Source organism: Serratia ficaria, assembly GCF_900187015.1.
GTDB classification, from domain to species: domain Bacteria; phylum Pseudomonadota; class Gammaproteobacteria; order Enterobacterales; family Enterobacteriaceae; genus Serratia; species Serratia ficaria.
Genome location: NZ_LT906479.1, coordinates 287,801 through 345,471, shown reverse-complemented (window position 1 = coordinate 345,471; position 57,671 = coordinate 287,801). Strand labels below are relative to the sequence as shown.

Here is a 57,671-nt window from a genome sequence, read left to right as displayed (position 1 = left end):
AGCGCGCTGTCTTCGCCCCAGAAGTTGAGGAAATACTGCTGCATGTCGTGGATCAGCAGCGCCGCGCGCTGAGGCTCCAGCTGCCAGCTGACCTTGTTGTTAGGCAGTTCGTCTGCTGCGGGCAGCGCGTAATCATTAAGTTTCGGAATGGCCATCGATTAATCTCCCTGAGCCTGAGTCTGTTGTTGCGCGTCGAGACGCTGGCGCAACAGTTTTTTGTCCACTTTGCCGACCGGTGTCAGCGGCAGGCTGTCCACCTGAATAAAACGGTCCGGCAGCTTGAAGTCGGCCACGCCCTGCTCGCGCAGGTGGCGACGCAGCACCACCGCTTTCAGCGGCGCGCCGGCGATGATATAGGCGCAGCTTTTTTCGCCCATCAGAGCATCCGGCATCGACACCAGCGCGGCGTTGATCACCTCCGGGTGGCGCAACAGCAGATTTTCGATTTCCTCGGCGGCGATCTTCTCGCCGCCGCGGTTGATCTGGTCCTTCTGGCGCCCCTCGACGGTGATGTAGCCGTCTTCGCTGATGCTGATCAGGTCGCCCGAGCAGTAGAACCCTGCCGCGTCAAAGGCGCCGGCGTTGTGCTCCGGGCTCAGGTAGTAGCCGCGAAAGGTATAAGGGCCGCGCGTCATCAGGCGCCCCACCGCGCCCGCCGGCAGCGGGTTGCCGTCGTCATCCGCCACCCAGACTTCGTCGTCCGGCGACATCGGCCGCCCCTGGGTCGCCAGGACGTGCTGCGGGTCATCGTCCAGACGGGTGTAGTTAACCAGCCCTTCCGCCATGCCGAACACCTGCTGCAGCCGGCAGCCGATTTCGTTCTGAATGCGCGCCGCCAGGGTCTCCCCCAGCTTGGCGCCGCCCACCTGCAACAGCGCCAGGCTGGCCAACGCGGCATTGCTGCCCCACTCTTCGATCGCCTGCAGCCACAGCGTCACCGCCGGCGGTACCAGCGCCGTCACGTTGATGCGGTGCTGTTCGATCAGGCGGAAACACTGGGCGGCGTCGGGATCGGCGGCGAACACCACCTGCCCGGCGCCGTAGAACACGCCCAGCACGCCCGGCGAGCTCATCGGATAGTTGTGGGCGACCGGCAAGGCGCACAGATAGCGGGTCTGCCGGTCAAAGCGGCAGATCTCCACGCTGCGGCGGATGCTGTAGTAGTAATCGTTGTGGGTGCGCGGGATCAGCTTCGGCGTGCCGGTGCTGCCGCCGGAAAGCTGGAAAAACGCCACCTGGTCGGCGGCGGAAGGCACCGCGACAAAGCCGTCGCAGGGTTCCTCCAGCCAGTCGGCCAATGCCTGTTCGCCCTGCGGCTGGTTGCGCAGGCCCACCACGCGCAGCGAAGGATGCTCGGCGCGGAAGGCGTTGAGGAATTCGTCATCGGCAAACAGGCCGTGCTCGCGATCGGCGATCAGCAGCGCGGGCTTGATTTGCGCGGCGTAGGCGTGCAGCTCGCTGCGCTGATGGCTGAACAGCGCGTTGACCGGCGCCACGCCGATCTTCAGCAGCGCGAAAAACGCCACGTAAAACTCCACCACGTTGCCCAGCTGCACCAGCGCGGTCTCGCCCGGCCGTACGCCGCGGCGCTGCAGGGCGGCCGCCAAACGGTCGGAGAGCAGGTTCAATTCACGGTAGCTCAGGCTGCGGCGGGCATCGGTGATCGCCACGGCGTCGTTGTCGGCCTGGCGGTCGAGAATATCGGTCAGCGGCAGGTCAATCCAATAGCCGCGTTCGCGGTAACGGCTGGCGAACTCCGCCGGCCAGGGGGTAAAGGCAATGCTCATCTTGTCGTTATCCTTGATTCAAACCAAAGGCACGCAGAATAGTGCTGAGTTTGGTGCCTGTTTCGTGCCATTCAGATTCGGGGGAAGAGTCCTGGACGATGCCGGCGCCGGCAAACAGCCGCACCTGGCTGCCATCGACGGTGCCGCAGCGGATGGTGACCACCCATTCGCCATTGCCTTCGGCGTCGCACCAGCCGACGATGCCGCCGAACAGGCCGCGATCGAACGGCTCCAGCTGCCGGATCAATGCGTGCGCCGCCGGGGTTGGCGTGCCGCACAGCGCCGGCGTCGGATGCAGCAGGCAGGCCAGCGACAGCGCGCTTTCGTCGCGCGAAGCCACTTCGCCGTCAATCGGGGTGGAAAGGTGCCACAGCGTGGTGGTGGTCAGCAGCTCGGGGGTTTGCGGCACGTTCAGATAGCGGCTGCGCCCGGCCAGCACCCGGCGCATGCCTTCGGTGACGATGCGATGTTCGTGGCGGTCTTTCTCGGAGGCCATCAGCCGCTCGCCCACCGCCAGATCGCGTTCGGCATCGGCCTCGCGCCGGGCGGAACCGGCCAGCGGGTTGGAGTGGAAGTGGCCGCCGGCCTGGCGCAGCAACAGCTCAGGGCTGGCGCCCAACAGTGCCCCCCGCTCCAGCGGCACGTGGAAATGGAAACCGTTGGGGTTTTGGGCGATAACCCGCGCCATCAGCGCATGGCGGTCTACCGGCCGGCGAGTCTCGATCTCCAGCAGCCGCGACAGCACCACCTTGTCCAGCTGCCCGGCTTTCATCGCCGCGACCGCATCGCTCACCATCTGCATAAAAGGCTGCTGCGTCGGCACTTCGGCAAGGCCGGCAATTTCCGGGCCGCTCGCCGCCGGCGAGACGCCGGCCATAAAGGCGGCGCGATCGAACCAGCGGCTTTCATGCGGAACAAACAGCGCCGAAGGCTGACGGGTATCGAAGGGAATGGCGCCGCACAGCAGCGGTTCCTTTACCCCGGCGGCGCGCGCCTCGGCAAACGCCTGGCGCACCTGCCGCTGGAATTCGCCGTGCAGATCGGCGCCGTCCGCGGCCGGCTGGGTCACCCGGCTAAAGCAGCCGGCGGTAATCAGGCTGCGGAACGGCGAGGTGAAGAAGAAGCCCGATGCAGGAGAAAAATCAGCGCCGAACGGTTCATCCGCCCGCTCCTGAAGTTCCTTTCGGTTGGCGCCTTTCACGGCAATGTCCATCGCTACGTCCTCAAGTCGCTAACTGATAACCAATATAATAATGATTATCATTTAAGTTAATTCCGCGCTAAATTACTCGTCGATATTTGCCATGTCAACCTGCCCGTCATCTTTCGGGCCGCCGCGTTGCCGACTCCGCACCGTTACTTTTCGGCGACGGGCTGCGGTTCCGGTTTGTTCAGGGTCACCTGACGCAGCCCGGTCATGGCGAAGGCCAGCAGGATGCCGAAGGCCGCGGCGCCGAAGCCGAAGCTGCCGGCGCTGCTCGCCGGCCGCATAAACGCCCCCATCGCCCCCAGCAGCAGCGCGCCCAGCGCGTCGCCCACCACGTTCTGCGCCGTCCACAGGCCGTTGATGCGCCCCAGGAAATTATCCGGCGTCAGGCTTTGAATCAGCCCGTACTGCAACAGCGAATTCAGCGCGCTCAGGTAGCCGAAGGCCACCAGACACAGCAGCGCCAGGCTGTACCACGGCATCAGGCCGAACAAACCGATGGCGACGAACGCCGCGATGGCGGTCAACAGCATCACCCAGCCCGGGCGCGCCACATGCGCCACCCGCCCGCTGGTGAAGGCGCCTATTGCCGCGCCGAGCGGCACGGCGGCGTACATGAAGCCGAGATGGGAAGCGTCGACCTGCCAACCGCCGGCCATCGCCGGATAAAGCACGCGCACCGCGCTGGCCATGGTCAGCAGCGCGCCGATCAGCGCCACCATGCCGATCACCTTGTTCTGGAACAAGAAGCCAAAACCGCCCGCCAGCGCGCGCAGCGGGTGTTCGCGCGGCTGCGGCGGCGGCATCAGCTGCGGCAGGCTCAGCAGCGGCAACAGCGTCAGCAGGGTGCCGAACGCCGCCAGGCCGTAGTTCCAGGCAATGCCCATGTTGGCGATCACCAGGCCGCCGACCGCCGGAGAAAGAATCGAGCCGAAGCGCACCGTCAGCATGCTGATGGCGCCGGCCTGCACGATGTTTTCCCGCCCGACCAGCGCCGGCGTCGCCGCCAGCAGCGCCGTCACGCCGACGGCGCCAAAGAAGCCGTCCCATACCGCCAGCAGGTAAATCGCCGTCAGGGAAGGCGCGGGCAGCGCGGCGTTGACGCACAGGCCGACAAAGCCGATGCCGCAGGTGGATCGCGCAAACAGGATCAACCGCCGGCGCTCGTAGCGATCCGCCAGCACGCCGCCCATCAACAGCCCGGCGAACATGCCGCCGCCCGCCAGGGTCACCGCCAGGCCGACCAGCAGGGTCGAACCGGTCAGCGCCTGGATCTGCACCGGGATGGCGATCGCCATCAGCCCCAGCGCCAAAATGGAAATAAAGCGCGCGCAGAATACCGCCCGGAAGGACCGGTTGCTCTTCAGCAGGCCAAAATCAAGCAGGATAGAGGGTTTACTCATCGGTTCATCACCAATCGTTAAAAGGGTATTGCGTCAGGGCTGCAACAGCGTGGGGACTCATGCTAGCACAGATGATGGGAGCAATAATGATAATAAAACTCATTGATATTCAGCAAACGCCGCCAAACGCCGGGATCGCTTCCGACGTTTGGCGGCCGACGTTGGCGACGCCGGTTACAATGCCCGCAGTATGCGGTTCAGCAACGGCCCCAGCACCTTGAACGACGCCGGCGAGACGATATCCACGTGCGCGCAGTCCAGCTCGTGCGCCTGCAGCGCGTCAACGTACTGCGACCAGGTCTGCTGCACGTCCATCCCTTCCTGCAAGGTGCGTTTGGCGACAAACAGCGTCGCCAGGCCGTTGAAACGCGCGGTGCGGGTATGGGACAACAGCCGCACCGAATCGGCGTAGTTGGCTTCGATATTGTCGAACATCGCCACGCGGGTTTCCCCCAGCGCCGGATCGAGCGTGTCTTGCGACACCGCCAGGAATTGCTCGCGCTCGCGCTGCACTTCTTTCAGCACGTTGTCGTCCAGCATCACGTCCCAGTTCTGGGTTTCCGGCGGGTAGGTGTCCAGCAGGCCGAGGAACGCCACCTGCTCGCCGCGCGCCTGCAGCCGGGCGGCGATGCCCTGCGCCAACGTGCCGCCCAACGAGTAGCCGATAAAGTGATAAGGCCCGTGCGGCTGTACCTGCAGCACGGTCTGCAGGTGGGCGTCGACCACCTGATCCATATCCTCGCTCAGCGCCAGCGGGCCGTCCGGCCGCGGCGACTGAATGCCGACCAGCGACCAGTGCTGGTCGATGTAGCGCGGCAGCACGCTGAACTGCCAGGAGAAGCCCGAAGCCGGGTGCAGGCAGAACAGCGTCGGCCCGTCGGTGGCGCGCAGCGGCAGCACGCTGTCGAAGCCGCAGCGATCCGCCTCTTCCTGGGTGCGCTCCTCAGCCAGCAGCTGCGCCAGTTGTTCGACGCGGGACGCCACCATCACCTGCCCGACGGAGACCGCCTTGCCCAGATCGCGGCGCAGCTCCGCCGCCAGGCGCATCGCCAGCAGCGAATGGCCGCCGAGGGCGAAGAAGTCGTCGTCGGCGAACACCTGTTCGCGCTGCAGCAAACGGGCGAACACCGCGGCGATGTCGGCCTCCAACCCGGCCTGCGGCGCGCGGCCGGCCTTGCGTTCACCGCCCTGCGGCTGCGGCAAGGCTTTACGGTCCAGCTTGCCGTTGGCGCTCAGCGGCAGCGCGTCCATTTCCACCAGCGCCACCGGCACCATATGCGGCGGCAGGCGGTCGGCCAACGCCGCGCGCAGCGCCTCCAGGTCCCAGGTCACGCCCGGCTGCGGCACCAGATACCCCACCAGCTGGCGCGCATCGCCGCCGGCGTCCACCGGCGTGCCCTGCAGCACCAACGCATGGGTCACCGCCTGGCGCACGCCCGGCAGCGACAGCAGCGCGTGGTCGATTTCACTCAGCTCAATGCGCTGGCCGCGAATTTTCAGCTGATCGTCACTGCGCCCCAGATATTCCACTTCACCGCCCGGCAGCCAGCGCGCCACGTCGCCGGTGCGATACATGCGCCCGCCCTCGCCGTAAGGGTCGGCCACAAAGCGGCCGGCGGTCAGCTCCGGCCGCCCCAGATAACCCTGCGCCAGCTGGATGCCGGTCAGGTATAAATCCCCCGCCACCCCCGGCGGCACCGGGCGCAGACGCGCATCCAGAATGCGCAGGCCGGTGTTCCATACCGGCAGGCCGATCGGCACGTTGGCGCCGGTCACCCGCGCCAGAGCTTCGCCGTAGGCCGGATGCCAGGTCACGTCCACCGCCGCCTCGGTGGGGCCGTACAGGTTATGCAACGGCACCGCAGTGCGGCTCTGCCACAGGCGGCACAGCTCCGCCGGCAGCGCTTCGCCGCTGCAGAACACCTGGCGCAGCGAACCGCAGGCGGCGACCGCCTGCTCGCCGTCCAGCGCCGCGACGAACGCCGCCAGCATCGACGGCACGAAGTGCATCGTCGTCACCCGATGCTGGGCAATCAGCTGCTGCAGCTGCTCGGGATCGCGGTGCGCCTCCGGCGGCGCCATCACCAGCCGGGCGCCGACCATCAGCGGCCAGAAGAACTCCCACACCGAAACGTCAAAACTGCACGGCGTCTTCTGCAGCACCACGTCGTCCGCCGCCAGCGGGTATTGGTGTTGCATCCACAGCAGGCGGTTGACGATCGCCTGATGGCCGACCAGCACGCCCTTCGGCCGGCCGGTAGAGCCGGAGGTAAAAATGATGTAGGCCGCATGATCCGGCGTCGGGCCGTTGACCGTCACGCCGGCGGCGTGATCGGCGGGCAGCGGCGCGTCATACAGCAGTATTTCGCCCTGGCCGGCGAAACGCGCCTGCTGGGCCGGGCTGGTGACGATCAGACGCGGTGCGGCGTCCTCCAGCATCATCGCCAGCCGCTCGTCCGGATAACCGGTATCCAGCGGCAGATAAGCGGCGCCGGCCTCGACGATGGCCATCAGCGCCAGCGACAGAAACACCGAGCGCGGCAGCGCGACCGCCACAATGTCGCCCGGCCGCACGCCCTGCGCGGCCAATTGACGCGCCAGCGCGCCAACCTGCTCGCGGGTTTCGCGGTAGCTGAAGCTGAAGTGGGCGTCGGCCAGGGCCGGCGCGTCCGGCGTGCGCTGCGCCTGCTGCGCCAGCAGGCTGCTCAGCGTCGTGGCGGGTACCGGATGCGCGGTGTCATTGACCCGCGCCAGCAAGGCGTGGTCTTCCGGCGTCAGCATGTCGGCTTCGCCGATCGGCAAATCCGCCCGGGCGGCAAACTGCGCCAGCAACAGCGGCAAACGCTGCAGATGGGCCAGCAATTCCTGACGGCTGTAACGTTCGGCGTTGGCCAGCAGCTCAACCTTCAGCTGGTTGTTCCCGTCGATGAACAGCGCAATCTCCAGATCGCGCACCGGGCCGGAGGCCAGATCCCGGGTAATGCCCTCGATGCCGGCGAAATCCAGTTGATAATCAAACATTTTGAAGTTGAACACCGTGCCGTACAGCGGCTCGGCGTCGCCGATGCGGCCCAGATCGCGCTGCACCTGTTCGGCATCGTAACGCTGGTGGCGGCGCACGCTCTTCAGCTCGCGGCTGATGCGGGCGGCGGCTTCATACAGCGTGGCCTGCGGCTCGAGGTGCATTTCCATCGGTAGCACGTTAATCACCGGGCCGGCGGCGCACAGCGCGGCCGAGCCGGTACGGCGCATGAAAATAAAGCCGGCGCTGAAGCTGGGTTGGCCGCTCAACCGCGACACCCACAGCGCCAGCAGCGCCACCGCCATATCGGCGGCGTTGAGCTTCTGCTGGCCGCCGATTTGCACCAGCGCAGCAAAGGTTTGCTCGTCGCAGCGCTGCTCCAGCCGGTGAATGCGCGGCGTGGGCACCTGCCCGGCCAGCGGCTGCGGGCACAGGGTCGCCGCCGGCGGCAGTTGGCGCGCCTTCTCGAGCCAGAAATCGGCATCGCGCTGCCAGGCCGGCGCCTGCCGATAGGCCTGATACTCCGCCACGACCTCGCTAAACGGCGTGAACGGCGTCGGCTCCAGCGGCTCGCCGCGGCGCAGATGGCTGTATAGCGCGGCGATGCGGCGGGCGATGGCGGTGAAGCTGAAACCGTCCACCAGCATGTGATGATAGCGCTGGTACCAGAACCAGCGCTGGTCCGCCAGGCGCATCAGCACGTGGCGGTACAGCGGCTTGCCGCTGCCGGCGCGCAGTTCGCCGGCCAGGTCGATATCCATCAGCGCCCGCGCGGCGGCTTCGGCGTCCGGCGAGTCCGCCAGATCGACGAACTCCGGTTCGCGTATCGCCAGCGATGCGTCCAGCCACTGCACCGGCACGCCGTCGCGTTCTTCAAAACGCAGCCGCAGCGTATCCACTTCGTTGAGGCCCTGGGTGATGGCCTGCAGCAGCAGAGCGGCCTCGATCGGGCCATTGAGCTCGATGCAGTGCGCAACCGCATAGGCGTTGCGATGCGGGGAAATTTGATCGGCCACCCAGATGCCGGGCTGAGCCGCCACCAACGGCATTTCACCGGCGACCGTTGGCCCGGTGGTGGAAATTGGGGTCTGTGACACTGCTGTTGCTCCCGTTATTACCTGGTGCCGATCACGCCATAGGCGATGATACCGGCCGAATATCCTGCCAATGCCGCTCCAGCCAATCGACGCATTCCGCATGCGCCGTCGGGCCGAAAGCTACCGTCCAGTGAGCGGGAATTGCGCAGAAATCCGGCCACAGGCTGTATTGTTGTTGTGCGTTGCGCAGCACCAGGCTGCGCTGTTGTCGATCATCGAACGGATTCGGTTTTTCCATCATGCGCTCCTGACGCCGTTGAACGAGCGGCGTCCGCGGGAGCGGAATAGCCGGTGGCGAAGGTCGCGGCCCACGCCGCCTGCAGCCCGTCGGTCAGGCCCCCACGCCAGCACAGGGCGTCGTGCCCGCCCTCCACCACCCGGTAATGCACCCGATGCCCGGCGTTGCTCAGCAGCGTCGCCATCTGGCCGCTGACCCTATGCACCAGCTTTTCATGCGAACCGGCCTCCATAAACACCTTCAGCGCGCCGTGGCTGCCCAACTCCCGCCGCTCTACCTGCTGCATCAGCCAGCAGGCATCCTCGGGGACGGTCGGCTGCTGCAGCATGTCGCGCCGCGGCCACCAGTAAGAACCGGACTGGCTGATCACCGCGCCGAAGCGCTGCGGCCAGCGCAGCCCGGCGTACAGTGAAGCCAGCCCGCCGAAACTCTGCCCCGCCACCACGGTGCTCGCCGGGTTGTCGCTGTGCGGCGCCCGCTCGGCCAACTGCGGCAGCAGCTCTTCCTGCACCGCCAGCCAGAAATCGTCCTTGCAGGTCAGCTCGCGCGCCCGGTGCTGCAGATCGATGATGTCGATCAGCACATACACCGCCTCCGGCAGCGCCCCCTCGCGCGTCAGCTGCATCAGCGGCTCCCATACCGGCATTTGCTGCGCCCAGAACTGACCGTCGAGCAAAATGGCCAACGGGCGTTCGCTCGGCCGGCTGTCGCCGGTGGTGTAGATCCAGACGTTGCGGCTGTTGCCCAAGCGTTCGCTGTGCCAGGTATGGCGCTGCAGACGCGCCGGCAGCGGCGGCGTACAGCGCCCGCTGGCGATTTCATACTCGTCGAACGCGCGCCATGCCGGCTGCGGCGGCGCTTCCGGCATATGCAAACCGGACAGGCAACCGCCGCCGGTACCCGGCCAGGCGCGATAGGGATTGAGCAAATCGTGGGTGGCGCTGGCGAATACCTGATGCCACCAATGGCGCACGTTGTGCATATTGGCATGCGCGTCGTCGCCCGCCAGTTCCGGCGGGCGGGCGTCGAGGGAAGGGATAAAACAGTAGCTGCCGCGCCAGTCGCCGTTCAATTCGGTTTGCCAGTACCAGACGTCGGTGCCGTCCAGACGCTGCAGACTCTGCGGCGGATTCGGCTGATGATGGTCGGTCAGGCAGTTGATGTTGATCCACACCCGCCGGTAAGCGGAGGTCAATTCGCACCCCTGGGGATCGCGCCAGAAAAAGGTGGCTCGCCACCGGCCGTTGCCCGCCGGTTCTACCCAGGGTGTGCCGCGCCGGGCCACTTTCAACCACCACCCTGGACTGCCGGCATTGCTGCTGGCCAATAACCTGCTGCTTTCTGACTGAAATTCTGTATTCACAACGCCTACCCATTTTGTAGTTGGCGGTTTAAACAAACGCCGGCCTATCCGTATCGCCAGCCACCGCCCGAACGCACTGTAGCTCGAATACTATTGATAATTATTTGCATTTGCAATAGTGTGTGAGGCTTGGAAATCGTGCTGGTATTGCGCGCAACGGACAGGGAGCGGGGATATGACACATGGCATCCCTTGCCGCAGCCGATTTTCTATTCCTGACTACACAAAAACTACAACCGCCCTTCCCCCTCTCGGCGCGGAATGGCAGCAAGGTAGGAAGCTCACATGAACAGCAAATTATCACGTTATTCTTTAGCCACGCTCATCGGCTTGGGACTGGGCGCGTCGGCGTTCGCCAACGCCGCACAGCAGGCCGACACCACCGCCACGGAAGAAAACGCCAGCGCCGCCGATAAAAAGCAGCCGGCGGAAGACACCATCGTGGTCACCGCCGCCCGGCAGAACCTGCAGGCGCCGGGGGTGTCCACCATCACCGCCGACGAAATCAAAAAACGCCCGCCGGCGCGTGACATCAACGAACTGATCCGCACCATGCCCGGGGTCAACCTGACCGGCAACTCCACCAGCGGCCAGCGCGGCAACAACCGCCAGATCGACATCCGCGGCATGGGGCCGGAAAACACCCTGATCCTGATCGACGGCAAGCCGGCCACCAGCCGCAACTCGGTGCGCCAGGGCTGGCGCGGCGAGCGCGATACCCGCGGCGATACCGCCTGGGTGCCGCCGGAAATGATCGAACGCATCGAAGTGCTGCGCGGCCCGGCCGCGGCGCGCTACGGCAACGGCGCCGCCGGCGGCGTGGTCAACATCATCACCAAAAAGGCCGGCCAGGATCTGCACGGCTCGTTGAACACCTATTTCAACGTGCCGCAGCACAAGCAGGAAGGCTCCACCAAGCGCACCGACTTCAGCCTGTCCGGCCCGCTGAGCGATCGGCTGAGCTTCCGCCTGTTCGGCGGCTACAGCAAAACGCAGGCCGACGCCTGGGACATCAACGAATCCCACAAGTCTGAGCGCGTAGGCGCCTATGCCAACAGCATTCCCGCCGGCCGCGAAGGCGTGGTCGACAAAAACATCGACGCGATGCTGCACTGGGACTTCGCCCACCTGCAGTCGTTGGAATTCGAGTACTCCTATGGCCGCCAGGGCAACCTGTACGCCGGCGATACCCAGAACACCAACACCAATGCGCTGGTGCAGAGCAACTACGGTAAAGAGACCAACCGCATCTACCGCGAAACCTTCGGTCTGAACCACCGCGGCGCCTGGGACAACGGCGTCAGCACCAACAACTACATTCAGTTCGAGCGCACCCGCAACACCCGCCTGAACGAAGGGCTGGCCGGCGGTACCGAGGGCATCTTCGACACCAAAAACAGCGGCTTCGGCACCACCAAGCTGGACGACTTCCTGGCGCACAGCGAAGTCAGCGTACCGTTTGAATTCGGGGTGGCGCAAACCGCCACCCTGGGCACCGAGTGGAACCAACAGCGGATGAAAGATGGCACCTCAACCAGCCAGACGCTGATGGGCGGCACCATTCCGGGCACGGATACCGGCACCCGCAGCCCTTACGCTTCCGCGCATATCTTCTCGCTGTTCGCCGAAGACAATATCGAGCTGACCGACAGCACCATGCTGACGCCGGGCCTGCGTTACGATCTGCACTCCGAGGCCGGCAACAACTGGAGCCCGGCGCTGAACCTGTCGCAGGAGCTGGGCGACAACTTCACGCTGAAAATGGGCATCGCCCGCGCCTACAAGGCGCCGACCCTGTTCCAGACCAACCAAAACTATTTGCTGTACAGCAAAGGGCAAGGTTGCGCGTCCAGCGATACCACAAATGGCTGCTACCTGCTCGGCAACGACGATCTGAAGGCGGAAACCAGCGTCAACAAAGAGATCGGCCTGGAGTTCCACAATGAAGGTTGGCTGGCCGGAGTGACCTACTTCCGCAACGATTACCGCAACAAGATCGAAGCGGGCAACTCGCGCATCGCCACCAGCAGCACCGGGACGGCGGTTTATCAGTGGGAAAACGTACCGAAAGCGGTGGTTCAGGGCCTGGAAGGCACGCTGAACGTGCCGGTCAGTGAAACCGTGGCCTGGAGCAACAACGCCACCTACATGATCGAGAACAAGAACAAGAGCACCGGCGACTACCTGTCGGTGATCCCGAAGTTCACCATCAACTCGACCCTGAGCTGGCAGGCCACCCAGGACCTGTCGATGCAGTCGACCCTGACCTGGTACGGCCGTCAGAAGCCGAAGAAGTACAACTACCAGGGTAAACCGGCGACCGGCGGCGAAACGCGCGAAGTCAGCCCTTACGCCATCGTCGGCGCCAGCGCCACCTATGACGTGACCAAAAACGTCAGCGTCACCGCCGGCATCGACAACCTGTTCGACAAACGCCAGTTCCGCGCCGGCAACGCGCAGAACGTCGGCGATCCGACCACCGGCGCCATCAACATAGCCGGCGCCGGCGCGGCGACCTACAACGAACCGGGCCGCACCTACTACATGAGCATCAATACGCACTTCTGATCCTCATGAACCCATGAAAAGGGGCGCCGCGGCGCCCCTTTTTACATTGCCAATCCCGGTTATTTATCCTGCAGTTGAATGCGCACCACGCTCTCCGGCTTGCCGGCCTTGGTGCCGGCGCCGTCGTTCTTCACCGTCACGAACAGCGCATTGCCGTGCGGGTCCAGCGCCAGGCTGTTCGGGTGCGGCGGCAGATCCACCGTTTGCAGACGCTTGAGCGTTTTGGCGTCGAATACCGTCAACGTCCCCGCACCATGCTCGACGCGTACCCCTTTGCGGTTGGCGACGTACAGCCGCTGGCTGCGATCGTCGAGCAACAGGCCGATCGGCACTTCATCCGTCAGCTCGCTGGCCAGCACCTTGCCGCTGTCCGCATCCAACGCGAACACCCGGTGCCCGCTGCTGCGCTTCACGTAGTCGCGGCCCAAATGGTGATTGCGGTAGCCGTCGCGGTCGATACCCTGATCCACCCCCAGCAGGCGGTTGCTCACCGGGTCATACACCAGGTTCAGCAGTTGGTCCGCCTGTACCTCATGGGTGGCGGCGATCTCCAGCGTATCGGCATTCAGCGTAATCAGCTGCCCCTGCATGTTGGAAACGAACACCCGACGCCCTTTTTCATCCAGCGTGATGCCGACCGCGTTGTAGCCGAAGCCGGGGATCACCTTCTCCAGCTTGCCGGCGCGGGTATCCACCACGTACAGCACGCTGTCGACGCCGAAGCCCAGCCCCGGCAAGAACAGCCGGCCGGTGTGCGAGTCATACTTTATCTCGCGGATGCGGTATTGATAGTCTTCGGTGATTTTGAATTTCTTCAGCTCTGCCAGCAGAAAATCCAGCCGTTTGCCGCTGATGCCCGCCTGCTTGTAAGCCTGCTCGAGCACCACCTTGTCCAACAGTTTGATGCTGCCCAGCGCATGATTGGTGGCGGTATCCACCACCCCGACTTCACCGTTGAAACCCTGGGTCAGGTACAGCCGGTTGCCGGCATCGTCCAGCGCCACGCCGAAGCCTTTGACCTTCAGCGGGATCTCCGCCTTCACCGCCAGCGTATTGGGATCCAGCCGCAGCACGCGCGAGCGCGCCTCTTCCTTCCAGTCGGGCGCGCTGACGAACAGCGCCCGCTGCGTTGGGCTGTAGGCCATTTCCACCACCGCCGACGACAGCGCCTGGCGTTTGATATCCTGCGGCCCGATGCCGGCGTCGTCCGCCTGCGCCACGCCGGCGACCACCAGCGAAGCCGCCACCAGCAGCGACAGTAACGCGCGGGGAGTTGCTATTGTTCCAGACATCCATCTATCTCCTTGAAAATCATGCTTTCGGTTAGAGTGAAACAACGTCATGCCTGCGGCGCGGACGGCAGGGCCGCCACAGCGATATCGCCAGCCGTAGGCTGGGCAAAATGGGTAAAGACGTGCTGAACGGTGTCGGCGATCAAATTGGCCTGCTCGGCGCTGTAGTGATCCTGACGGTAGGTCATCATCACCCGCAGGGATTTCACCCCGGCCAAATCTTCCTCCATCACCTCGAACTGCAGGCCGAGCAACGACTCGGCTTTTTCCGGTTCCACCTGGCGGTAGGCGACCGTGCCGCCGTCCTGCAGCCGGAATTCGCCGTTCAGCTTGATGCGGCTGTGGATCTGGATAAACACCTCGAACATGTGGTTCTTGCGGTCGGCATCCACGCCGAACAGCCCTTCCTCCACCAGATCGATGGGGATATCGCTGTAAGGCAACGAGCCGTTGATGGTGTTTTTGACCTGCTCGATCAGCCCCGCCACCGTCAGCTCATCGCCGAAGCGCAGCCGATGCACCACCACGGTGGTGAAGTAGCCGACGGTGTCGAAGAACTCGGCGTCGTTGCGGCCGGAGGTGGAGGTGCCCACCAGCAGATCCGCCGGGCCGCCCAGCAGGCGCAGCGCCGAGGTGATGCCGGCGTAGACCACGTTGAACAACGAGGCGCTGTTGCGGCGCGACAGCCGGTACAGGCCCGCCGCCACCGCGGGCTCGACCTCGAACTCCAGCCAGCCGCCGTTGACGTCCGCCGGCGCCGGCACCGCCGGATGGGTGGAAGGCTCTTGTCGGAAGATGGGCAACCCGACCGGCGCGCCGCGCAGGTTATCCAGCCAGTAATCCAGATGCCGCCTCTGCACGCCGGACGCCCGCTGCTGCCGGGCGAAGGTATGAAACTGCGGCGGCCGGCCGGCCCACTGCGGCGCCTGCCCCGCCACCCGATGGCGATAGGCGATCCCCAGCTCGTCCATCATCAGATTGAGCGACCACTCATCCAGCACCACGTGATGGAACAGCAGCGAGAGCAGCTGCTGGCCGTTTTCCGCATCGCGCAACAGGGTGACGCGCAGCGGCAGCTCGGCGCTCAGGTCGAAACGGTGCTGGCCCGCATGAGCCAGCAAGGCGCCGGCATCGCCGGCCGGGGTTTCATGGGAGAAGCGGAACCAGCCGTAGTCCGGCAATTCGGCCGCCGGCACCACCTGCTGGCGCACCTCGCCCTGACGCTCGACAAACCGTGAACGCAATGCGCTATGGCGCGTCATGACGTCGATAAACGCCTGACGCAGCGCCGTTTCATCCACCGGGTCAAAGAAACGGAGGGAGAACGGCAGGTTAAAGATCTCATCGTGGCCGAAGGCTTCATACACCTTCCACAGCGACTCCTGCGCCAGCGACAGCGGCGCCTGAACCGCTTCGTCGGCCCCGGCCCCGGCCGCCGCCGTTGTCGGCAGCGCCGTCGCCTGACGTTTGGCGTAACCCGACAGCCCGCGCGCCGTCGGGTGGCTGAACAGATCGTTAATATTGAGTTCCAACTGATGCAGGCTCAGCAATCTGCCGATGACCCGGGTGGCGACCAGCGAATGGCCGCCGCGGTCGAAGAAGTCCTCATCAGCGGTCATTTCGGGCGCCGCCAGCGCCTCGCGGAACTCGCTCAGGATCAATTGGGCAATGTCGTCATCGCCGGCATAATCCGTCGCAGGGGCCTGGCCGGCCGCCGGATCGGCGTCTGCGATCGATGCCGTGATGACCCGCTGCCCCGCCAGGAAGGCGACAAACTGCTCCAGCAGGAAGGGCGCGGCGTGCGGAGATAGGCGCGGATCCGCCACCAGCTCCAACGCCAGCGACGACGCATCCGGCAGGCTCAGCAACAGCGCCAGTTCAAACGGGGTATGCAGCGGCGGCAACAGCAGCGGTTCGGCGCCGACGCCGTCGAGCCGCAGCCCGGCGGACATATCCTCGCGCCAGCACACCAGCAGCTGCGCCAACTGCGGATCCTGCGCTTGCGGCGTCGGCCGGGCCCGTTCGGATGAAACGTCGCCCTGGCGCAGGGTCAGGCGTTTCAGCGGCGGCGTTGCTATGCCGATCTCCACCCCGGCGGTTTCGTCCGTCTCCGACTGCGGTACGCACAGCTGCACCGCCTGCCCGCCGGCCTGGGCGGCGATAAAGCGGCCGAAGCGCGCCGCCACCGCCGTCAACAGCGCCAGCGGCGTCTCGGTCGCAGGAAGCTGCGAACGCGCAATGCGGGTGACGATGCGCGATCCCGCCGGCGGCAGGCCGTTGTCCTGACGATAATCCCGCAGTTGCAGCGGCTGTCGCGCCCAGGGCAGCTTAAGATCGGCGTGTTCCGGCGGCGCGCCGGCCGCCGCCGGCATCGCAACCTGCGGTACGGCCTGCAAGTTATACAGCGCCGACAACGCGGCCGGCAGCTGCCGCCAGGGCAGCGTTTCGGCCAGGATATCGTGCATCACCGCGCCCAGCACCGCCGGACCGCGCTCGACCATCAACAGCAAGAAACGCAGCGGCGCTTCCCGATCCAGCGCCAACGGCGTCGCCTGGGTTTCCAGCACCCGGCGGATCGCCTGCGGCTCATCCGCCAGCGTCTCGATGGTGACCGGCGGCAGCGCCGAGTCGCCCGGGCGTTTATGCAGCCCGCGCTCATCGTCAAAACAATAGCGGACGTCGAGGCCGGGGGTCAGACGGATCAGCGCCTGCAGCGCACCGGCCAGGCGGCCGATATCCGCTTCGCCGTTCAACCGCCAGGCCAACGCCCGCTGCCCGTCGGCGCCGCCGCTCTGCACGTGGCCGAACCACGCCTGCTCTTCGCTTTCGCTGACCGGCAGGCTGTCGCCCGCCCCCCCCTCGCCCAGCGCCAGAAACGCCCTGTCCAGACGCCGGGCCTCTTCATCGCTCAGAATACCGTCAAAATCACCGCTCACTGCTGTATCTCCTTTTGCCCGGCGCGCCGGGGTTGCAGGGAAATCACGCCATAAAAAGGGGGGCCGGGCCCCCCAACGTGGCAATAGCCTTAGAAGTTCAGCTCAACCGCCGCGCCGATCAAACGCGAAGGCTGGACAGTCGCCGTGTAGATATCGTTGCCTCTGACCATCTCGCGGCGATCGGCATCGAACAGGTTCTTGGCGAACAGGGTGGCGCGGCCGTAGGCGAAGGTGTACGCCAGCTGGGCGTTCGCCGACCAATAGGAGCCGATGCGCCCGCGCGAATCGTTGTCGTACTGCGAGTAGTAGGAATCGGAGAACGCCACGTTGCCGCTCAGCTCCAGCCCACTGAACAGCTGGTATTTGGCGCCCACGTTGGCGGTATAGGCCGGCGCGCGCGCCAGTTCGTGCCCCTCCACGCCGCTGCCCGAGAACTTCTTGATGTCGGTTTTCAGCAGGCCGAGGTTGCCGAACAGTTCGAAGTCCCAGCGCGGCTGCCAGGTGGCGCCAATTTCCGCGCCGTAGGTCTCCACCTTGTCGGCGTTGCGGATCACGCTGGAGTTTTCACCCAGCGAGTAAGGCAGCTGCATGTCCTTGTAGTCGTTGTAGAAAACGTTGCTGGTCAGCACAACGTTGGCGTCCTTCAGGTGATGACGGCTGTACAGCTCATAGTTCCAGACATATTCGGAACCATAGGTGTAGCTGACCACCGGCGTGCCGATGGTGATACCGCCGCCGCCGGCGTTATAGCCGCGCGCCACCTTGGCGCCGTAGGTCTGGGCGTCCGTCGGTTTCCAGGCCACGTCCAGCTTCGGCAGGAACACGGTGTAGGTTTCGTCGAAGTCGATGCGCACCGCATTGCTGCCGCCGTTGCGCTGGCGGTGTTCCCGCTCCAGACGGCTGGCGGCGGTGATGTCCACCTGCGGCGTGAGGGCGTAGGTCAGCTCGGCAAAGGCCGAATGGGTGTCGGTTTTGTCCTTGAAGGCGGCGCCGCCGAAAATGTTGACGAACTCGTCCTGCTTGGCGTGGAAGTAGCGCAGCCCGGCCAGGCCATGCAGGCGGCTGTCCGCCGCGCCAAAGCGCACCAGCGGCTCCACGTGCACCTCTTTACCGTCGATTTCGGCGTACTGAATGTTGTAGGCGGTAGGGCGGTTGATATTGAAATCGGTATAAATCAGGCGGTTTTCCAGCGTTACCGCCTCGGATGCCTCCCAGGCCAGATCCCAGATGCTGCTGTTCATGTTGCTTTTGAACACCGCGCGGCGCGAGTCGTAACGCGGGTTGGTCGGGTGCGGCTGCGGGTTGAGGCTTTCGTTTTGCGGTGAGGTGCTGCCGAAGTGGTTGAAGGTCAGCTTGGTGGTCAGGTCTCGCAGGCCGGCCGGGTTGAACAGCAGCTTGGCGCGGGCGGTGGTGGCTTCAACCTCACGCGGATCGCCGACCGGCGCATAGGCGGGCAGATCGGCCTCGCTGCGGCGGCGCTGGCGATCGACGCTGACGCGAAACGCCAGCTGATCTTCCACCAGCGGGCCGGAGGCCATGGCGGACAGCTGCGAAGAGTGCTGGTTGCCCGCGCCGCCCTTGAAGGCGCTTTCCCACTCGAAGGTCGGATCCTTACTGGCCATCACGATCGCGCCGGCAATGGCGTTGCGCCCCTGAATATAGCTTTGCGGCCCCAGGAATACTTCGACGCGATCCAGATCCCACAGCGACTGCGGGCCGAACGCCTGTTCGTTGTAGGTCAGCGAACGGCCGTCCAGCGACAGGTTGAGGCGCGGGCGGGTGCCGCTGAGGAACGCATTGGCGCCGGTATTCGGGCCGGAGCCGTCGATGCCGCGCACGGTGGGCAGATCGTTGCCGATGCCCAGATCCACCACGTTGGGGGTCATGCGCAACAGGTCGGGAACCTGCAGCGCGCCGGGCATGGAAGCGATGCGGTTGCTGTCGAATACCTGCACGCTGGAGCCGGTATCGAAAATGGAGCGTTTAATCTTCTCGCCGGTCACCAGCAGCGTTTCCGCATCCTGGGCCGTTTCGTTGCTGCGGGTTTCCGCTGCGCTGAGGTTGCCGATCGACAGTGTGCAAAGGCCGAAAAATAATGAGGAGAACGCCCCCATGGTTTTCAAGCCCGTCTTTTCCCTGTCGCCTACGATTTCATGCCGTTGAGCCGCTGAATGCTTGCTCATAGAGGTCTTCTCCTTCATCCCAGAGGTGCATAAAATTTGATTTTTTACATAGGTAAACGCCGACACTCACACAGACAATGGCACTCGCGGCCTTCCTGGCCTTTGTGTCGCTTATCCCTGCAGCAGAACAACTCCCCTTCCCGGCCGAACGGGTTCACCCCAGCCACGGCCAGTCCCCCGGCGCGCTGCCGGCAGATTTTTGTATGGAAACGTAAAATAATGTTAAGAATGATAATATTTTGCATTTTCTAATGCAAATCATTATCAATAAAGAGCTGTGCGATGGCGCACAAGGCGCGACAAAAAACCCGACGAACCGGCAAGAAAGGCTGGCGATAAAACAACAATGAATTATTGCAATGCTAAGAATAATATAAATAAATAGTTTCACCATGCCGTTAACCGGCCGCATTTTTTTTCCAGGCGCCTTACTGATAGCACTTCCCTGCCGATCCGATCAAATAATAATAATTTTCATTCTTATTAACATTTGGATATATTCTTGCTGTCTCGTTCGCTGAAGCAAAATGGATACCTGATGCAAGCCTTGACCACCATGCAGGCCGCCTACTGGGTCGGCCGACAATCCGCCGCGCCGCTGGGGGGCATGTCCGCCCACCTGTATGCGGAGTTCGATGCCGGCGACCTGGACGCCGAACGTCTTAGCCGGGCCGTCGCGGCCCTGTATCTGCATCATCCGATGCTGCGTCTGCGCCTCACCGGGGACGGAATGCAAACCATCGCCGCCCCCGGCCCCCTCCACCGCCTGCATCTGGACGACTGGCGCCATGCCGATGCCGCGGAGCTCGAACGCGCCCTGGCCGCCAAACGCCTGGCGAAAAGCACCCAGCGATTGCCGCTCGAACAGGGGGTGCCCTGCGACATCAGCCTGACCCTGCTGCCGGGCAACCGCGGCCGCCTGCATGTGGATCTGGATATGATCGCCGGCGACGCCATGAGCTTTCGCCGGCTACTGGAAGATCTGGCGGCGTTTTATCACCGATGCCCGGCCGCCCCGGCCCCGGACCGGCCGGTGGCCTATTTCGATTATCTGGCGCAGCGCGCCGCCGAGCCAGGGCTGCCCGAACGACGCGCCCGCGCCCAACGCTGGTGGCGCGAGCGCCTGGCGCAATTGCCGCCCGCACCGCACCTGCTGCGCACGCCGGACGCCTGCCGCAGCGACCGCCTGGCCCTGCAGCTGAACGCCGGAGAAAGCCAGGCGCTGGCCGCCGCCGCCCAACGGCAGCACGTCACCCTGTCGACGCTGTTTTTGGCGCTGTTCGCCCTGACCGTCGGCTACGGCTGGCGTATGACGCGATTCCGGCTCAACGTGCCGCTGTTCCACCGCGATCCTGACTTAAAGGGCGCCGACGACATAGTCGGCGACTTCTCGAATCTGGTGCTGCTGGGCGTCGAGCTTGATCATGCGGAAAGCCTGCACGCCTTCTGCCACCGCCTGATGGCGCAGTTGGCGGAGTTGATTGAGCATGCGGATTACTCCGGCGTCAGCGTGATGCGCGACCTGTCGCGGCTGCACGGCAACCTGCAGCCTTCACCGGTGGTGTTCACCGCCGGCTTCGGCATCCGGGGCAAGACGCTGTTTTCCGAGCAGGTCACCCGCACCTTCGGCCCGCTCGGCTGGGTCATCTCGCAGGGGCCGCAGGTGGCGCTGGACGCCCAGGTCGCCCACAACGACGACGGTATTCTGATCAACTGGGACGTGCGGCTGGACGCTTTCCCGGAACCGGTGCTGCCGCGCCTGCTGGCCTGCTATCAGGCCTTGCTGCGTCAGGCCGCCCGGCAAAGCGACACCTTTGGCCAGCCGCTGTCGCAGCTGCTGGCGCGCTGCGTGCCCGACGCGCTGGCGCAACAGGCGCCGGTTCGCCAGCTGTTGCACCGGCTGCTGGCGCGGGCGGCTCCCGGCGCCGCGCTGAGCGACGACGACGATATTCGCCGGCTGCAGCTGCCGGATGCCGGCTTGAACGCCGTGCTGGGCGTGCTCAACAAATACCTGGCGACGGCGTTAACGCCGCAGGATGTGGCGAACCATTGCACGCCGGCCACCCTCGCCGCGCTGATCTGCGAACGCGCCCCCGGCGCGGCGGAAGGCGCGCGGACGCTGCTGAAGGCGCTGGCGCCCCAGGCTTGACGTCGATTCCCGGGCGCGGCTTCGTCGCGCATCCGGCCCTGTTTTATCGGTTAGCGACTATAGGGAAGCACCATGGAGACACCATTAACACCGCTGCAGCAGGCGTACCTTCTGGGCCGCGGCGATCGATGGCCGCTCGGCGGCGTGGCGATGCACGATTTCCGCGAATACTGCGGCTACCGATTGGATCTGCCGCGGCTCGAGGCGCGGCTGAAGGCGCTGGTGCAACACTACGCCGCACTGCGCACCTGCATCGATCCCCTGCGCCACACCCAGCATGTACGGCCGCAGGCGGTCGTCAATCTGGATCGGCACGATCTGCGCGCGCTGGGCCACGAGGCGGCGCAACGGCAGGCGGACCAGCTGCGGGAAGGCTATTCCCACCAGCGCCACGATCCGACGCAGCCGCTATGGCGCATCGCCGTTGTCCTGCTGCCAGAGCGGCAGGATCCGACAGGATCGCCGTACGACAGCCTGATCTTCACCAGCTTCGATGCGTTGATCCTCGATGGCCAGGGGATCGCCACCGTGATCGCCCGCCTGTTCGATCAACGGCCCCTGGCTCCGATAGCCCCCGCCAACCCGGCGCCGGCGGCGAGCGCGGAGCAACGCCAGGCCGACGCCGCCTATTGGCAACGCAAGCTGCAAGGCGTCACCACGCCGTCGACGCTGCCCTGGCTAAACCCGCTCGCCGGCCTGAAAGCCTCGCGCTATCGCCGGGCAAGCCTGACGCTGCCGCGCGAAACGCTGAAACAGCTTGGCCGCCTGGGTTCCGCCCATGCGCTGCTGCGCAACAGCACGCTCTCGGCGCTGATCCTCGATACGCTGGCGCACTGGACCACCGACGGTGAACTGTGCGTTGGCGTGCCGGTGGCCTTCCCCGCCACCGCAGGGGAATTAGGCAACGCATCCAGCTTCGTCGCCGTGCGCTACTCCCGCCACGGAGAAAACTTTGTTCATCGCGCCCAAACGCTGCAGGACGACGTGCTCGGCGCGCTCGACCATCTGACATTTTCCGGCGTGGATCTGGCGCGGCAGCTGTTGAACCGCAGCCAGGGCGGCCCGGCGCTGCCGGTGATCCTCACCAACTGCCTGAGCTGGGAAACGCTGCCGGCCGACGCGCCGGTGCGTTACCATGACGGGCTGACCCAGACGCCGCAGGTGGCGATCGATATTCGTCTGACGATGGACAGCGAGAAAAACCTGCAGCTGTGCGTCGACTACGCCGAACAGGCGCTGGACGGCGAGCAGGTGCAGGCGATGCTGAAGGCATTGCAGCGCCGCGTGACGCAAGCCTGCCAGGATGGCGAGCTGGAGATCGCGCCGGCGCGTTTTATCGACCTCGGGCATTACCGGCACAATGGCGAAGAGACGGACCACGTTCCCTATCCTTATCTGCAGCGGCTGGCCGAGCGGCTGTTTGGCGAGCAGGCGGCGCATACCGCGTTGATCTGCGACCAACAGCGGCTGACTTACGGCGAGCTGGGCCAGCGAGTCGCCACCCTGATGGCCAATCTGCAGCGGCGCGGCCTGCAAGCGGGCAGCGTGGTGGCGCTGTATTTGCCGCGCAGCCCGGAACAGGTGACCTTCAGCCTCGCCTGTGCGCTATCGGGCATTATCTGGGTGCCGATCGACATCAATTCACCGCCGGAACGCACCGCCTACCTGCTGGATAACTGCCGGCCGGACCTGGTGGTGCATCAGGGCGATCTGGACACGCCGCATGGGATCACGCCGGCGGCGTTGCTGACGCCCGCCGATAGCGCGCCGGCGCTGCCGGACAACCAGACGCTGGCGGCGCGCAGCGCCGACACCGCCGCGAGCTATTATCTGTATACCTCCGGCACCACCGGCAAACCGAAATGCGTGGTGCTCAACAACCGGGCCACCGCCAACGTGCTCGGCCAAACGCTGCAGCGTTGGGCGGTGAGCGCCGACGACGTGTTTATCTCGGTGACGCCGCCGCACCACGATATGTCGATGTTCGATCTGTTCGGCTCGCTCAGCGCCGGCGCGACGCTGGTGCTGCCGGCGGCGCATCAGGAGAAGGACGCCATCAGCTGGAACCAACTGGTGGAGCGGCATCGGGTCAGCCTGTGGTGCTCGGTGCCCGCCATTCTGGAAATGCTGCTCACCTGCAAAACGGCGGCCAGCCTGCAGTCGCTGCGTCTGGTGGCGCAGGGCGGCGATTACATCAAGCCGGCGACGGTGCAGCTGTTGCGCACTCTGCGCCCGGACATCGCGCTGTTCTCGCTGGGCGGCCCGACCGAAACCACGGTCTGGAGCATCTGGCACCCGATCGCGCCGCAGGAGACCGGCAGCGTGCCTTACGGCCAGCCGCTGCCGGCCAACCAATACTTCATCTGCCACGATGACGGCGCCCACTGCCCAACCGGCGTGGTGGGCCGCATTCACACCGCTGGGGTCAATCTGGCGCTGGGTTATCTGGAGCAGGGGGCGCTGAAGCAGCATGACTTCGTCACCCTCGCAGCCCCCGACGGGCGGCCGCTGCGCGCCTTCCGCACCGGCGACCGCGGATATTATCGCCCTGACGGCAACATCATGTTCGCCACCCGGGTGAACGGCTATGTGAAGATCCGCGGCGTGCGCGTCTCCCTGCCGGAAATCGAGCAGGTGCTGCGCGGCCATGAGGCGATACGGGATATGGTGGTGGTGGACTATCCGAGCGGCGAAAATGCCGAGGCGACCCTGGGGGCGATGTATCTGACGCGCGACGGCAGACCGTTGGCCCTGTCGGATCTCCGCGCCTTCGCGACCGGCTACCTGCCCTGCACCCACATTCCGACGCGCTTTATTCACGCCGCAACGCTGCCGCTTTCCGGCAACGGCAAAACGGATCGCCAGCGCATCCGCGCCGCGTTGGTGAGCCAGCAGGCCGCTCCGGCGCTGAATGCCTGCGCTGCGCCGCCGGGCGCGCCAACCGCACGCAGCGGCGAGATCCTGAGAATTTACTGGCAGGCCATCGGCGTGGCGCCGCGGCCGGAATGGGGCGAGGAGACCGCCTTTATGACGATGGGATTGAAACTGCCGCACATCAAAGAAGTGGCGGCCCGCCTGAACGACGCCTTTGGCACCCGGCTGGCGACCACGGCGCTGCTGCCCTGTAAAAATGCGCGGGACGTGGCGGCGCTGCTGGCCGGCTAACCCGCAATGGCACGGGCAGGGTGCCCCCTGCCCGCTGGCTTCAGGCCGATACCGCCATCAACGCATCCAGCGGCAGCGCCAGCCCGCCCGGCTGCAGCGCGCGCTGCAGGAAGCCCTGCAGAGCGTCGCCATAGCCCGCCGCCCCAGGCGGAAACTGCTGTATGAAGACATCGATATCCACGTGCAGATCGCTGGCGTCGGTACGGCCGCGATAGGTCAGATTAAAGCCGTCGCCGGAGCCGCCGGCCAATACCCGGCGCGTGCTGGCGCAGCCGACAAAGCTGGGCGGATCGAACGGCTGGACATTGATAAACGGCGAGATGAAGAAGCGCGAGTTGGCGTCAACGCCCCGGTCGGCGGCTAACTGACGCAGGCGGTAGCCGGCATGGCCGCGCAGCTCACGCAGCGTCGCCGCCATCTTCGGCAAAAAGCGCTCCAGGCTTTCTCCCGGCGCCAGCGTGACCAGCAGCGGCAGCGTATTGACCGCCAGCGCGGGTACGTTGGTTGCGGTCCGCCCGCGGCGGTTCATCGCCGGCATCCACATCGGCAGCGTATCCCCCGCGGCTCTCTGATGCGGCATCGTCTGGTGCAGCCAGGCGGCGGACAACGCCAGCAGCAGATCGGGCCAGCCGATGCCGCTGCGTTCAGACAGCTGCAGCAGCCGCCGCGAAACCGCCTCAGGCAACAGTTGGCTGGTGCTCAGGCAGCGTATGCCGTACTCCTGGCCGCCCTTGCGCACCGTGGGCAAAGGCGGGGCCGGCGGCAGGTAACCTTGCCAGAAAAGGCGGTCCCGGCCGCCGCGCTCGGAGGCGGCGTAGCCTAACTCCTGCCGATGGAAGGCCAGAAAGCCGCCCAGCGGCTGACCGCCGGCGCCCTGACCGAGAAAATGGGCATACAGGGCGGCGCAGCGATGTTCTATCAGCGCCATGCCGTATCCATCGACCACGATGTGGTGGGCGCGCAGGTACCAGATGTAATGCGTCGGCCCCAGTTTGATCAGCCATACCGCCGCTATCGGCCGGCGATGCAGATCCATCCGCTGGTCGACGTCCGCCCGCATCAACCGCAGCGCGGCCTGATGGGGATTGGCCTGGTCCTGCACATCCATACGCCGCAGCGCCGGCATGCGCTGGGGGTCGTGCCGCAGCTGCGGCGATTGGCCCTCCCCGCCGGGATCGAACCGCAGGGCAAACGCCTGGGTTTCGGCGATGGTGAGGGCGATGGCCCGGCCCAGCGCCGTTTCATCCACCACGCCGCGCAGCTCGGTGCTGTGGGCCACGGTGGAAAACGGCTGGTCGGGATGCAAGGTAAATTCTTCCCAGAAGTCGAGCTGCGCTGGCGCCAACGGCAGCCATTCAGAGGCCAAAGCGGTTTCCAACATGTTACCTACCTTTGATAAGCCTGAATAAAAGCGCTGAGCGCCGGCGGATCCGCCCGCGGCTCAAATGCTTTTTAATGTGTCCATACATAAAGAAATGAAAATGATAATAACATTTATTATCATTTCTATTAATTCAATAACACTTTAGATTCAGTTCAGCGAGGATGCAAGTCAGCGGAGGGCGGCGGATGGCAAAACGCCCCCAGCCGCGAGGCCAGGGGCGTTTATGGAGGTTGCGGAACAGCTTACGACTGATTGGCCGGTTTGACCTTCGCCGAGAGGAATTCCTTCTCGTACGCCAGCGACTTCTTGCGATCGAACTGGTGTTCCCACTTGGCGATGACCAGCACCGCCAGAGCGTTGCCCACCACGTTCAATGCGGTGCGCGCCATATCCAGGATACGGTCGACGCCGGCGATAAACGCCAGGCCTTCCAGCGGAATACCGACGCTGCCCAGCGTGGCCAGCAGTACGACGAAGGACACGCCGGGCACGCCCGCAATCCCCTTCGAGGTGACCATCAGGGTTAATACCAGGATGATTTGCTGGCCCAGCGACAGCTCTATCCCGTACAGCTGCGCAATAAAAATGGCGGCGATGCTCTGGTACAGGGTCGAACCGTCGAGGTTGAAGGAATAGCCGGTCGGCACCACAAAGCTGGTGATCGACTTGGGCGCGCCGTAGGCTTCCATCTTTTCGATGATGCGCGGCAGCACCGTCTCTGAGCTGGCGGTGGAATAGGCCAGGATCAGTTCATCCTTGAGGATGCGGATCAGCGTCCAGACGCGCAGGTTGCAGGCGCGGGCGACGCCGCCCAACACCACCAGGGCGAAGAAAGCGATGGCGAAATACACCAGCAACACCAGCTTGGCCAGCGGCAGCAGCGAGGCGAAGCCAAAGTTCGCCACCGTTACCGAGATCAGGCCAAACACCCCGATCGGCGCATAGCGCATGATCATGTGGGTGACTTTGAACATGCTTTCGGAAACGGCTTTGAACACCTTCAGCAGCGGCTCTTTGGTTTCCTTCGGCAGCGAGGACAACCCAAGGCCGAACAGCACCGAGAAGAAGATGATCGGCAGCATGTCGCCCTGCGCCATCGACGAGAAAATGTTCGACGGGATCAGCGACAGGATAGTCGTCACCAGACTGTGCGAACCGCTCTGCACCTGCTCGGTGGTTTTTTCGTACTGCGAGATATCCACCGCGGTCAGCGTCGACATGTCGATGCCGTGGCCGGGTTGAAAAACATTAGCCAACGTCAACCCCACCACTATGGCGATGGTGGTGATCACTTCGAAATAAATAATGGTTTTCAATCCGAGGCGGCCTAACTTCTTCGCATCCCCGACCCCGGCAATACCGACCACCAGAGTGGCAATAACAATCGGCACCACAATCATTTTAATCAGGCGAATAAAGATATCGCCCGCCGGGCTTAGAATATTGCTGACCAGCCACTCGCGTGACTCGGTCTGATTATGCAATACCGCACCGACAATAATACCCAGCACCAGCGCGATCAGGATTTGCCAAGCCAGGCTAATTTTTACACTTTTCATACCCAAAAAGTCCTCAAAGACTCTTTCCGCCGCATTTAACCGCCACGCCACGAAGAGAATACTTAATCATTTGATACAGGCTTATGTTAATCAGTGGACGCGTTCACCTGCCCTTGGTGCGACGCGGTATAAATCAGTACCATCTGCGCAGGCTGGTCTGCAAGCCTTGATTTTTCAGGCTTGTGCGTTGAATCACATCACAAAATTTTTACGTTTTAATATCAAACAACATAATTTACTGTTATTAAAAGAATAATTTTACGTGAAATGAATCACATAATTGCCTGGTCGGTGATTTTTTGAACGCAATTAAAATGCGTTGTTCGTCGCCCATTTTGCATATTTAGTCTTCTGCGGATGTTTGTATTTTGTTACTAAAAAGTTCTTAAAATGAGAATAGGCCGAGTGACGCCGACGCATAATAATGAAGCTATATTTTAATCGTGCGTAAAAAATGAACGCCACGACTGGCCGGGCGCCAACTGCAACCTTAGGCTTATTGCCTTCGCAGAGCGTTAATCCCGGCGCAATTCGCGCGCTGCCAGGCGGCCTACGCCGGGGGTATTAATATCAACATCGAATATTAATAATCGAAAAGAGCAAAAAATATTTTATTGCCGGTAAATAATCACGTGATTATTTAAAACCCATAAAATGATCGTGCGTGCGGTTATTCTTTTTCGTTATTTAGATAGCGTTTTTTGACAAAAATCGCCTATTTGACGGTTTTTCTTCACCAAGCAGATAGATACCTGCTGCAATTACGACAGAACTATTACAAATCAATATCTTCGTTGCGTGATCTGCCGCGCAAAAAAGAAACAAAGAATCATAGCAAACTATACTTAACCTTCAGTTGACATACTATTAACAACTTAAAGGAGAAAAGCTATGAGCCAACTGCATAAACACGCTATTCCTTCTGCAATTGCAGAACACGCCCTGATTAATCCGGAACAATACCAGCAATATTATCAACAGTCTGTGCAAGACCCGGAGGCGTTCTGGGGGGAGCATGGCAAAATCCTGAACTGGATCAAACCTTATAGCAAAGTAAAAAATACCTCTTTCGACCCGGGCCACGTCAGCATTCGCTGGTTCGAAGACGGCACCCTCAACCTGGCGGCTAACTGCCTGGACCGCCATCTGGCCGAACGCGGCGACCAGACCGCCATTATCTGGGAAGGCGACGATCCCGCCCAGTCGAACAAAGTCACCTATAAACAGCTGCACCACGATGTTTGCCAGTTCGCCAACGTGCTGAAAAAGCTGGGCGTCAAAAAAGGCGACGTGGTGGCTATCTATATGCCGATGGTGCCGGAAGCGGCGGTCGCCATGCTGGCCTGCGCGCGCATTGGCGCCGTGCATTCGGTTATCTTCGGCGGCTTCTCGCCGGAAGCGGTTGCCGGCCGCATCATTGACTCCAACGCCAAGCTGGTGATCACCGCCGACGAAGGCCTGCGCGCCGGCCGCGCCGTGCCGCTGAAGAAAAATGTCGACGACGCGCTGAAAAACCCCGGCGTGACCAGCGTCACCAACGTGGTGGTGTTCCAGCGTACCGGCAAACCGGGCTACTGGCAGGAAGGGCGTGACCTGTGGTGGCACCAGCTGACTGACGGCGTATCCGCCGACTGCCCGCCGGAAGAGATGAATGCGGAAGATCCGCTGTTTATCCTGTACACCTCCGGTTCGACCGGCAAGCCCAAGGGCGTGCTGCACACCACCGGCGGTTATCTGGTATACGCCGCCATGACCTTCAAATACGTGTTCGATTATCACGACGGCGACGTGTACTGGTGCACCGCCGACGTGGGCTGGGTGACCGGCCACAGCTATCTGCTGTACGGCCCGCTGGCCTGCGGCGCCATCAGCCTGATGTTCGAGGGCGTGCCTAACTACCCCGGCGTTAACCGCCTGTCGCAGGTGATCGACAAGCATCAGGTCAATATCCTGTATACCGCGCCAACCGCCATTCGCGCCCTGATGGCCGAAGGCGACAAGGCGATCGAAGGCACCCGCCGCGATTCGCTGCGCATCATGGGTTCGGTCGGCGAGCCGATCAACCCGGAAGCCTGGGAGTGGTACTACAACAAGATCGGCAACGGCAAATGCCCGATCGTCGACACCTGGTGGCAAACCGAGACCGGCGGCTTCATGATTACTCCGCTGCCGGGTGCCACCGAGCTGAAAGCCGGCTCCGCCACGCGGCCGTTCTTCGGCGTGCAGCCGGCGCTGGTCGATAACGTCGGCATCCCGCAGGAAGGCGCCTGCGAAGGCAACCTGGTGATCGTCGACTCCTGGCCAGGCCAGGCGCGCACCCTGTTCGGCGACCACGAGCGTTTCGAACAGACCTACTTCTCCACCTTTAAGGGCATGTACTTCAGCGGCGACGGCGCACGCCGCGACGAGGACGGTTACTACTGGATCACCGGCCGCGTCGACGACGTGCTGAACGTGTCCGGCCACCGCCTGGGCACCGCCGAGATCGAGTCCGCACTGGTGTCGCATCCGAAGATCGCCGAAGCGGCGGTGGTCGGCATTCCGCATAACATCAAAGGCCAGGCGATTTACGCCTATATCACCCTCAACCACGGTGAAGAACCGACGCCGGAACTCTATGCCGAAGTGCGTAACTGGGTACGCAAAGAGATAGGGCCGATCGCCACGCCGGACGTGCTGCACTGGACAGATTCCTTGCCCAAGACGCGCTCCGGCAAGATCATGCGTCGCATCCTGCGCAAAATTGCCGCCGGCGATACCAGCAATCTGGGGGATACCTCCACGCTGGCGGATCCGGCCGTAGTCGACAAGCTGTTGGAAGAAAAACAATCAATGAAAGTGCCGTCATAATTTGCGCCGCCTCCGGCCGCTCATCCGCATAACTCTGCGTTGAGCGGCCACCTGCGCGGCGTACTCTATCAATACCTACTGGAGAGACTCTGATGAATGACACCATTTATCAAGGGATTGAAGAAAACCCGCGCTTTAAGGAGCTGGTGAGGAAACGCGGCCGCTTCGCCTGGCTGCTCTCGCTGATCACGCTGGCGCTTTACGTTGGCTTTATTTTATTGATCGCCTTTGAGCCCCAATGGCTCGGCACGCCGATCGCCGAGGGATCGACCATTACCCGCGGGATCCCGGTCGGCGTCGGCCTGATCGTGATCTCTTTTGTGCTGACCGGGATCTACGTGTTTCGCGCCAACGGCGAATTCGATCGCCTGACTGCAGAAATCCTGCGTGAGGTGAAACGATGAAACGCTTACTTTCCGCCGCCGCGCTGCTGATGCTGCCGGGCCTGGCCTGCGCCGAAGCCATTGGCGGCGAGGTGCAACGCCAGCCGCTCAACGTTCAGGCGATCGTGATGTTCGTGCTGTTTGTCGGCGCCACGCTGTATATCACCTATTGGGCCTCCAAACGCACCCGCTCGCGCCAGGATTATTACACCGCGGGCGGGCGCATCACCGGCCTGCAGAACGGGTTGGCGATCGCCGGTGACTTTATGTCCGCCGCTTCTTTCCTCGGTATTTCCGCCCTGGTGTACACCTCCGGCTATGACGGCCTGATTTACTCCATCGGCTTCCTGATCGGCTGGCCGATCATTCTGTTCCTGATTGCCGAACGCCTGCGCAACCTTGGCCGCTACACCTTCGCCGACGTAGCCTCTTACCGGCTGAAGCAGAAACCGATCCGCACCCTGTCGGCCTGCGGCTCACTGGTGGTGGTGGCGCTATACCTGATCGCGCAGATGGTCGGCGCCGGCAAACTCATCCAGCTGCTGTTCGGCCTTAACTACCACGTGGCGGTGATCCTGGTCGGTATTCTGATGGTGCTGTACGTGCTGTTCGGCGGCATGCTGGCCACCACCTGGGTGCAGATTATCAAGGCGGTGCTGCTGCTGGCCGGCGCCAGCTTTATGGCGCTGATGGTGATGAAGTCGGTCAACTTCGATTTCAACACGCTGTTCGCCGAAGCGGTGAAGGTGCATCCGAAAGGGATCGCCATCATGAGCCCCGGCGGGCTGGTGTCTGACCCGATATCGGCGCTCTCGTTGGGCCTGGCGCTGATGTTCGGCACCGCCGGTTTGCCGCACATTCTGATGCGCTTCTTTACCGTCAGTGACGCTAAAGAGGCGCGTAAGAGCGTATTCTACGCCACCGGTTTTATCGGTTACTTCTATATTCTGACCTTTATCATCGGCTTCGGCGCCATTCTGCTGGTGAGCGGCAATCCGGCGTTCAAGGACGCCACCGGCGCGCTGTTGGGCGGCACCAATATGGCGGCGGTGCATCTGGCCAACGCGGTCGGCGGCAACTTCTTCCTCGGCTTTATCTCCGCGGTCGCCTTCGCCACCATTTTGGCGGTGGTAGCCGGCCTGACGCTGGCCGGCGCCTCCGCGGTGTCTCACGATCTGTACGCCAGCGTGGTTAAAAACGGCAAGGCGACCGAGCGCGACGAGCTGCGGGTGTCCAAAATCACCGTCGTGCTGCTGGGCATCGTGGCGATTGCGCTGGGGATCTTGTTCGAGAAACAGAACATCGCCTTTATGGTCGGGCTGGCGTTCTCCATCGCCGCCAGCTGTAACTTCCCGATTATCATTCTGTCGATGTACTGGTCACGCCTGACCACCCGCGGCGCCATGATCGGCGGCTGGCTGGGGCTGCTGACCGCGGTGATCCTGATGATTCTTGGGCCGACCATCTGGGTGCAAATCCTCGGCCATGAAAAGCCGATTTACCCGTATGAATACCCGGCGCTGTTCTCGATGATCGTGGCCTTTGTCGGCACCTGGCTGTTCTCGGTTACCGACAGTTCGCTGGCCGGACAGCAGGAACGCGAACGCTTCCGTTCCCAGTTTGTCCGCTCGCAAACCGGGTTGGGGATCTCGCAGGGCAGCTCGCATTAACCGAATAATAAGTGAAAAAACGCAAACACACCCTAATCAAAGGCCCTTCGGGGCCTTTTCTCTTACTGCGTTTATGATTGGAACCACTGAAAGGCGCAGCGTAGCTGCGCTTTTTTGCTTTTTTGCACATAACAAAAAGCCCCATGCTTTCGCATGGGGCTTGTCGTTTTATTTGATGCCTGGCAGTGTCCTACTCTCGCATGGGGAGACCCCACACTACCATCGGCGCTACGGCGTTTCACTTCTGAGTTCGGCATGGGGTCAGGTGGGACCACCGCGCTATTGCCGCCAGGCAAATTCTGTTTCATTCTTGGCCGTTACTCGCGTAACCACCAGAACCAATCTAAGAACTTCGCTGAAAATTATTCGTCTCTCTAAAACACCTTCGGTGTTGTAAGGTTAAGCCTCACGGATCATTAGTACTGGTTAGCTCAATGCATCGCTGCACTTACACACCCAGCCTATCAACGTCTTAGTCTTAAACGTTCCTTCAGGGACCTTAAAGGTCCAGGGAAGACTCATCTCGAGGCAAGTTTCGCGCTTAGATGCTTTCAGCGCTTATCTTTTCCGCACTTAGCTACCGGGCAGTGCCATTGGCATGACAACCCGAACACCAGCGGTGCGTTCACTCCGGTCCTCTCGTACTAGGAGCAACCCCTCTCAATCTTCCAACGCCCACGGCAGATAGGGACCGAACTGTCTCACGACGTTCTAAACCCAGCTCGCGTACCACTTTAAATGGCGAACAGCCATACCCTTGGGACCTACTTCAGCCCCAGGATGTGATGAGCCGACATCGAGGTGCCAAACACCGCCGTCGATATGAACTCTTGGGCGGTATCAGCCTGTTATCCCCGGAGTACCTTTTATCCGTTGAGCGATGGCCCTTCCATTCAGAACCACCGGATCACTAAGACCTACTTTCGTACCTGCTCGAGCCGTCACTCTCGCAGTCAAGCTAGCTTATGCCTTTGCACTAACCTCACGATGTCCGACCGTGATTAGCTAACCTTCGTGCTCCTCCGTTACTCTTTGGGAGGAGACCGCCCCAGTCAAACTACCCACCAGACACTGTCCTCACCCCGGATTACGGGGCCGAGTTAGAACATCAAACATTAAAGGGTGGTATTTCAAGGTTGGCTCCACGCAGACTGGCGTCCACGCTTCAAAGCCTCCCACCTATCCTACACATCAAGGCTCAATGTTCAGTGTCAAGCTATAGTAAAGGTTCACGGGGTCTTTCCGTCTTGCCGCGGGTACACTGCATCTTCACAGCGAGTTCAATTTCACTGAGTCTCGGGTGGAGACAGCCTGGCCATCATTACGCCATTCGTGCAGGTCGGAACTTACCCGACAAGGAATTTCGCTACCTTAGGACCGTTATAGTTACGGCCGCCGTTTACTGGGGCTTCGATCAAGAGCTTCGCCTTGCGGCTGACCCCATCAATTAACCTTCCAGCACCGGGCAGGCGTCACACCGTATACGTCCACTTTCGTGTTTGCACAGTGCTGTGTTTTTATTAAACAGTTGCAGCCAGCTGGTATCTGCGACTGGCTTCAGCTCCATCCGCAAGGGACTTCACCTACGCGCCAGCGTGCCTTCTCCCGAAGTTACGGCACCATTTTGCCTAGTTCCTTCACCCGAGTTCTCTCAAGCGCCTTGGTATTCTCTACCTGACCACCTGTGTCGGTTTGGGGTACGATTCTGTGTTACCTGATGCTTAGAGGCTTTTCCTGGAAGCTTGGCATCAACTACTTCTGCACCGTGGTGCATCGTCATCACGCCTCAGGGTTGATAAGCAACCGGATTTACCGGGTCACTCCCCCTACACGCTTAAACCGGGACAACCGTCGCCCGGCTAGCCTAGCCTTCTCCGTCCCCCCTTCGCAGTAACACCGAGTACAGGAATATTAACCTGTTTCCCATCGACTACGCCTTTCGGCCTCGCCTTAGGGGTCGACTCACCCTGCCCCGATTAACGTTGGACAGGAACCCTTGGTCTTCCGGCGAGCGGGCTTTTCACCCGCTTTATCGTTACTTATGTCAGCATTCGCACTTCTGATACCTCCAGCAACCCTCACAGGCCACCTTCAACGGCTTACAGAACGCTCCCCTACCCAACAACGCCTAAGCGTCGCTGCCGCAGCTTCGGTGCATGGTTTAGCCCCGTTACATCTTCCGCGCAGGCCGACTCGACCAGTGAGCTATTACGCTTTCTTTAAATGATGGCTGCTTCTAAGCCAACATCCTGGCTGTCTATGCCTTCCCACATCGTTTCCCACTTAACCATGACTTTGGGACCTTAGCTGGCGGTCTGGGTTGTTTCCCTCTTCACGACGGACGTTAGCACCCGCCGTGTGTCTCCCGTGATAACATTCTTCGGTATTCGGAGTTTGCATCGGTTTGGTAAGCCGGGATGGCCCCCTAGCCGAAACAGTGCTCTACCCCCGAAGATGAGTTCACGAGGCGCTACCTAAATAGCTTTCAGGGAGAACCAGCTATCTCCCGGTTTGATTGGCCTTTCACCCCCAGCCACAAGTCATCCGCTAATTTTTCAACATTAGTCGGTTCGGTCCTCCAGTTAGTGTTACCCAACCTTCAACCTGCCCATGGCTAGATCACCGGGTTTCGGGTCTATACCTTGCAACTATTCGCCCAGTTAAGACTCGGTTTCCCTACGGCTCCCCTATACGGTTAACCTTGCTACAAAATATAAGTCGCTGACCCATTATACAAAAGGTACGCAGTCACACCACGAAGGTGCTCCCACTGCTTGTACGTACACGGTTTCAGGTTCTATTTCACTCCCCTCGCCGGGGTTCTTTTCGCCTTTCCCTCACGGTACTGGTTCACTATCGGTCAGTCAGGAGTATTTAGCCTTGGAGGATGGTCCCCCCATATTCAGACAGGATGTCACGTGTCCCGCCCTACTCATCGAACTCACAGTCAATGCATTTTAGTGTACGGGGCTATCACCCTTTACTGCGCGACTTTCCAGACGCTTCCACTAACACAAGAACTGATTCAGGTTCTGGGCTGCTCCCCGTTCGCTCGCCGCTACTGGGGGAATCTCGGTTGATTTCTTTTCCTCGGGGTACTTAGATGTTTCAGTTCCCCCGGTTCGCCTCGTTAAGCTATGTATTCACTTAACGATAGTGCAACGAATTGCACTGGGTTTCCCCATTCGGGTATCGCCGGTTATAACGGTTCATATCACCTTACCGACGCTTTTCGCAGATTAGCACGCCCTTCATCGCCTCTGACTGCCTAGGCATCCACCGTGTACGCTTAGTCACTTAACCTCACAACCCGAAGGCGTCTTTTATAAATAATCGACACTTCGCATTGCAAACATTTGAGAGACTCTATGACAGGTTACTCCTCATCCCAATATTTCTACGGAGGGACAAGTTTCAGCCGTCATGTTTCAATTTTCAGCTTGTTCCAGATTGTTAAAGAGCAAAATACTTCGCAGCATACTGTCGCCAATATACTCTGAAGTATTGAAATACCGGACTATATGGTGGAGCTAAGCGGGATCGAACCGCTGACCTCCTGCGTGCAAGGCAGGCGCTCTCCCAGCTGAGCTATAGCCCCATACAGTCACGTGCAGTACCTTTGATATACAACTTCTTTCTTAGGCAAGGCATGCGGAGGGAAGTTTACCTGGGTAAACGACCGCGCATAACGCAGCATAGGGAAGAAGTGGTAGGCCTGAGTGGACTTGAACCACCGACCTCACCCTTATCAGGGGTGCGCTCTAACCACCTGAGCTACAAGCCTATAAAGGTATTTCTGCTCGTTACTTTCTATCAGACAATCTGTGTGAGCACTTCACGCGAATCGATATCATTAGGTAAGGAGGTGATCCAACCGCAGGTTCCCCTACGGTTACCTTGTTACGACTTCACCCCAGTCATGAATCACAAAGTGGTAAGCGCCCTCCCGAAGGTTAAGCTACCTACTTCTTTTGCAACCCACTCCCATGGTGTGACGGGCGGTGTGTACAAGGCCCGGGAACGTATTCACCGTAGCATTCTGATCTACGATTACTAGCGATTCCGACTTCATGGAGTCGAGTTGCAGACTCCAATCCGGACTACGACGTACTTTATGAGGTCCGCTTGCTCTCGCGAGTTCGCTTCTCTTTGTATACGCCATTGTAGCACGTGTGTAGCCCTACTCGTAAGGGCCATGATGACTTGACGTCATCCCCACCTTCCTCCGGTTTATCACCGGCAGTCTCCTTTGAGTTCCCGACCGAATCGCTGGCAACAAAGGATAAGGGTTGCGCTCGTTGCGGGACTTAACCCAACATTTCACAACACGAGCTGACGACAGCCATGCAGCACCTGTCTCAGAGTTCCCGAAGGCACCAATCCATCTCTGGAAAGTTCTCTGGATGTCAAGAGTAGGTAAGGTTCTTCGCGTTGCATCGAATTAAACCACATGCTCCACCGCTTGTGCGGGCCCCCGTCAATTCATTTGAGTTTTAACCTTGCGGCCGTACTCCCCAGGCGGTCGATTTAACGCGTTAGCTCCGGAAGCCACGCCTCAAGGGCACAACCTCCAAATCGACATCGTTTACAGCGTGGACTACCAGGGTATCTAATCCTGTTTGCTCCCCACGCTTTCGCACCTGAGCGTCAGTCTTCGTCCAGGGGGCCGCCTTCGCCACCGGTATTCCTCCAGATCTCTACGCATTTCACCGCTACACCTGGAATTCTACCCCCCTCTACGAGACTCTAGCTTGCCAGTTTCAAATGCAGTTCCCACGTTAAGCGCGGGGATTTCACATCTGACTTAACAAACCGCCTGCGTGCGCTTTACGCCCAGTAATTCCGATTAACGCTTGCACCCTCCGTATTACCGCGGCTGCTGGCACGGAGTTAGCCGGTGCTTCTTCTGCGAGTAACGTCAATGCGCTGCCGTATTAAGACATCGCCCTTCCTCCTCGCTGAAAGTGCTTTACAACCCGAAGGCCTTCTTCACACACGCGGCATGGCTGCATCAGGCTTGCGCCCATTGTGCAATATTCCCCACTGCTGCCTCCCGTAGGAGTCTGGACCGTGTCTCAGTTCCAGTGTGGCTGGTCATCCTCTCAGACCAGCTAGGGATCGTCGCCTAGGTGAGCCATTACCCCACCTACTAGCTAATCCCATCTGGGCACATCTGATGGCGTGAGGCCCGAAGGTCCCCCACTTTGGTCCGTAGACGTTATGCGGTATTAGCTACCGTTTCCAGTAGTTATCCCCCTCCATCAGGCAGTTTCCCAGACATTACTCACCCGTCCGCCGCTCGTCACCCAGAGAGCAAGCTCTCCTGTGCTACCGCTCGACTTGCATGTGTTAGGCCTGCCGCCAGCGTTCAATCTGAGCCATGATCAAACTCTTCAATTAAAAGCTTGATTTGCTTCAACTCGTGAAGCGATGCTCAAAGGTTACTGCATGAATTTTACTTCAGTTAGTCACTCTTCAAGACTTGATATTTTTTCGCATCCGAAGATGCTGGATATCGTCTTGTGGAGTGCCCACACAGATTGTCTGATAAATTGTTAAAGAGCAGTGAGTTAGCCGCTTTCGCTTGTTAACTCGAGGTGGCGTATATTACGCTTTCCTCTTTCAGAGTCAACCCTAATTTTCAGGATTTTTTCTCTGCGACCCCCGGATACTCTGTGAAGTTGTTCACATGTTCCGTGTCGATGGAGGCGCATTATAGGGAGTTCCTCGCAGGCCGCAACAGGTATTTTCGGCAAAAACGATCGTTTGCTGCATTCCACAGCAAAACCCCGCCTTATACCCATTTGTGCACAAACTTATCCACAGAAGCGATTTGCACGGAAAATTTACGAGCGCCACGCAAACGTTTTCGCTACAATTCCCCGCGACAAAACGATCCCCTTTTATGGGGGCGTTAGCTGAATTTGTGCCTGACCGCCCTGCTATAAAGGGCAAAAAACCTTCCTTATAGAAAGAAGAAGGTGGAAATTCACGTAACGCTCTTATTGCGACTCCAAAAGCCAAGGGATAAAACCATGCAACAACCTCGTCCAATCCGCCGGGCCCTGCTCAGCGTGTCTGACAAAGCCGGTATCGTTGAATTCGCCGAAGCGCTGTTAAGCCGCGGCGTTGAGCTGCTCTCCACCGGCGGCACCGCCCGCCTGCTGGCCGATGCCGGTCTGCCCGTTACCGAAGTTTCCGACTACACCGGTTTCCCGGAGATGATGGACGGACGAGTGAAGACTCTGCACCCTAAAGTCCACGGCGGCATTCTCGGCCGTCGCGGCCAGGACGACGCCATCATGGCTCAGCATGACATCAAGCCTATCGATATGGTGGTAGTGAACCTGTACCCGTTCGCCCAAACCGTGGCGCGCCCGGGCTGCTCGCTGGAAGACGCCGTCGAGAATATCGATATCGGCGGCCCAACCATGGTGCGCTCCGCCGCCAAGAACCATAAAGACGTCGCCATCGTGGTGAAGAGCAGCGACTACGCCGCCATCATTACCGAGATGGACAACAGCGACGGCTCGCTGCAGTACGCTACCCGTTTCGATCTGGCGATCAAGGCCTTCGAGCACACCGCCGCCTACGACAGCATGATCGCCAACTATTTCGGCGCGCTGGTGCCGGCTTACCATGGCGATACCGAACAGCCTTCAGGCCGCTTCCCTCGCACCCTGAACCTCAACTACGTCAAGAAGCAGGATATGCGCTACGGTGAGAACAGCCACCAGCAGGCCGCCTTCTATATAGAAGAGAACGTGCAGGAAGCCTCGGTCGCTACCGCCGACCAGCTGCAGGGCAAGGCGCTGTCCTATAACAACATCGCCGACACCGACGCGGCGCTGGAGTGCGTGAAAGAGTTCGCCGAACCGGCCTGCGTGATCGTCAAACACGCCAACCCGTGCGGCGTGGCGATCGGCGACGACATCCTGGCGGCTTACGAGCGCGCCTATCAGACCGATCCCACCTCCGCCTTCGGCGGTATCATCGCCTTTAACCGCGAGCTGGACGCCGCTACCGCGCAGGCGATCATCAGCCGCCAGTTCGTCGAAGTGATCATCGCCCCGAGCATCAGCCAGGAAGCGCGCTCGCTGCTGGCGGCCAAACAGAACGTGCGCGTATTGGCCTGCGGCCAGTGGCGGCAGCGCGTGGCCGGCCTGGACTTCAAACGCGTCAACGGCGGCCTGCTGGTGCAGGATCGCGATCTGGGCATGGTGACTGACGGCGATCTGCGCGTGGTGTCCGAGCGCCAGCCAAGCGCTCAGGAGCTGCGCGATGCGCTGTTCTGCTGGAAGGTGGCCAAGTTCGTCAAATCCAACGCCATCGTCTATGCGCGCGACAACATGACCATCGGCATAGGCGCCGGCCAGATGAGCCGCGTGTACTCCGCCAAGATCGCCGGCATCAAGGCCGCGGACGAAGGCCTGGAAGTGAAAGGCTCCGCCATGGCCTCTGACGCCTTCTTCCCGTTCCGCGACGGCATCGACGCCGCGGCGGCGGTCGGCATCACCTGCGTGATCCAGCCAGGCGGTTCGATCCGCGACGACGAAGTGATCGCCGCCGCCAACGAGCACGGCATTGCGATGATCTTCACCGACATGCGCCACTTCCGCCATTAATCCTTTTTGCTGCGTGCGCGCCGGCGCACGCTATTCGTGGAGCACCTGATGAACATTTTGATTATCGGCAACGGCGGGCGCGAACATGCGCTGGCCTGGAAAGCCGCCCAGTCTCCGCTGGCGGACAAAGTCTACGTCGCGCCGGGTAACGCCGGCACCGCGCTGGAAGCCAGTCTTACGAACGTGGCGATCGCCGCCACCGACATTCCGGCGCTGATCGCCTTCGCCCAGAGCCATGATATCGGCCTGACCATCGTCGGGCCGGAAGCGCCGCTGGTGATCGGCGTGGTCGACGCCTTCCAGGCCGCGGGCCTGAAAATCTTCGGCCCATCCCAGGCCGCCGCCCAGTTGGAAGGTTCGAAAGCCTTCACTAAAGACTTCCTGGCGCGCCATAACATCCCCAGCGCCGAATACCAGAACTTCACCGAGGTTGAACCGGCGCTGGCCTACGTGCGCAGCAAAGGCGCACCGATCGTCATCAAGGCCGATGGCCTGGCGGCGGGCAAAGGCGTGATTGTCGCCATGACGCTGCAGGAAGCGGAAGATGCGGTGCGGGACATGCTGGCCGGCAACGCCTTTGGTGATGCGGGGCATCGCATCGTGGTGGAAGAGTTCCTCGACGGTGAGGAAGCCAGCTTTATCGTGATGGTCGACGGCGAGAACGTGGTGCCAATGGCCACCAGCCAGGACCATAAGCGCGTCGGCGACGGCGACACCGGCCCGAACACCGGCGGCATGGGGGCCTACTCGCCAGCGCCGGTGGTGACCGATGAGATCCACCAGCGCGCCATGGACCAGGTGATCTGGCCAACGGTGCGCGGCATGGCGGCGGAAGGCAACACCTACGTCGGCTTCCTGTACGCCGGCCTGATGATCTCCGCCGACGGCCAGCCGAAGGTGATTGAATTCAACTGCCGCTTCGGCGATCCGGAAACCCAGCCGATCATGCTGCGCCTGCGTTCCGACCTGGTGGAGCTGTGCCTGGCGGGCGCGGAAGGCAAGCTGGGCGAGAAAACCTCCGAATGGGACGAACGCCCCGCCCTCGGCGTGGTGCTGGCGGCCGGCGGTTACCCGGGCGATTACCGCAACGGGGAGGTTATTCAGGGTCTGCCGCAGCAGGAAAGCGCCGACGGTAAAGTGTTCCATGCCGGTACGCGCATGCAGGGCAATGAAGTGGTGACCAGCGGTGGCCGCGTACTTTGCGTAACGGCGCTGGGCGCAACGGTGGCGCAAGCGCAGCAACGCGCTTATCAGCTGGCGGAAGGCATTCAGTGGCCAGGCAGTTTCTGTCGTAAGGATATCGGCTATCGCGCCATTGCGCGCGGCAAGTGATCTGAACGCCGCCGTTCATGGATATGGGCTCCGCACCGCGGGGCCTTTTTTATAGCTGGCTTTCTTTCGGCTCCCAGCCGCAGAAATCGTCGTTCGCCACCAGCAGCAGCGCACTCCCTTCCGGCGCATCCAGCCAGGCGATGTTCACCGCTCGGCCGCTGTTGCGCGCGCGTTTCTCGACCCAGGCCTCGGCACTGGCGTTTAACCCCGGTTTCAGCCGCTGCCCGTCGCAGGTTTGTACCTCGCCCTGCAGCCAACGCCCCTGCAACAGCTTCACCTTGCCCGCGCGCAGCGCGTCGCTGACCTCAAGGATGCGTCGCGCCTGATACTGATACAGCGCAATCTCGTCGCTGGACAGCGGCTCGCGGCGGGTCGCCAGCTGGCGCTGCATGAAGCTCACCGTACCGTCGTCGGCAAAGCGCAGTCGAATGGAGTCGCGATCGCCATCGGCGTCGGTGCGTTTGATCTGGCGCAGGATGCCGCCCTGGTATTCATACAGCGTGGTGATGGTTCCTGGCCCGCGGTAGGGGCTGTAGACGCTCATCAGCACCTGCGCGCGATGCTGGTCGTCATCTTTACGCCACAGGCGAATCACGCCCCGATCGGCCACGAAGCCGCTGGCGGTAAAGCTGGGGATAGTAGAATGGAAACTGCAGGCGCTCAGGCCGGCAGCGATGCCGACAGCCACGAGCGCCCGACGGATAAACAAAAGGGGCGCCATCGCCCCCCTGTTTAATCTTTTCACCAACACGCAGTATTACTTAACTGCGTCTTTCAGTGCTTTACCAGAAACGAACGCAGGCACGTTGGCAGCTGCGATTTTGATTTCTTTACCAGTCTGTGGGTTGCGGCCAGTGCGCTCGCTACGATGGTTTACCTTGAAAGTACCGAAACCAACCAATTGTACTGCATCACCTTCTTTCAGAGACTCAGTAATAGCAGCCAGGGTGGATTCCAGAGCCAGTTTAGCTTGTGCTTTGGAAAGGTCAGCCTTGTCCGCGATTACATCAATCAGTTGAGTCTTGTTCATAAGTTATCCTTACAGTGTGTTTATCGTTTGCAAAGCATCGAGTGCGACGGATATGCCGATTGACAGCACTCTCCTGCATACACGCACCGATAGCCACTTTTTTTACGCCCCCCAAATGTAGACCAGACAGGGTGCGGATGTGAAGCCTTAAGGCATGACAAATCAGGCGTTAAATCACGTTTTCTTGCCTTATTGCGCTAAATTTATCCCAATGTTACTGACTCCGGCTTCGCGAAGGTCGGATCGCAACCCTTTGATCAGGTCCAAATCACGCTCTTCGCAATCAGCCAACAGGCGGAAAATTTCCCATTGGATGTCCCATTCTTCCTCTACCGCAGGCAAAACCTTCAACTCATCGTCGGTCATTTCTTTACCGGCCTGAGTCATTTCCAACATCGCCACGGTGCGAATTGACGTTTCGCTGATGGCGATGGCGTGCTCCAGCGTCTCCCCGCTGAGCCGCGAATGGATCAGTTCCCCTAATGCGATACAGGCGTCGATTGCCGGATAAACGCCGTAAAGATCGTAATCTTCTGCCGAGGGTATCGCCTCTTCCAACTTTTCCAGCTGGCTGTCGAAGTTGACCTTGGCGTCCTTGACCACCAGCGTTTCCCACACCAGATCCAGAATGCGGCGATATATCGCCGGATCGCCGAACGCGGTTTGCAGGCAGAACATCTGGTAATTCGGGTACATACGCTCGCACAAACTGGCCATAAAGGTCAAATGTTGCCAGCTCTCAAGCTTTTCCAGACGTAAATGAATCGGGTTACGTAGCATTGTTTACTCTCTTACGCGTTATCTGCGCCGCAGTGTACCCGAAATCGCTCATTGCGACACCTCCGGATGCTGCTGCAGCCAGCGCTGGAAGGCCGGGCGGCGCGAAGCGATGGCGTCGGCCCAACGGGTGGGCTCCGGCAGGCGATAGCCCGCCATGCAGCGTTGCACCCAGGCCAATGCGCTGTCGGCGCTGATGCGGTGGCCGGTGGCGATAAACAGCGGGTTGCAGCGCGCCTTGCTGCGCCACACCCAGCCCAGCTGCTCGCCTTGGTCTTCCAGCGGCGCCAGCGCTCCCGCGGCGGCATCCAGCGGCGCAAACTTGCCGCACAGGCGCTTCTTGGCCACGCCGATGGTCGGCACATCGACCAGCAGGCCGAAATGGCTGGCGACGCCCAGGCGGCGCGGATGCGAGATGCCATGGCCGTCGACGAAGATCAGATCCGGTTTTTGCCGCAGCTGCCGCCAGGCGGCAAGCAGCGCGGGATATTCGCGAAACGACAGGAAACCGGGGATATAAGGCATGGTGGTGGCGATGCGGGCGATTTGATACTCCACCAGCTCCAGCGACGGATAGCGCAGGATGGCGATGGCGGCGCGCGTCACCGCCCCCTCTTGCTCGAAGCCCACGTCGGCGCCGGCGATGAACGCCGGCGGATCGACCGGCAGATCATCGTGGCGAATGACCTCGGAGGCGCGGCGCAGCTGCTCGGCGCGCAGGGCTTGAGTCTCTATCACGTCCGCTCCTTAACGGTGGTATTTCGCCGACTGCGCGTGCACCGCCTCGACGAAGGCGCCGGCATTTTCCGGCGGTACGTCCTGATGGATGCCGTGGCCCAGGTTAAACACGTGGCCTTCGCCGTGGCCGAACCCGGCCAGAATGGCTTCCACCTCCTGGCCGATGCGCTCCGGCGAAGCATAAAGCATCGACGGATCCATATTGCCCTGCAGCGCCACCTGGTCACCCACGCGGCGGCGCGCGTCGGCGATATCGGTGGTCCAGTCCAGGCCCAGCGCGTCGCAGCCGGTGGCGGCCATCGCTTCCAGCCACTGGCCGCCGCCCTTGGTGAACAGCGTGACCGGCACGCGGCGGCCGTCGTTTTCACGCAGCAGGCCGTCGACGATCTTGTGCATGTAATGCAGCGAGAACTCGCGGTAATCGCGGCCGGTCAATACGCCGCCCCAGGTATCGAACACCATCACCGACTGCGCGCCGGCCTTGATCTGGGCGTTGAGATACAGGATCACGCTGTCCGCCAGCTTGTCCAGCAGCAGGTGCAGCGTGGCCGGCTCGGCGTACATCATCTTCTTCAGCTTGGTGAAGGCCTTGCTGCTGCCGCCCTCCACCATATAGGTCGCCAGCGTCCAGGGGCTGCCGGAGAAACCGATCAACGGCACTTCGCCCTTCAGCTCGCGGCGAATGGTGCGCACCGCGTTCATCACGTAGCCCAGCTCGACCTCCGGATCGAACAGCGGCAGCTTGTCTACGTCGGCGCGGCTGACGATAGGCGAAGAGAAACGCGGGCCTTCGCCGGCTTCGAAATACAGGCCAAGCCCCATGGCGTCGGGAATGGTGAGAATATCGGAGAACAGGATGGCGGCGTCCAGCGCATAGCGGCGCAGCGGCTGCAGCGTCACCTCGCAGGCCAGCTCCGCGTTTTTGCACAGCGACATGAAATCACCGGCCTGGGCGCGGGTCGCCTTGTATTCCGGTAAATAACGACCGGCCTGACGCATCATCCATACCGGGGTCACATCCACCGGCTGGCGCAGCAGCGCGCGCAGGTAGCGATCGTTCTTCAACTCATTCATTTATGGGGCTCCCTTAATAATCTGCCGGTCATTGTACATTATTCTGCCCGGCACAGCGCCACGGTGTCCTCAATCAGCCGGCGCGCCACGGTGCCGGGCGGCGGCAACAGCGGCAAGCGATCGTAACGGTACCAGCCGGCGTTGAGCAGTTCCTTGGGATCGTGGCGGATCTCGCCCTGATGATAGTCGGCCATAAACGCCATCATCAGCGAGTGCGGGAACGGCCAGGGTTGGGAGGTGACATAGCGCAGGTTTTTGATTTCGATATTGCTTTCTTCCATCACTTCACGCGCCGCCGCCTGTTCCAGCGTCTCGCCCACCTCGACAAAACCGGCCAGCACCGTATGGATGCCGCCGCGATGGCGCACGTGCTGCGCCAGCAGGATCTGGTCGTCGCGCCGAATGGCGACGATCACGCAGGGGGCAATCTGCGGGTAGTAGCGCTCGCGGCAATTTCCGCACAGGCAGGCGCTTTCGCTGCGGCTGAAGTGCATCTCATGGCCGCAGTAGCCGCAATAGCGATGGGAGCGGTAGAAATCCGCCAGCTGCACGCCGCGCCCGGCGAGCTGGAACAAACCGCGATCCAGTTCGAGCAGCTGCCGCACCGAGCCCATGTCGCGCGGCATCGCATGGCGCACCAGCCATACCGGCGCGCCGCCCCACTCGCCGATGGCGCGCGCCATTTTACCCTGCAGGGAAAAAGAGGCGGCCGAACCGAACGGCAGTTCACCGTTCGGTAACCAAAGTTTGCTTTCATGGCTGACTATCCACCAGCCATTTTCATTACCCGTTAATGCAAGTTCCATATCGTTGTTGCACAACCTCAGCTTCACTGGCACTCTACAAATCGGCCTTGTTACATTTTAATAACTTACTGTTACTTTTTATTACTTACGGAGTCAAACATGCTCAACCGTTTGGAAAGCCTGACTCAGCGCCTTGGTGGTAGTAATGAATTAGTTGATCAATGGCTTCAGGCCCGCAAGCAATTGCTGGTCGCCTACTGCACCCTGGTGGGCCTCAAACCGAATAAAGAAAAGCATACGCCGCTGAATGAAAAAGCGCTGGAGAACTTTTGCCATAATCTGGTGGATTATCTCTCAGCCGCGCATTTCCATATCTATGACAGAATTATCAAACAAGTGGAAGGCGCTGCCAGCCCAAAAATGTCTCTGTCGGTAAACATCTACCCCAAACTCTGGGCCAATACCGAGCAGGTCATGGCCTTTCACGACCGCTATACCGAAGTGGATATCGATCAAGACGTGTGTCTGGAGTTCCACCAGGCGCTGTCGGATATCGGCGAGACGCTGGCGGCGCGCTTTACCCTGGAAGACAAGCTGATCCAGCTGGCGGCGGAAGCCTCGCAGCCGCCGCTGTCGGATAAGGCGCTTGATCAGGCGCGTTAGAATTTTGTAGTCTTTTTTATTATCCCTCCTATACTGGAGGGCATCTTGTCGGAGTGCCTAGCGCCTGATTTGTTCAACAAATTGGCCAGGCTGAGACCGTTAATTCGGGATCCGCGGAACCTGATCGGGTTAATACCCGCGAAGGGAACAAGAGTAATCTATCGCCATAGGCAGGATTTCTCCCCATTCGGGATGATCCGATCCTATCGGCCAGCATCATTACTCCCTCCGAGCTCCAGACAAGCAACTTTCCCAACCCAACACACTGGTAGGAACTTGCTATGTCTAACGTTAAGAAACCTCGTGCCCGTAAAGAGCAACGCGAAGCTGCCCAACAGTTTATCGACAGCCTGCAGGGGGTGGCCTTCCCCAGCTCACGCCGTATCTATCTGCAGGGTTCGCGCAGCGATGTGCAGGTGCCGATGCGCGAAATTCAGCTCAGCCCGACGCTGGTCGGCGGCGGCAAGGACAACCCGCAGTACGAACAGAACGAAGCCATCCCGGTGTACGACACCGCCGGCCCCTACGGCGATCCGCAGGCGCGGCTCGACGTGCATGCCGGCCTGGCCAGGCTGCGCGCCGGCTGGATCGAAGAACGCGGCGATACCGCGGTACTGAGCGGCGTCAGTTCCGGTTTCACCCAGCAGCGCCTGGCGGATGAAGGCTTGGATCACCTGCGCTTCGAACGCCTGCCGCTGCCGCGCAAGGCGCAACCGGGCAAGTGCGTGACCCAGTTGCACTACGCCCGCGCCGGCATCGTCACCCCGGAGATGGAGTTTATCGCCATCCGTGAAAACATGGGGCGCCAGCGCATCCGCGGCGAGGTCCTGCGCCAGCAGCATCCGGGCCAAAGCTGGGGCGCCAACCTGCCGGACAACATCACGGCGGAATTCGTGCGCCAGGAAGTGGCCGCCGGGCGCGCCATCATCCCCGCCAACATCAACCACCCGGAATCCGAACCGATGATCATCGGCCGCAACTTCCTGGTGAAGGTCAACGCCAACATCGGCAACTCGGCGGTGACCTCCTCGATCGAAGAGGAAGTGGAAAAGCTGGTGTGGTCCACCCGCTGGGGCGCGGATACCGTGATGGACCTGTCGACCGGCCGCTATATCCACGAAACCCGCGAATGGATCCTGCGCAACAGCCCGGTGCCCATCGGCACGGTGCCTATCTACCAGGCGCTGGAGAAGGTCAACGGCGTGGCGGAGAACCTGACCTGGGAAATGTTCCGCGATACCCTGCTGGAACAGGCGGAACAAGGGGTGGACTACTTCACCATTCACGCCGGCGTGCTGCTGCGCTATGTGCCGATGACCGCCAGGCGCCTGACCGGCATCGTCTCGCGCGGCGGCTCGATCATGGCCAAGTGGTGCCTGTCGCACCATCAGGAAAACTTCCTGTATCAGCACTTCCGCGAAATCTGCGAGATCTGCGCCGCCTATGACGTTTCGCTGTCGCTCGGCGACGGCCTGCGCCCAGGCTCGATTCAGGACGCCAACGACGAAGCGCAGTTCGCCGAGCTGCACACCCTGGGCGAACTGACCAAGATCGCCTGGGAATACGACGTGCAGGTGATGATCGAAGGCCCCGGCCACGTGCCGATGCAGATGATCCGCCGCAATATGACCGAAGAGCTGGAGCACTGCCACGAAGCGCCGTTCTATACCCTCGGCCCGCTGACCACCGATATCGCACCGGGTTATGACCACTTCACCTCCGGCATCGGCGCGGCGATGATCGGCTGGTTCGGCTGCGCCATGCTGTGTTACGTCACGCCGAAGGAGCATCTCGGCCTGCCGAACAAGGAAGACGTCAAACAGGGATTGATCACCTACAAGATCGCCGCCCACGCCGCCGATCTGGCCAAGGGCCACCCGGGCGCGCAGATCCGCGACAACGCCATGTCCAAGGCGCGCTTCGAGTTCCGCTGGGAAGATCAGTTCAACCTGGCGCTCGATCCGGCTACCGCGCGCGCCTACCACGACGAAACCCTGCCGCAGGAGTCCGGCAAAATCGCACACTTCTGCTCGATGTGCGGACCGAAATTCTGCTCGATGAAAATCTCGCAGGAGGTGCGCGACTACGCCGCCGCCCAGGAGGCCGCCAAACCGATAGAGGTGCAGCTGAACGGCATGGAAAAGATGTCGGCCGAATTCCGTTCGCGCGGCAGCGAGCTCTACCACAGCGCCGGCAACCTGCAAGAGGAAATGCGCAATGACTGATATCGCCACCCCGTTCCCCGCTACCCCGCACCGACTGGGATTGTACCCGGTGGTCGACAGCGTCGAGTGGATCGCCCGCCTGCTGGGCGCCGGCGTCAAGACAATCCAATTGCGCATCAAGGATCTGCCGGACGAACAGGTGGAGGAAGACATCGTCGCCGCCATCGCGCTGGGCAGACAATACGATGCGCGGCTGTTCATCAACGATTACTGGCGGCTGGCCGTCAAACACGGCGCCTATGGCGTACACCTCGGCCAGGAAGATCTGGATACCACCGATTTGGCGGCGATCCACCGCGCCGGGCTGCGGCTGGGCGTATCCACCCATGACGACGCCGAACTGGCGCGCGCCATCGCGGTAAAACCGTCTTATATCGCCCTCGGGCATATCTTCCCGACCCAAACCAAAGACATGCCTTCGGCGCCGCAGGGGCTGACGGAGCTGAAGCGCCACCTCGCCGGGTTGGCGGACTACCCGACGGTGGCGATCGGCGGGATCGGCATCGATCGCGTACCGGCGGTGTTGGCGTGCGGCGTCGGCAGCGTGGCGGTGGTGAGCGCCATCACCCAGGCGCCGGACTGGCGCGCGGCCACCGCCGAACTGTTGCGGCTGATCGAGGGCGAGGGGCGGGCTGATGCTTAACGACCAAGAGTTCCTGCGCTACAGCCGCCAGCTGCTGCTGGAAGACGTGGGCCCGGAAGGCCAGGAAAAGCTCAAACGCGCGACGGTGCTGATTGTCGGCCTGGGCGGTCTGGGGTCTCCGGCTTCGCTGTATCTGGCCGCCGCCGGCGTCGGCACGCTGCTGCTGGCCGACGACGATCGGCTGCACGTCACCAACCTGCAGCGCCAGATCCTGTATCGCAGCGCCGATACCGCCCAAAGCAAAGCCGCACTGGCGCGGCAGCAATTGCAGGCGCTGAATCCCCTGGTGGAGCCCATCGCACTGGAACAACGGCTGCAGGGGCAATCGCTGCATGATGCCGTCGCCCGCGCCGATCTGGTGCTGGACTGCTGCGACAACATGGCGACCCGCCACGCGGTGAACGCCGCCTGCGTGGCGGCCGGCAAACCGCTGATCAGCGGCAGCGCGGTGGGCTTCAGCGGCCAATTGCTGATGATTGAACCGCCCTACGAGCACGGCTGCTACGCCTGCCTGTATCCGGAGCTTACCGAGCCGCAGCGCAACTGCCGCACCGCCGGCGTGCTTGGCCCGGTGGTCGGGGTGATAGGCACCCTGCAGGCGCTGGAAGCCATCAAAACGCTGGCCGGCATGCCTGCGGCGCTCAGCGGCAAACTGCGCCTGTTCGACGGCAAGCAGCAAAGCTGGAGCACCCTGCAGCTCAGCCAGGCCAGCGCCTGCCCGGTATGCGGGGGAACGGCATGAAGATCCGGCTCAACGACCAACCGCTGGAGCTGGCGCCGCCGCTCAGCGTCGCCGCCCTGCTCGAACGGCTGGAACGCCACCAGCCGGGCACCGCGCTGGCGATCAATCAAACCATCATCCCGCGCGCCGACTGGGCCAGCCATCTGGTGCAAGACGGCGATGACATCCTGCTGTTTCAAGCGATCGCCGGAGGCTGACATGCTGAAAATCGCCGATACTCCCTTTACCTCCCGCCTGTTTACCGGCACCGGCAAGTTCGCCACGCCGGCGCTGATGCTCGAGGCGCTGCAGGCTTCCGGCTCGCAGCTGGTCACCATGGCCATGAAGCGCGTCGATTTGCGCGGCGGCAATGACGCCATCCTGGCGCCGCTGCGGCAGCTGGGCGTGCGCCTGCTGCCCAACACCTCCGGCGCCAAGACCGCCGCCGAGGCGGTGTTCGCCGCCCGACTGGCGCGCGAGGCGCTCGGCACCCACTGGGTGAAGCTGGAGATCCACCCCGACGTGAAATACCTGCTGCCGGACCCGATAGAGACGCTGAAAGCGGCGGAAACGCTGGTGAAAGACGGCTTTGTGGTGCTGCCCTACTGCGGCGCCGATCCGGTGCTGTGCAAGCGGCTGGAAGAAGCGGGCTGCGCGGCGGTGATGCCGCTCGGCGCGCCTATCGGCTCCAACCGCGGCCTGCGCACCCGCGATTTCCTCGAAATCATCATCGAACAGGCCAGGGTGCCGGTGGTGGTCGACGCCGGCATCGGCGCGCCGAGCCACGCGCTGGAAGCGATGGAGCTGGGCGCCGACGCGGTGCTGGTGAATACCGCCATCGCCGTGGCGCGCGATCCGGTGCAGATGGCGCGGGCGTTTCGCCTGGCGCTGGAGGCCGGTGAGCTGGCGCGCGCGGCCGGGCTGGGCGGCAGCCAACGCGGCGCCGCCGCCACCAGCCCGCTGACCGCTTTTCTCACCCACTCCGAGGAGGCGCAGTGATGACCGATGATTTCAGCAGTCGCCTGGCGCAGCTGGACTGGGACGATATCTCGCTACGCATCAACAGCAAAACCGCACGCGACGTGGAGCATGCGCTGAAGGCGGACAAGCTGACGCGCGACGATTTTATGGCGCTGATTTCCCCCGCCGCCGCCGCTTATCTGGAGCCATTGGCGCAGCGCGCACAGCAGCTGACCCGCCAGCGTTTCGGCAACGTGGTCAGCTTCTACGTACCGCTGTATCTGTCCAACCTGTGCGCCAACGACTGCACCTACTGCGGTTTCTCAATGAGCAACCGCATCAAGCGCAAAACGCTGGACGCCGGGGAAATAGAACGTGAGTGCCTGGCGATCAAGGCGTTGGGCTTTGAGCACCTGCTGTTGGTCACCGGCGAGCACCAGAGCAAGGTCGGCATGGACTATTTTCGCCGGCATATCCCGGCGATCCGCAGCCATTTCAGCTCGCTGATGATGGAGGTGCAGCCGCTGGCGCAGGAGGAGTACGCCGAGCTGAAAACGCTGGGGCTGGACGGCGTGCTGGTGTATCAGGAAACCTATCATCCCGCCACCTATCTGCAGCACCACCTGCGCGGCCAGAAACAGGACTTTTACTGGCGGCTGGCCACCCCCGATCGCTTGGGGCGCGCCGGGATCGACAAGATCGGCCTGGGCGCGTTGATCGGCCTTTCCAACAGCTGGCGCACCGACTGCTACCTGTTGGCGGAGCACCTGTTCTATCTGCAACAGACCTATTGGCAGAGCCGCTATTCGATCTCCTTCCCGCGGCTGCGCCCCTGCGCCGGCGGTATCGAACCGGCGTCGATCATGAGTGAGCCGCAGCTGGTGCAGTTGATCTGCGCCTTCCGCCTGTTCGCCCCGGACGTAGAGCTTTCGCTATCGACCCGCGAGTCGCCGTTCTTCCGCGATCACATGATCCCGGTGGCGATCAACAGCGTCAGCGCCGGATCCAAGACCCAGCCCGGCGGCTATGCCGACGACGTGCCGCCGGAGCTGGAGCAATTCGAGCCGCACGACGGCCGCAGCCCGCAACAGGTTGCCCAGGCGATCAGCGACGCCGGGCTGCAGCCGGTGTGGAAAGACTGGGACGGTTATCTGGGGCGCGGCGCGCAATAAGCTGCAAACCTTGCAGCGCTGCGGAAAAATCCATGGGCGGGCTGCGCAATGCCCGCCAACGCCGCTGGCGCCGCCAATCGCCGCGGTTATAGTGAGCCTGTCGGCCGCCAAACCCGGCGCCGACCGGGGCTGTTACCCTCTCGACGGCCCCGCCTTACCCTCGGATCGCGCCGGATGCCCTCCAGCGCGACTCCCCCTCCTTTACGGCCGCCGCTGCCGGCTACCCGATGGATATTTTGACAAAACAAACTGGTTGGACCACATTTAACCTTTCATCCCGGCGGAATAATCACCATGAACCTGTACCTGCGACTGCTTTGGATCTTGATCTCGTCATGCTGGAAACCGCGCATGTCGATGGATGCGCTCACCAACCGACTGGCGACCCGAGTATGGCTGAACGATATCGACATCAATCTGCATATGAATAACGGGCGCTATATGACGGTGTGCGATTTGAACCGGGTCGATTTGTTTATCCGCACCGGCCTGCTGGCGTTGATGCTGAAGCAACGCTGGTCGCCGATCGTCAGTCAACACACCATGGATTATAAAAAGGCGCTGCGGCCGTTTCAGCGCTACCAGGTCAGCATGGCCATTACCCACTGGGATGAGCGCTACTTCTATGCGACCCATACCTTCAGCGTGGGTGACAGGATCGTCGCGCAGGGCACTTCGCAGGCGGTGATTTTGGGGCGGGAAGGCGTGGTAGCGCCGGAGGTGGTGGTGGCCAGCGTGCGGCAATATCAGCAACGTCGCAGCGATGCCGTGAGTCCCTGATGCTGTAATGGCCCTGGTGTTGGCCGTATGTCTTTTTACTGCCTGCACTCGGCGTGAAGACGAGTGCAGGCAGCTTATTTTGTGAGACTGGCAGCCCCCCCAGGAACGCGAATCACACATATGAGTGCTAATTAATCATATCGACGATAAAATGTGAATGTCTTTTGAGTGTCTTTTTAAATTAAATTGAGTGTTATTTGAGTTTAATTAATAAAATCAAGTGGATATAACCACAGCCACCCTGACTTCATCTATAATCGAGCCGGCAGGCAGCCTCGGGACGCAAAAATGCTCGTGGTCAACATCAGAAAAATCGAGGTGATCATGAAGAAAACGCTAAATTACGCGGATGCAATCAGTACACTGCTGGCCCAGAAAGGGGTTGGCGACAGAAAACACGCATCGACGATGGCGAGCATACTGAACCTCCAGTACAACAGCGCCAAGCAGAAGCTGGACGGCAAAAGAGGCATTACTCTCGACGAGATCAACAAGGTATTTCAATACTTCAATGAATCATTTGAAGGACGCAGAGCCCATAACTGCGTCTTCATCCTCAACAACATACATAAACGATGCAATATTGAGGTTGACGACCAGCCGGTAGAACACCTTGATGATGCGGAAACCTATGCGTTCAGGAAAGACGATCTTTTTATTATTGACACCGGCAGAGATCAAAGCGCAGATGCAGAGCTGTATAAGGTCAGAAAAATAGATTTTTTGCCCGCGCCGAGGATAGCCATACTCGACAACGATCACGACATACTGGAATTGCTAAAGAAAATCACCACGCGATACGGCATTGAAACGGATACCTTCCCAACGGCGACGGCGATCATCGATAGCCTGGAGCCGTACCTCTACGAAGCCTTTATCCTTGATTGGCTATTAGACTTCGGCGAGACGTCCGAAAAGGTCGTAGAAAAAATAAAAGACCGGGTGGCCCCGCCTGCGAAAATCATCATCCTGACCGGCCAGTTAAACCACTATGAGAAAAACATAGGCGATATGATATTAAACTACGACGTACATTTGGTTGAAAAACCGGCCAAGCCGTTGATCATCTCTTCGTTGTTGCTTTCTCATTTATTTTTCAACTGATTTTATTGGCAGGCAAATGAAGAATGACGCCCCTTTGCCCTCGGTCGATTTTACTCTGATGGCGCCTTTCATCCTGGTCACATAATTCTTTATAATGGTTAGCCCCAATCCCAGCCCCTGACGCGTCTCTCTCTCCAGCCCCTGATTAAATGCCTTATATAATTTATCAATATTTTTAACGTTAAAACCGATGCCGTTATCCTTCACCAGAAGATAAAGACGGTCATTACATATTTTCACATTCACGATAACCGATCCACGATGCGTATATTTATCCGCATTACCCAATAAGTTGACGAGTATTCTGTACAGTTTGTACTTATCCGCATGAATTTTACCCGCATAAGACGAATACCGGACAATAAATTTATTGCGTCCTTCCCCGCCCCCCACCGCAGCGACGGCATCGTCAACCACATCATTAAGTGAGAAGAGGGAGTCGTTGACCTTTACCTCCCCCATCTCAATCCGTGAGTAATCCATCACCTCGCGCGTTTGCTCCGCTATTTTATTACCATGGTGCGAGATGAGCCTGGCTTCTTTTTTCAATGCATCCTGAACCAGTTCGTGCTCCATGATATCTGCCGCAATCACGATAGCCTGCGTTGATCCGGCGATCTCATGATAGATTGAGGAAATAAATATATTCTTATTTTTCACCATTTTCTTCAGCGAAAACGCATTTTTCAAGATAAGGAACATCATCAAAAAGATCAGCACCAACGAGAACATGGCGAACAGTTCGGTTTTACCTGAATTATCTTTGATGATATTTTTAACCTCAGTGAAATTCCTTATCTGTATTTTGTAGATTACTTCTTGAATATCGACCAGGGTGACTTCCATCTTGTCCATAAAGGAGAGTATATCGGCTCTTTTTTTCTTGCCATGCAACAGTTCAACGCTGAGTTGATCCAGCTCGGCATACTGTCGCTTCAAAACCGCAACGGTTTTTATAAACTCTTCGTCATAATAAAAAGAGTCGCTTAACGTAGAACGGCTTTCAAGAATGGCAATCTTTGATGCAAATATTTTTTTCTTCAGCATGAAACTATCGTAATTGTCCTCTTCCCCCTGCAATAGCGCAGTTTTCGTCCTTTCGAACGACAAAAAGAGAATTTCAGCGACAGAGTAGTTATCAAGATTGGGCTCAATCTGTTTGTACCGCTCTTTAACGCTGCCGAAGTTTACGGCGATCAATAAGATCAACAGCAACAGCGCCGCAACCAGGGTGGCAAGAGTCCCGATAAGTTTCTTACTCATTTTACTTAACCTCTAGCGCTTTTATTTGCCAAACGGTTTTGGCATTCACCTCAATGTTGCTCAACTCTGGGTGGCTATCGCGAGGGTAGATAATCGCAAATGGCCCTAACTCAGAAATATCCATGAGCTCATTATTTTTCTTATAGGCGATAATGACCTTGTATTTTTCCAGCTCGACGACGGGCATTGAATATGAATAATCATCCCAGGCGAAAGCGCGAACACTGTTTCCCGTCAGCCCATATTTTTTGGCCAACGCGGTAAACTCAACGCCGGTAAAAACAGCCTCGGGCGTGAAGTTGGTCGAGGTTGTAATCGAAGATGATGGCATCGCCTCCAACTCCTGCAGCGTGACTCTGACCTTCTGCCCATCGCTCTTTTTAAGATAAAAATAGTCAATGGCCGCATGGAGGGGGGCGCTAAAAAGACAAATCAGGAATAATGCTATCAGTCCTTTGATTTTCATTATTTATCGCCTTTATGTTTAACCAGTTCCGCCTGGCCAAATTCATCCTTGCCAATGGCAATCCAGCCACGCCGCTGATAAAACGCCTCAGCCCTGGAACCTGGATCGGTAGTCAGATGGATTGCTTCTGCACCATTGTCGAACAACCAGGCCGTCACGGCATCCAGTAAGGCAGAGCCAACACCTTTCGACTGATACTCCGGCTTGACGAATAATCCGCCAATCAGCGGTTCGGGAATAAAGAGACCAAAGCCGACGCCGGCATAATCTTCGCCGTATTTACAAATCCAGCCGCCGCCCTGGTTGATATCACCCAGCGCCTGAGTTCTCTGAAGATATTGGATCTGGTGTGGGTGAAGCGGGTTCTCTTCGACGGAAAATCTTATTTCATACAGATAAGGCAAGTGTTTCGCGGTAAGTTTTTCAAAGGTGAACAGGCTGTCCATATTTGTACAATCCTTAGTTTGTATTTGCGCGCAGACCATTACCCCCTCAAGCAGGGGCTTATTCATAGTAGCAAAAATTGCCCCTTCCGGAACGAGGCAAAAAAAACCGCCCCCGAAGGAGCGGTTTACTGGCAGAGGGTCCGGCAAGCCGGACCCGCGGCGCGTTCAACGATTACTCGTCGTCGCTGCCGCCCAGGTTGCCTGCATTGAGCAGTTCGGCCAGGTTGGCTGTCGCTTCTTCCGCGCTCACCTGCGGAACAACCGGCGCTTCGCCCTGTGCACGACGGCGCATGCGGTCCTGATGATAAGCGTAACCGGTACCGGCTGGGATCAGACGGCCCACGATGACGTTCTCTTTCAGGCCACGCAGTTCATCGCGCTTGCCGGCTACGGCAGCTTCGGTCAGAACGCGCGTCGTTTCCTGGAACGATGCGGCGGAGATGAAGGACTCGGTCGCCAAGGAAGCCTTGGTGATACCCAGCAGATCGCGGGAGAAGGTTGCCGGGATCTTGCCTTCAGCTTCGAGCTGACGGTTGGCAATCTTGACGCGTGAAACTTCAGCCTGCTCGCCTTCCAGGAACTCGGTGCCACCAGCGCTGACGATGGTGCCTTTACGCAGCATCTGACGAACGATAACCTCGATGTGTTTATCGTTAATCTTAACGCCTTGCAGACGGTAAACTTCCTGCACTTCGTTGGTGATGTAGCGGGTAACCGCATGCACACCACGCAGACGCAGAATGTCGTGCGGAGACTCTGGGCCGTCGGAAACAACGTCACCACGTTCCACAACTTCGCCTTCAAACACGTTGAGCTGACGCCATTTCGGAATCATCTCTTCGTAAGCGTCGCTGCCGTCCAACGGAGAGATCACCAGGCGACGTTTGCCTTTGGTCTCTTTACCGAACGAGATAATCCCGCTGATTTCAGCCAGGATCGCCGGCTCTTTCGGACGACGCGCTTCGAACAGATCCGCAACGCGTGGCAGACCACCGGTAATATCCTTGGTACCGCCGGATTCCTGAGGAATACGCGCCAGGGTATCACCCGCGCCGATCTGAATGCCGTCTTCCAGCTGCACAATCGCTTTGCCCGGCAGGAAGTATTGAGCAGGCATATCAGTACCTGGGATCAATACGTCGTCGCCTTTGGCGTCAACGATTTTCAGTGCCGGACGCAGGTCTTTACCGCTGCCGGTACGCTCTGCGCTGTCCAGTACCACCAGAGAAGACAAACCGGTCAGTTCGTCGGTCTGGCGAGTAATGGTCTGGCCGTCGATCATGTCGGCGAAGCGAATGAAACCGCTCACTTCGGTGATGACCGGCATGGTGTGCGGATCCCAGTTAGCCACGGTTTCGCCGCCGTTAACTTCCGCACCGTCACCTTTGCCCATCACGGCGCCGTAAGGCACTTTGTAGCTTTCTTTGGTACGGCCGAATTCGTCGATCAGCTTCAGCTCGGTATTACGTGAGGTAATAACCAGCTTGCCCGCTGCGTTCATAACGAACTTAACGTTGCTCAGCTTCAGGCTACCTTTGTTCTTAACCTGAATGCTGGACTCTGCCGCCGCACGAGATGCCGCACCACCGATGTGGAACGTACGCATCGTCAGCTGGGTACCCGGCTCACCGATGGACTGTGCCGCGATAA

The 57,671-nt window shown here is 60.7% G+C and carries 39 protein-coding genes, 2 tRNA genes, 3 rRNA genes and 1 riboswitch (2 of these 45 running past the window's edge); of the genes, 17 read left to right on the top strand and 27 right to left on the bottom strand.

Features of this window, described 5'->3' with window-relative positions; all coding sequences use genetic code 11:
- From CKW09_RS01530 to fes, 7 genes are all read right to left on the bottom strand, one after another.
- Nucleotides 1-155, bottom strand: the start of a protein-coding gene (locus tag CKW09_RS01530; RefSeq protein WP_061799694.1) for an isochorismatase. Its footprint begins 700 nt before the window's first position; the window shows 155 of its 855 coding nt (coding positions 1-155); the start codon lies at nucleotides 153-155; the stop codon falls past the left edge of the window.
- Between the two features lie 3 nt (nucleotides 156-158).
- A complete protein-coding gene (locus CKW09_RS01525) occupies nucleotides 159-1,787 on the bottom strand; it encodes a (2,3-dihydroxybenzoyl)adenylate synthase (RefSeq protein ID WP_061799695.1) in 1,629 nt (542 codons plus the stop codon).
- 7 nt (nucleotides 1,788-1,794) lie between these two features.
- The gene (locus CKW09_RS01520; protein WP_095095158.1) at nucleotides 1,795-3,000 is read right to left on the bottom strand and encodes an isochorismate synthase; all 1,206 of its coding nucleotides are present in this window, start codon (nucleotides 2,998-3,000) and stop codon (nucleotides 1,795-1,797) included.
- 143 nt (nucleotides 3,001-3,143) lie between these two features.
- A complete protein-coding gene (entS, locus tag CKW09_RS01515) occupies nucleotides 3,144-4,397 on the bottom strand; it encodes an enterobactin transporter EntS (RefSeq protein WP_095095155.1) in 1,254 nt (417 codons plus the stop codon).
- 174 nt (nucleotides 4,398-4,571) lie between these two features.
- Complete coding sequence (locus CKW09_RS01510) at nucleotides 4,572-8,468, bottom strand: enterobactin synthase subunit F (RefSeq protein WP_374188965.1); 3,897 nt, start codon at nucleotides 8,466-8,468, stop codon at nucleotides 4,572-4,574.
- A gap of 79 nt (nucleotides 8,469-8,547) precedes the next feature.
- Nucleotides 8,548-8,754 carry an MbtH family protein gene (locus tag CKW09_RS01505; RefSeq protein WP_073970349.1) on the bottom strand — a complete coding sequence of 69 codons (207 nt, stop codon included), beginning with the start codon at nucleotides 8,752-8,754 and terminating at the stop codon, nucleotides 8,548-8,550.
- A complete protein-coding gene (fes, locus tag CKW09_RS01500; protein WP_073970350.1) occupies nucleotides 8,729-10,117 on the bottom strand; it encodes an enterochelin esterase in 1,389 nt (462 codons plus the stop codon). Before fes ends, CKW09_RS01505 begins: the two co-directional genes overlap by 26 nt.
- A 285-nt stretch (nucleotides 10,118-10,402) precedes the next feature.
- Here fes and CKW09_RS01495 point away from each other — a divergent pair, with 285 nt between their 5' ends.
- Nucleotides 10,403-12,685 carry a TonB-dependent siderophore receptor gene (locus tag CKW09_RS01495; RefSeq protein ID WP_095095149.1) on the top strand — a complete coding sequence of 761 codons (2,283 nt, stop codon included), beginning with the start codon at nucleotides 10,403-10,405 and terminating at the stop codon, nucleotides 12,683-12,685.
- A 59-nt stretch (nucleotides 12,686-12,744) separates the two neighbouring features.
- On the opposite strand, the gene CKW09_RS01490 is transcribed toward CKW09_RS01495, so the two are convergent.
- The 3 genes from CKW09_RS01490 to CKW09_RS01480 all read right to left on the bottom strand — a co-directional run bounded on the left by CKW09_RS01490 (nucleotide 12,745) and on the right by CKW09_RS01480 (nucleotide 19,096).
- Nucleotides 12,745-13,977, bottom strand: a complete 1,233-nt coding sequence (locus CKW09_RS01490; RefSeq protein WP_095095144.1) for a YncE family protein — start codon at nucleotides 13,975-13,977, stop codon at nucleotides 12,745-12,747.
- 47 nt (nucleotides 13,978-14,024) lie between these two features.
- The gene (locus tag CKW09_RS01485) at nucleotides 14,025-16,913 is read right to left on the bottom strand and encodes a condensation domain-containing protein (RefSeq protein ID WP_095095141.1); all 2,889 of its coding nucleotides are present in this window, start codon (nucleotides 16,911-16,913) and stop codon (nucleotides 14,025-14,027) included.
- Between the two features lie 89 nt (nucleotides 16,914-17,002).
- A complete protein-coding gene (locus CKW09_RS01480) occupies nucleotides 17,003-19,096 on the bottom strand; it encodes a TonB-dependent receptor (RefSeq protein WP_061799705.1) in 2,094 nt (697 codons plus the stop codon).
- A gap of 538 nt (nucleotides 19,097-19,634) precedes the next feature.
- On the opposite strand from CKW09_RS01480, the gene CKW09_RS01475 reads away from it, so the two are divergent.
- Nucleotides 19,635-21,245, top strand: a complete 1,611-nt coding sequence (locus tag CKW09_RS01475) for a condensation domain-containing protein (protein WP_095095140.1) — start codon at nucleotides 19,635-19,637, stop codon at nucleotides 21,243-21,245.
- Nucleotides 21,246-21,317: 72 nt separating this feature from the next.
- Nucleotides 21,318-24,410, top strand: coding sequence for an amino acid adenylation domain-containing protein (locus CKW09_RS01470; RefSeq protein WP_095095139.1), 3,093 nt, complete (start codon nucleotides 21,318-21,320; stop codon nucleotides 24,408-24,410).
- Between the two features lie 40 nt (nucleotides 24,411-24,450).
- Here CKW09_RS01470 and CKW09_RS01465 read toward each other — a convergent pair whose 3' ends face one another.
- Both CKW09_RS01465 and gltP read right to left on the bottom strand, forming a co-directional pair.
- A complete protein-coding gene (locus tag CKW09_RS01465) occupies nucleotides 24,451-25,791 on the bottom strand; it encodes a condensation domain-containing protein (RefSeq protein ID WP_095095136.1) in 1,341 nt (446 codons plus the stop codon).
- A 245-nt stretch (nucleotides 25,792-26,036) separates the two neighbouring features.
- The gene (gene gltP, locus CKW09_RS01460; RefSeq protein WP_061799710.1) at nucleotides 26,037-27,353 is read right to left on the bottom strand and encodes a glutamate/aspartate:proton symporter GltP; all 1,317 of its coding nucleotides are present in this window, start codon (nucleotides 27,351-27,353) and stop codon (nucleotides 26,037-26,039) included.
- Between the two features lie 891 nt (nucleotides 27,354-28,244).
- On the opposite strand from gltP, the gene acs reads away from it, so the two are divergent.
- From acs to actP, 3 genes are all read left to right on the top strand, one after another.
- Entirely contained in the window at nucleotides 28,245-30,203 is a 1,959-nt protein-coding gene (gene acs / locus CKW09_RS01455) for an acetate--CoA ligase (protein ID WP_061799711.1), read from the top strand.
- A gap of 92 nt (nucleotides 30,204-30,295) precedes the next feature.
- A complete protein-coding gene (locus tag CKW09_RS01450) occupies nucleotides 30,296-30,607 on the top strand; it encodes a DUF485 domain-containing protein (protein WP_061799712.1) in 312 nt (103 codons plus the stop codon).
- Entirely contained in the window at nucleotides 30,604-32,256 is a 1,653-nt protein-coding gene (gene actP / locus CKW09_RS01445) for a cation/acetate symporter ActP (protein WP_061799713.1), read from the top strand. The genes CKW09_RS01450 and actP overlap by 4 nt, the downstream gene beginning before the upstream one ends.
- A gap of 177 nt (nucleotides 32,257-32,433) precedes the next feature.
- Here the strand turns inward: actP and rrf are convergent.
- From rrf to CKW09_RS01420, 5 genes are all read right to left on the bottom strand, one after another.
- Nucleotides 32,434-32,549, bottom strand: a 5S ribosomal RNA gene (rrf, locus tag CKW09_RS01440).
- A 102-nt stretch (nucleotides 32,550-32,651) separates the two neighbouring features.
- A 23S ribosomal RNA gene (locus tag CKW09_RS01435) occupies nucleotides 32,652-35,559 on the bottom strand.
- 219 nt (nucleotides 35,560-35,778) lie between these two features.
- Nucleotides 35,779-35,854 (bottom strand) — tRNA-Ala (locus CKW09_RS01430).
- Between the two features lie 109 nt (nucleotides 35,855-35,963).
- Nucleotides 35,964-36,040 (bottom strand) — tRNA-Ile (locus CKW09_RS01425).
- A 74-nt stretch (nucleotides 36,041-36,114) separates the two neighbouring features.
- Nucleotides 36,115-37,656 (bottom strand): 16S ribosomal RNA (locus CKW09_RS01420).
- The 16S, 23S and 5S rRNA genes sit together here with 2 tRNA genes alongside, the layout of an rRNA operon.
- Nucleotides 37,657-38,291: 635 nt before the next feature.
- On the opposite strand from CKW09_RS01420, the gene purH reads away from it, so the two are divergent.
- Nucleotides 38,292-39,881: a bifunctional phosphoribosylaminoimidazolecarboxamide formyltransferase/IMP cyclohydrolase gene (purH, locus tag CKW09_RS01410; RefSeq protein ID WP_061800454.1), complete on the top strand. Its 1,590-nt coding sequence runs from the start codon at nucleotides 38,292-38,294 to the stop codon at nucleotides 39,879-39,881.
- Nucleotides 39,882-39,929: 48 nt separating this feature from the next.
- A complete protein-coding gene (gene purD / locus CKW09_RS01405; protein ID WP_061800452.1) occupies nucleotides 39,930-41,213 on the top strand; it encodes a phosphoribosylamine--glycine ligase in 1,284 nt (427 codons plus the stop codon).
- A gap of 49 nt (nucleotides 41,214-41,262) precedes the next feature.
- Here the strand turns inward: purD and CKW09_RS01400 are convergent, their stop codons facing one another.
- The 6 genes from CKW09_RS01400 to nudC form a co-directional block, all read right to left on the bottom strand.
- The gene (locus tag CKW09_RS01400; protein WP_095095131.1) at nucleotides 41,263-41,934 is read right to left on the bottom strand and encodes a DUF1481 domain-containing protein; all 672 of its coding nucleotides are present in this window, start codon (nucleotides 41,932-41,934) and stop codon (nucleotides 41,263-41,265) included.
- A 36-nt stretch (nucleotides 41,935-41,970) separates the two neighbouring features.
- The gene (gene hupA / locus CKW09_RS01395; RefSeq protein WP_004929874.1) at nucleotides 41,971-42,243 is read right to left on the bottom strand and encodes a nucleoid-associated protein HU-alpha; all 273 of its coding nucleotides are present in this window, start codon (nucleotides 42,241-42,243) and stop codon (nucleotides 41,971-41,973) included.
- 189 nt (nucleotides 42,244-42,432) lie between these two features.
- Complete coding sequence (locus CKW09_RS01390) at nucleotides 42,433-43,023, bottom strand: YjaG family protein (protein ID WP_061800448.1); 591 nt, start codon at nucleotides 43,021-43,023, stop codon at nucleotides 42,433-42,435.
- 48 nt (nucleotides 43,024-43,071) lie between these two features.
- A complete protein-coding gene (gene nfi / locus CKW09_RS01385) occupies nucleotides 43,072-43,758 on the bottom strand; it encodes a deoxyribonuclease V (RefSeq protein ID WP_095095129.1) in 687 nt (228 codons plus the stop codon).
- Nucleotides 43,759-43,767: 9 nt separating this feature from the next.
- Entirely contained in the window at nucleotides 43,768-44,832 is a 1,065-nt protein-coding gene (gene hemE, locus CKW09_RS01380; protein WP_061800443.1) for a uroporphyrinogen decarboxylase, read from the bottom strand.
- A gap of 38 nt (nucleotides 44,833-44,870) precedes the next feature.
- Nucleotides 44,871-45,638, bottom strand: a complete 768-nt coding sequence (gene nudC, locus CKW09_RS01375) for an NAD(+) diphosphatase (protein WP_095095126.1) — start codon at nucleotides 45,636-45,638, stop codon at nucleotides 44,871-44,873.
- Nucleotides 45,639-45,737: 99 nt separating this feature from the next.
- On the opposite strand from nudC, the gene CKW09_RS01370 reads away from it, so the two are divergent.
- From CKW09_RS01370 to CKW09_RS01330, 9 genes are all read left to right on the top strand, one after another.
- A complete protein-coding gene (locus tag CKW09_RS01370; RefSeq protein WP_061800439.1) occupies nucleotides 45,738-46,241 on the top strand; it encodes an Rsd/AlgQ family anti-sigma factor in 504 nt (167 codons plus the stop codon).
- Between the two features lie 39 nt (nucleotides 46,242-46,280).
- A riboswitch (TPP riboswitch) is annotated at nucleotides 46,281-46,405 on the top strand.
- A 117-nt stretch (nucleotides 46,406-46,522) separates the two neighbouring features.
- On the top strand, nucleotides 46,523-48,466 hold the full coding sequence (gene thiC, locus CKW09_RS01365; RefSeq protein WP_061800437.1) for a phosphomethylpyrimidine synthase ThiC: 1,944 nt from the start codon (nucleotides 46,523-46,525) through the stop codon (nucleotides 48,464-48,466).
- A complete protein-coding gene (thiE, locus tag CKW09_RS01360) occupies nucleotides 48,459-49,109 on the top strand; it encodes a thiamine phosphate synthase (RefSeq protein ID WP_061800434.1) in 651 nt (216 codons plus the stop codon). Before thiC ends, thiE begins: the two co-directional genes overlap by 8 nt.
- Nucleotides 49,102-49,851, top strand: coding sequence for a HesA/MoeB/ThiF family protein (locus CKW09_RS01355; RefSeq protein WP_095095122.1), 750 nt, complete (start codon nucleotides 49,102-49,104; stop codon nucleotides 49,849-49,851). Before thiE ends, CKW09_RS01355 begins: the two co-directional genes overlap by 8 nt.
- Complete coding sequence (gene thiS, locus CKW09_RS01350; RefSeq protein WP_061800430.1) at nucleotides 49,848-50,048, top strand: sulfur carrier protein ThiS; 201 nt, start codon at nucleotides 49,848-49,850, stop codon at nucleotides 50,046-50,048. Before CKW09_RS01355 ends, thiS begins: the two co-directional genes overlap by 4 nt.
- Nucleotide 50,049: 1 nt before the next feature.
- Nucleotides 50,050-50,829, top strand: coding sequence for a thiazole synthase (locus CKW09_RS01345; RefSeq protein ID WP_061800429.1), 780 nt, complete (start codon nucleotides 50,050-50,052; stop codon nucleotides 50,827-50,829).
- The gene (gene thiH / locus CKW09_RS01340; RefSeq protein ID WP_061800426.1) at nucleotides 50,829-51,962 is read left to right on the top strand and encodes a 2-iminoacetate synthase ThiH; all 1,134 of its coding nucleotides are present in this window, start codon (nucleotides 50,829-50,831) and stop codon (nucleotides 51,960-51,962) included. The genes CKW09_RS01345 and thiH overlap by 1 nt, the downstream gene beginning before the upstream one ends.
- A 294-nt stretch (nucleotides 51,963-52,256) precedes the next feature.
- Entirely contained in the window at nucleotides 52,257-52,742 is a 486-nt protein-coding gene (locus tag CKW09_RS01335; protein ID WP_197701094.1) for a thioesterase family protein, read from the top strand.
- Nucleotides 52,743-53,030: 288 nt separating this feature from the next.
- Complete coding sequence (locus CKW09_RS01330; protein WP_095095116.1) at nucleotides 53,031-53,846, top strand: helix-turn-helix domain-containing protein; 816 nt, start codon at nucleotides 53,031-53,033, stop codon at nucleotides 53,844-53,846.
- Here CKW09_RS01330 and CKW09_RS01325 read toward each other — a convergent pair.
- The 4 genes from CKW09_RS01325 to rpoC form a co-directional block, all read right to left on the bottom strand.
- The gene (locus tag CKW09_RS01325) at nucleotides 53,832-55,109 is read right to left on the bottom strand and encodes a sensor histidine kinase (protein WP_095095113.1); all 1,278 of its coding nucleotides are present in this window, start codon (nucleotides 55,107-55,109) and stop codon (nucleotides 53,832-53,834) included. The genes CKW09_RS01330 and CKW09_RS01325 overlap by 15 nt on opposite strands.
- A gap of 1 nt (nucleotide 55,110) precedes the next feature.
- Nucleotides 55,111-55,575 (bottom strand): oxidoreductase, encoded by a 465-nt coding sequence (locus CKW09_RS01320; RefSeq protein ID WP_095095110.1) that lies wholly within the window; start codon nucleotides 55,573-55,575, stop codon nucleotides 55,111-55,113.
- Nucleotides 55,575-56,021 carry a GNAT family N-acetyltransferase gene (locus tag CKW09_RS01315; RefSeq protein ID WP_095099954.1) on the bottom strand — a complete coding sequence of 149 codons (447 nt, stop codon included), beginning with the start codon at nucleotides 56,019-56,021 and terminating at the stop codon, nucleotides 55,575-55,577. Before CKW09_RS01315 ends, CKW09_RS01320 begins: the two co-directional genes overlap by 1 nt.
- Before the next feature lie 172 nt (nucleotides 56,022-56,193).
- Nucleotides 56,194-57,671 carry the 3' end of a DNA-directed RNA polymerase subunit beta' gene (gene rpoC / locus CKW09_RS01310; protein ID WP_061800422.1) on the bottom strand. Its footprint extends 2,749 nt past the window's final position, so the window shows 1,478 of its 4,227 coding nt (coding positions 2,750-4,227); its start codon lies beyond the right edge, outside the window; the stop codon is at nucleotides 56,194-56,196.

Bases quoted from the DNA above. Each gene is read 5' to 3' on its own strand.
- gltP (WP_061799710.1), bottom strand. From the start codon at position 27,353: ATGAAAAGTGTAAAAATTAGCCTGGCTTGGCAAATCCTGATCGCGCTG.
- CKW09_RS01490 (WP_095095144.1), bottom strand. From the start codon at position 13,977: ATGTCTGGAACAATAGCAACTCCCCGCGCGTTACTGTCGCTGCTGGTG.
- CKW09_RS01335 (WP_197701094.1), top strand. From the start codon at position 52,257: ATGAACCTGTACCTGCGACTGCTTTGGATCTTGATCTCGTCATGCTGG.
- CKW09_RS01320 (WP_095095110.1), bottom strand. From the start codon at position 55,575: ATGAAAATCAAAGGACTGATAGCATTATTCCTGATTTGTCTTTTTAGC.
- nudC (WP_095095126.1), bottom strand. From the start codon at position 45,638: ATGGAACTTGCATTAACGGGTAATGAAAATGGCTGGTGGATAGTCAGC.
- CKW09_RS01480 (WP_061799705.1), bottom strand. From the start codon at position 19,096: ATGAGCAAGCATTCAGCGGCTCAACGGCATGAAATCGTAGGCGACAGG.
- CKW09_RS01400 (WP_095095131.1), bottom strand. From the start codon at position 41,934: ATGGCGCCCCTTTTGTTTATCCGTCGGGCGCTCGTGGCTGTCGGCATC.
- entS (WP_095095155.1), bottom strand. From the start codon at position 4,397: ATGAGTAAACCCTCTATCCTGCTTGATTTTGGCCTGCTGAAGAGCAAC.
- thiE (WP_061800434.1), top strand. From the start codon at position 48,459: ATGACTGATATCGCCACCCCGTTCCCCGCTACCCCGCACCGACTGGGA.
- thiC (WP_061800437.1), top strand. From the start codon at position 46,523: ATGTCTAACGTTAAGAAACCTCGTGCCCGTAAAGAGCAACGCGAAGCT.
- CKW09_RS01505 (WP_073970349.1), bottom strand. From the start codon at position 8,754: ATGGAAAAACCGAATCCGTTCGATGATCGACAACAGCGCAGCCTGGTG.
- hemE (WP_061800443.1), bottom strand. From the start codon at position 44,832: ATGAATGAGTTGAAGAACGATCGCTACCTGCGCGCGCTGCTGCGCCAG.
- CKW09_RS01325 (WP_095095113.1), bottom strand. From the start codon at position 55,109: ATGAGTAAGAAACTTATCGGGACTCTTGCCACCCTGGTTGCGGCGCTG.
- CKW09_RS01390 (WP_061800448.1), bottom strand. From the start codon at position 43,023: ATGCTACGTAACCCGATTCATTTACGTCTGGAAAAGCTTGAGAGCTGG.
- CKW09_RS01355 (WP_095095122.1), top strand. From the start codon at position 49,102: ATGCTTAACGACCAAGAGTTCCTGCGCTACAGCCGCCAGCTGCTGCTG.
- CKW09_RS01370 (WP_061800439.1), top strand. From the start codon at position 45,738: ATGCTCAACCGTTTGGAAAGCCTGACTCAGCGCCTTGGTGGTAGTAAT.
- CKW09_RS01330 (WP_095095116.1), top strand. From the start codon at position 53,031: ATGCTCGTGGTCAACATCAGAAAAATCGAGGTGATCATGAAGAAAACG.
- thiH (WP_061800426.1), top strand. From the start codon at position 50,829: ATGACCGATGATTTCAGCAGTCGCCTGGCGCAGCTGGACTGGGACGAT.
- purH (WP_061800454.1), top strand. From the start codon at position 38,292: ATGCAACAACCTCGTCCAATCCGCCGGGCCCTGCTCAGCGTGTCTGAC.
- thiS (WP_061800430.1), top strand. From the start codon at position 49,848: ATGAAGATCCGGCTCAACGACCAACCGCTGGAGCTGGCGCCGCCGCTC.
- CKW09_RS01470 (WP_095095139.1), top strand. From the start codon at position 21,318: ATGGAGACACCATTAACACCGCTGCAGCAGGCGTACCTTCTGGGCCGC.
- purD (WP_061800452.1), top strand. From the start codon at position 39,930: ATGAACATTTTGATTATCGGCAACGGCGGGCGCGAACATGCGCTGGCC.
- CKW09_RS01525 (WP_061799695.1), bottom strand. From the start codon at position 1,787: ATGAGCATTGCCTTTACCCCCTGGCCGGCGGAGTTCGCCAGCCGTTAC.
- CKW09_RS01510 (WP_374188965.1), bottom strand. From the start codon at position 8,468: ATGCCGTTGGTGGCGGCTCAGCCCGGCATCTGGGTGGCCGATCAAATT.
- CKW09_RS01345 (WP_061800429.1), top strand. From the start codon at position 50,050: ATGCTGAAAATCGCCGATACTCCCTTTACCTCCCGCCTGTTTACCGGC.
- CKW09_RS01450 (WP_061799712.1), top strand. From the start codon at position 30,296: ATGAATGACACCATTTATCAAGGGATTGAAGAAAACCCGCGCTTTAAG.
- CKW09_RS01315 (WP_095099954.1), bottom strand. From the start codon at position 56,021: ATGGACAGCCTGTTCACCTTTGAAAAACTTACCGCGAAACACTTGCCT.
- CKW09_RS01520 (WP_095095158.1), bottom strand. From the start codon at position 3,000: ATGGACATTGCCGTGAAAGGCGCCAACCGAAAGGAACTTCAGGAGCGG.
- CKW09_RS01475 (WP_095095140.1), top strand. From the start codon at position 19,635: ATGCAAGCCTTGACCACCATGCAGGCCGCCTACTGGGTCGGCCGACAA.
- CKW09_RS01465 (WP_095095136.1), bottom strand. From the start codon at position 25,791: ATGTTGGAAACCGCTTTGGCCTCTGAATGGCTGCCGTTGGCGCCAGCG.
- actP (WP_061799713.1), top strand. From the start codon at position 30,604: ATGAAACGCTTACTTTCCGCCGCCGCGCTGCTGATGCTGCCGGGCCTG.
- CKW09_RS01495 (WP_095095149.1), top strand. From the start codon at position 10,403: ATGAACAGCAAATTATCACGTTATTCTTTAGCCACGCTCATCGGCTTG.
- hupA (WP_004929874.1), bottom strand. From the start codon at position 42,243: ATGAACAAGACTCAACTGATTGATGTAATCGCGGACAAGGCTGACCTT.
- acs (WP_061799711.1), top strand. From the start codon at position 28,245: ATGAGCCAACTGCATAAACACGCTATTCCTTCTGCAATTGCAGAACAC.